The organism is Streptomyces siamensis (assembly GCF_039543605.1).
GTDB lineage: Bacteria > Actinomycetota > Actinomycetes > Streptomycetales > Streptomycetaceae > Streptomyces > Streptomyces siamensis.
This window is the reverse complement of record NZ_BAABKB010000011.1, coordinates 1-57,176: the sequence shown is the minus strand read 5'-3', so window position 1 is coordinate 57,176 and position 57,176 is coordinate 1. Positions and strand designations below refer to the sequence as shown.

At 71.7% G+C, this 57,176-nt stretch carries 47 protein-coding genes and 1 tRNA gene (1 of these 48 running past the window's edge); 25 read left to right on the top strand and 23 right to left on the bottom strand.

Annotation, left to right across the window (positions count from 1 at the left end; translation table 11 throughout):
- Both ABEB03_RS18175 and ABEB03_RS18170 read left to right on the top strand, forming a co-directional pair.
- On the top strand, positions 1-431 hold the final stretch of the coding sequence (locus tag ABEB03_RS18175; protein ID WP_345649696.1) for an outer membrane protein assembly factor BamB family protein. 1,414 nt of this gene lie to the left of the window's left edge; 431 of the gene's 1,845 nt are visible here — the last part of the coding sequence; its start codon lies beyond the left edge, outside the window; it ends in the stop codon at positions 429-431.
- Positions 432-658: 227 nt separating this feature from the next.
- Positions 659-1,360 carry a helix-turn-helix transcriptional regulator gene (locus ABEB03_RS18170; protein ID WP_095934883.1) on the top strand — a complete coding sequence of 234 codons (702 nt, stop codon included), beginning with the start codon at positions 659-661 and terminating at the stop codon, positions 1,358-1,360.
- 10 nt (positions 1,361-1,370) lie between these two features.
- Here ABEB03_RS18170 and ABEB03_RS18165 read toward each other — a convergent pair whose 3' ends face one another.
- From ABEB03_RS18165 to ABEB03_RS18155, 3 genes are all read right to left on the bottom strand, one after another.
- Positions 1,371-2,288 carry an NAD(P)-dependent oxidoreductase gene (locus tag ABEB03_RS18165; RefSeq protein ID WP_345649690.1) on the bottom strand — a complete coding sequence of 306 codons (918 nt, stop codon included), beginning with the start codon at positions 2,286-2,288 and terminating at the stop codon, positions 1,371-1,373.
- Between the two features lie 92 nt (positions 2,289-2,380).
- Entirely contained in the window at positions 2,381-2,710 is a 330-nt protein-coding gene (locus ABEB03_RS18160) for a hypothetical protein (protein ID WP_345649687.1), read from the bottom strand.
- A gap of 21 nt (positions 2,711-2,731) precedes the next feature.
- A complete protein-coding gene (locus tag ABEB03_RS18155; protein WP_345649684.1) occupies positions 2,732-4,423 on the bottom strand; it encodes a sodium:solute symporter family protein in 1,692 nt (563 codons plus the stop codon).
- Positions 4,424-4,600: 177 nt separating this feature from the next.
- On the opposite strand from ABEB03_RS18155, the gene galT reads away from it, so the two are divergent.
- From galT to galK, 3 genes are read left to right on the top strand one after another with little or no spacing between them, the layout of a single operon-like run.
- Positions 4,601-5,665, top strand: coding sequence for a galactose-1-phosphate uridylyltransferase (gene galT / locus ABEB03_RS18150; RefSeq protein ID WP_345649681.1), 1,065 nt, complete (start codon positions 4,601-4,603; stop codon positions 5,663-5,665).
- Positions 5,662-6,630: a UDP-glucose 4-epimerase GalE gene (gene galE, locus ABEB03_RS18145; protein ID WP_345649678.1), complete on the top strand. Its 969-nt coding sequence runs from the start codon at positions 5,662-5,664 to the stop codon at positions 6,628-6,630. Before galT ends, galE begins: the two co-directional genes overlap by 4 nt.
- Positions 6,631-7,773 (top strand): galactokinase, encoded by a 1,143-nt coding sequence (gene galK, locus ABEB03_RS18140; RefSeq protein ID WP_345649675.1) that lies wholly within the window; start codon positions 6,631-6,633, stop codon positions 7,771-7,773.
- Between the two features lie 80 nt (positions 7,774-7,853).
- Here galK and ABEB03_RS18135 read toward each other — a convergent pair whose 3' ends face one another.
- A complete protein-coding gene (locus ABEB03_RS18135; RefSeq protein WP_345649672.1) occupies positions 7,854-8,309 on the bottom strand; it encodes a GNAT family N-acetyltransferase in 456 nt (151 codons plus the stop codon).
- Between the two features lie 255 nt (positions 8,310-8,564).
- Between ABEB03_RS18135 and ABEB03_RS18130 the strand changes: the two genes are divergently transcribed.
- Complete coding sequence (locus ABEB03_RS18130; protein ID WP_028804901.1) at positions 8,565-9,332, top strand: LuxR C-terminal-related transcriptional regulator; 768 nt, start codon at positions 8,565-8,567, stop codon at positions 9,330-9,332.
- Here ABEB03_RS18130 and tamR read toward each other — a convergent pair.
- A complete protein-coding gene (gene tamR, locus ABEB03_RS18125) occupies positions 9,291-9,788 on the bottom strand; it encodes a MarR family transcriptional regulator TamR (protein ID WP_095934875.1) in 498 nt (165 codons plus the stop codon). The two genes, ABEB03_RS18130 and tamR, sit on opposite strands and share 42 nt — an antisense overlap.
- 208 nt (positions 9,789-9,996) lie before the next feature.
- On the opposite strand from tamR, the gene ABEB03_RS18120 reads away from it, so the two are divergent.
- Both ABEB03_RS18120 and ABEB03_RS18115 read left to right on the top strand, forming a co-directional pair.
- Positions 9,997-10,815 (top strand): trans-aconitate 2-methyltransferase, encoded by an 819-nt coding sequence (locus ABEB03_RS18120; protein ID WP_345649665.1) that lies wholly within the window; start codon positions 9,997-9,999, stop codon positions 10,813-10,815.
- A complete protein-coding gene (locus tag ABEB03_RS18115) occupies positions 10,815-11,174 on the top strand; it encodes a VOC family protein (protein ID WP_345649663.1) in 360 nt (119 codons plus the stop codon). The genes ABEB03_RS18120 and ABEB03_RS18115 overlap by 1 nt, the downstream gene beginning before the upstream one ends.
- Positions 11,175-11,217: 43 nt before the next feature.
- On the opposite strand, the gene ABEB03_RS18110 is transcribed toward ABEB03_RS18115, so the two are convergent.
- A complete protein-coding gene (locus ABEB03_RS18110) occupies positions 11,218-11,895 on the bottom strand; it encodes a TetR/AcrR family transcriptional regulator (RefSeq protein ID WP_028804905.1) in 678 nt (225 codons plus the stop codon).
- Positions 11,892-12,899: an acyl-CoA desaturase gene (locus tag ABEB03_RS18105; RefSeq protein ID WP_345649657.1), complete on the bottom strand. Its 1,008-nt coding sequence runs from the start codon at positions 12,897-12,899 to the stop codon at positions 11,892-11,894. The genes ABEB03_RS18110 and ABEB03_RS18105 overlap by 4 nt, the downstream gene beginning before the upstream one ends.
- 338 nt (positions 12,900-13,237) lie before the next feature.
- Here ABEB03_RS18105 and ppc point away from each other — a divergent pair, with 338 nt between their 5' ends.
- A complete protein-coding gene (gene ppc / locus ABEB03_RS18100) occupies positions 13,238-15,970 on the top strand; it encodes a phosphoenolpyruvate carboxylase (RefSeq protein WP_345649654.1) in 2,733 nt (910 codons plus the stop codon).
- Between the two features lie 87 nt (positions 15,971-16,057).
- Here ppc and ABEB03_RS18095 read toward each other — a convergent pair whose 3' ends face one another.
- The 6 genes from ABEB03_RS18095 to ABEB03_RS18070 form a co-directional block, all read right to left on the bottom strand.
- Positions 16,058-16,555 (bottom strand): hypothetical protein, encoded by a 498-nt coding sequence (locus ABEB03_RS18095; RefSeq protein WP_345649651.1) that lies wholly within the window; start codon positions 16,553-16,555, stop codon positions 16,058-16,060.
- A gap of 171 nt (positions 16,556-16,726) precedes the next feature.
- Complete coding sequence (gene pth, locus ABEB03_RS18090; protein WP_345649648.1) at positions 16,727-17,338, bottom strand: aminoacyl-tRNA hydrolase; 612 nt, start codon at positions 17,336-17,338, stop codon at positions 16,727-16,729.
- Between the two features lie 130 nt (positions 17,339-17,468).
- Positions 17,469-18,068 carry a 50S ribosomal protein L25/general stress protein Ctc gene (locus tag ABEB03_RS18085; protein ID WP_345649645.1) on the bottom strand — a complete coding sequence of 200 codons (600 nt, stop codon included), beginning with the start codon at positions 18,066-18,068 and terminating at the stop codon, positions 17,469-17,471.
- 217 nt (positions 18,069-18,285) lie between these two features.
- Positions 18,286-19,260: a ribose-phosphate diphosphokinase gene (locus ABEB03_RS18080; RefSeq protein WP_345649643.1), complete on the bottom strand. Its 975-nt coding sequence runs from the start codon at positions 19,258-19,260 to the stop codon at positions 18,286-18,288.
- Positions 19,261-19,382: 122 nt separating this feature from the next.
- Positions 19,383-20,831 (bottom strand): bifunctional UDP-N-acetylglucosamine diphosphorylase/glucosamine-1-phosphate N-acetyltransferase GlmU, encoded by a 1,449-nt coding sequence (gene glmU / locus ABEB03_RS18075; protein ID WP_345649640.1) that lies wholly within the window; start codon positions 20,829-20,831, stop codon positions 19,383-19,385.
- A 138-nt stretch (positions 20,832-20,969) separates the two neighbouring features.
- Positions 20,970-21,040 (bottom strand) — tRNA-Gln (locus ABEB03_RS18070).
- A gap of 437 nt (positions 21,041-21,477) precedes the next feature.
- On the opposite strand from ABEB03_RS18070, the gene ABEB03_RS18065 reads away from it, so the two are divergent.
- Complete coding sequence (locus tag ABEB03_RS18065) at positions 21,478-22,803, top strand: sensor histidine kinase (protein ID WP_345649637.1); 1,326 nt, start codon at positions 21,478-21,480, stop codon at positions 22,801-22,803.
- A 576-nt stretch (positions 22,804-23,379) separates the two neighbouring features.
- Here ABEB03_RS18065 and ABEB03_RS18060 read toward each other — a convergent pair.
- The gene (locus ABEB03_RS18060; protein ID WP_345649634.1) at positions 23,380-23,871 is read right to left on the bottom strand and encodes an SUKH-3 domain-containing protein; all 492 of its coding nucleotides are present in this window, start codon (positions 23,869-23,871) and stop codon (positions 23,380-23,382) included.
- A gap of 67 nt (positions 23,872-23,938) precedes the next feature.
- Positions 23,939-24,442 carry a YwqJ-related putative deaminase gene (locus ABEB03_RS18055; protein WP_345649631.1) on the bottom strand — a complete coding sequence of 168 codons (504 nt, stop codon included), beginning with the start codon at positions 24,440-24,442 and terminating at the stop codon, positions 23,939-23,941.
- A gap of 229 nt (positions 24,443-24,671) precedes the next feature.
- Between ABEB03_RS18055 and ABEB03_RS18050 the strand changes: the two genes are divergently transcribed.
- The 3 genes from ABEB03_RS18050 to ABEB03_RS18040 all read left to right on the top strand — a co-directional run bounded on the left by ABEB03_RS18050 (position 24,672) and on the right by ABEB03_RS18040 (position 29,559).
- Positions 24,672-25,667 (top strand): SMI1/KNR4 family protein, encoded by a 996-nt coding sequence (locus tag ABEB03_RS18050; protein WP_095934862.1) that lies wholly within the window; start codon positions 24,672-24,674, stop codon positions 25,665-25,667.
- A gap of 7 nt (positions 25,668-25,674) precedes the next feature.
- Positions 25,675-28,371: an SUKH-4 family immunity protein gene (locus ABEB03_RS18045; protein ID WP_345649627.1), complete on the top strand. Its 2,697-nt coding sequence runs from the start codon at positions 25,675-25,677 to the stop codon at positions 28,369-28,371.
- 300 nt (positions 28,372-28,671) lie between these two features.
- Positions 28,672-29,559, top strand: a complete 888-nt coding sequence (locus ABEB03_RS18040) for a coiled-coil domain-containing protein (RefSeq protein ID WP_345649624.1) — start codon at positions 28,672-28,674, stop codon at positions 29,557-29,559.
- Between the two features lie 210 nt (positions 29,560-29,769).
- Here ABEB03_RS18040 and ABEB03_RS18035 read toward each other — a convergent pair whose 3' ends face one another.
- The 3 genes from ABEB03_RS18035 to ABEB03_RS18025 form a co-directional block, all read right to left on the bottom strand.
- Positions 29,770-31,404 carry a sodium/solute symporter gene (locus ABEB03_RS18035; RefSeq protein WP_345649621.1) on the bottom strand — a complete coding sequence of 545 codons (1,635 nt, stop codon included), beginning with the start codon at positions 31,402-31,404 and terminating at the stop codon, positions 29,770-29,772.
- Positions 31,401-31,958: a DUF485 domain-containing protein gene (locus ABEB03_RS18030; RefSeq protein WP_345649618.1), complete on the bottom strand. Its 558-nt coding sequence runs from the start codon at positions 31,956-31,958 to the stop codon at positions 31,401-31,403. Before ABEB03_RS18030 ends, ABEB03_RS18035 begins: the two co-directional genes overlap by 4 nt.
- A 367-nt stretch (positions 31,959-32,325) precedes the next feature.
- Positions 32,326-33,876, bottom strand: coding sequence for an MFS transporter (locus ABEB03_RS18025; RefSeq protein ID WP_425589262.1), 1,551 nt, complete (start codon positions 33,874-33,876; stop codon positions 32,326-32,328).
- A gap of 397 nt (positions 33,877-34,273) precedes the next feature.
- On the opposite strand from ABEB03_RS18025, the gene ABEB03_RS18020 reads away from it, so the two are divergent.
- From ABEB03_RS18020 to mfd, 3 genes are all read left to right on the top strand, one after another.
- The gene (locus ABEB03_RS18020; RefSeq protein ID WP_095934847.1) at positions 34,274-35,062 is read left to right on the top strand and encodes an ABC transporter ATP-binding protein; all 789 of its coding nucleotides are present in this window, start codon (positions 34,274-34,276) and stop codon (positions 35,060-35,062) included.
- The gene (locus ABEB03_RS18015) at positions 35,059-37,626 is read left to right on the top strand and encodes an ABC transporter permease (RefSeq protein WP_345649612.1); all 2,568 of its coding nucleotides are present in this window, start codon (positions 35,059-35,061) and stop codon (positions 37,624-37,626) included. Before ABEB03_RS18020 ends, ABEB03_RS18015 begins: the two co-directional genes overlap by 4 nt.
- 536 nt (positions 37,627-38,162) lie before the next feature.
- On the top strand, positions 38,163-41,693 hold the full coding sequence (mfd, locus tag ABEB03_RS18010; RefSeq protein WP_345649609.1) for a transcription-repair coupling factor: 3,531 nt from the start codon (positions 38,163-38,165) through the stop codon (positions 41,691-41,693).
- A 223-nt stretch (positions 41,694-41,916) separates the two neighbouring features.
- Here mfd and ABEB03_RS18005 read toward each other — a convergent pair whose 3' ends face one another.
- Positions 41,917-42,492: a TetR/AcrR family transcriptional regulator gene (locus ABEB03_RS18005; RefSeq protein WP_345649779.1), complete on the bottom strand. Its 576-nt coding sequence runs from the start codon at positions 42,490-42,492 to the stop codon at positions 41,917-41,919.
- A gap of 278 nt (positions 42,493-42,770) precedes the next feature.
- On the opposite strand from ABEB03_RS18005, the gene ABEB03_RS18000 reads away from it, so the two are divergent.
- A complete protein-coding gene (locus ABEB03_RS18000; protein ID WP_345649606.1) occupies positions 42,771-43,700 on the top strand; it encodes an SCO6745 family protein in 930 nt (309 codons plus the stop codon).
- A 233-nt stretch (positions 43,701-43,933) separates the two neighbouring features.
- Here ABEB03_RS18000 and ABEB03_RS17995 read toward each other — a convergent pair whose 3' ends face one another.
- Positions 43,934-44,113: an Rv0909 family putative TA system antitoxin gene (locus ABEB03_RS17995; RefSeq protein WP_345649603.1), complete on the bottom strand. Its 180-nt coding sequence runs from the start codon at positions 44,111-44,113 to the stop codon at positions 43,934-43,936.
- A 160-nt stretch (positions 44,114-44,273) separates the two neighbouring features.
- Here ABEB03_RS17995 and ABEB03_RS17990 point away from each other — a divergent pair, with 160 nt between their 5' ends.
- Together ABEB03_RS17990 and ABEB03_RS17985 are read left to right on the top strand one after the other, a co-directional pair.
- Positions 44,274-44,999 carry an HNH endonuclease family protein gene (locus ABEB03_RS17990; protein WP_345649600.1) on the top strand — a complete coding sequence of 242 codons (726 nt, stop codon included), beginning with the start codon at positions 44,274-44,276 and terminating at the stop codon, positions 44,997-44,999.
- A 168-nt stretch (positions 45,000-45,167) separates the two neighbouring features.
- Positions 45,168-45,911, top strand: coding sequence for a GNAT family N-acetyltransferase (locus tag ABEB03_RS17985; protein ID WP_345649598.1), 744 nt, complete (start codon positions 45,168-45,170; stop codon positions 45,909-45,911).
- Between the two features lie 30 nt (positions 45,912-45,941).
- On the opposite strand, the gene ABEB03_RS17980 is transcribed toward ABEB03_RS17985, so the two are convergent.
- Positions 45,942-46,691: a LolA-like protein gene (locus ABEB03_RS17980; protein ID WP_345649595.1), complete on the bottom strand. Its 750-nt coding sequence runs from the start codon at positions 46,689-46,691 to the stop codon at positions 45,942-45,944.
- 69 nt (positions 46,692-46,760) lie between these two features.
- Complete coding sequence (locus ABEB03_RS17975) at positions 46,761-47,471, bottom strand: hypothetical protein (protein ID WP_345649592.1); 711 nt, start codon at positions 47,469-47,471, stop codon at positions 46,761-46,763.
- A 303-nt stretch (positions 47,472-47,774) separates the two neighbouring features.
- On the opposite strand from ABEB03_RS17975, the gene ABEB03_RS17970 reads away from it, so the two are divergent.
- The 6 genes from ABEB03_RS17970 (at position 47,775) to ABEB03_RS17945 (ending at position 55,459) form a co-directional block, all read left to right on the top strand.
- Positions 47,775-49,805 (top strand): N-6 DNA methylase, encoded by a 2,031-nt coding sequence (locus tag ABEB03_RS17970; protein WP_345649589.1) that lies wholly within the window; start codon positions 47,775-47,777, stop codon positions 49,803-49,805.
- A 355-nt stretch (positions 49,806-50,160) separates the two neighbouring features.
- Positions 50,161-50,778, top strand: a complete 618-nt coding sequence (locus ABEB03_RS17965) for a hypothetical protein (protein ID WP_345649586.1) — start codon at positions 50,161-50,163, stop codon at positions 50,776-50,778.
- Between the two features lie 38 nt (positions 50,779-50,816).
- On the top strand, positions 50,817-52,304 hold the full coding sequence (locus ABEB03_RS17960) for a serine/threonine-protein kinase (RefSeq protein ID WP_345649776.1): 1,488 nt from the start codon (positions 50,817-50,819) through the stop codon (positions 52,302-52,304).
- 264 nt (positions 52,305-52,568) lie between these two features.
- Positions 52,569-53,396 (top strand): glycoside hydrolase domain-containing protein, encoded by an 828-nt coding sequence (locus ABEB03_RS17955; RefSeq protein ID WP_345649583.1) that lies wholly within the window; start codon positions 52,569-52,571, stop codon positions 53,394-53,396.
- Between the two features lie 156 nt (positions 53,397-53,552).
- Positions 53,553-54,212 (top strand): SurA N-terminal domain-containing protein, encoded by a 660-nt coding sequence (locus tag ABEB03_RS17950; RefSeq protein ID WP_345649580.1) that lies wholly within the window; start codon positions 53,553-53,555, stop codon positions 54,210-54,212.
- A 185-nt stretch (positions 54,213-54,397) separates the two neighbouring features.
- A complete protein-coding gene (locus ABEB03_RS17945) occupies positions 54,398-55,459 on the top strand; it encodes a nucleoside triphosphate pyrophosphohydrolase (protein WP_345649577.1) in 1,062 nt (353 codons plus the stop codon).
- A gap of 282 nt (positions 55,460-55,741) precedes the next feature.
- Here the strand turns inward: ABEB03_RS17945 and ABEB03_RS17940 are convergent, their stop codons facing one another.
- Positions 55,742-56,947 (bottom strand): globin domain-containing protein, encoded by a 1,206-nt coding sequence (locus ABEB03_RS17940; RefSeq protein WP_345649574.1) that lies wholly within the window; start codon positions 56,945-56,947, stop codon positions 55,742-55,744.
- Positions 56,948-57,176: the final 229 nt, after the last annotated feature.

Genomic DNA, 57,176 nt, shown 5'->3' with positions numbered 1-57,176 from the left:
TCGCCGTCGGCAACGACAAGCTCTACATCCCGACCGAGGAGCACGACGGCACCGGGGAGTACAGCCGCACCAACGAGATCGTCGCCTTCGACCTCTCCACCGGCAAGCAGACCGGTCAGCGCGGTGACGCCGGTGACGGCTACACCATCACCCCGCTGCGCATGGACGGGACCAACCTCCTCGCCTACAAGCGTCCGCCGTACGACAAGGGCGGGCAGGTCGTCTCCTTCGACGGAACCTCCTTCAAGGAGACCAAGCTCCTGGAGAACCCGGCGAGCGAATCGGTCCGCGACGCGGAGTCCAGCATGCTCCCGGAGTACGCCGAGTTCATCTACCGCGACGGCCGCCTGTACATGTCGCAGGTCTACGCCCACAAGCCGTCCTCCGCGGACGACAAGGAGTTCCTGGTGGTCGCCTTCGGCGCGCAGTAGCCGAGCCGGTCCCCGCCGTGCGGCCCCGTCCCTGCTCAGGGGCGGGGCCGCACACGTACCCCTCATCACTCCCGAATGGGAGAGATTTCGATATTCCGGGGCACATCTCTCCAGTAGGGGAAGCGCAACGTCGAACAAGCGTGTAGCTTCCGGGGGATGGAGAGCCGGGGGGCTCCTAATCCACGGGGAACCAGTGGGGATGCTTGGGGGGACTGGGGGGTTGCCTGATGGGAGTGCGGCTCATGGTGGTCGACGACCACCGATTGCTCGCCGAGGCGTTGGCCTCGGCCTTGAAGCTGCGCGGGCACCGGGTGCTCGCCGCGGCGGCGCCCGCCGCGGGGGCGGCGGAGCTGGTGATCACACGGGCACCCGAGGTGTGCCTGCTCGGCACGGCCGCACCGGCCGAGCCGGGGATCTTCGACCCGGTGGTGAAGATCAAGCGGGAACGGCCGCAGGTGGCCGTCCTCGTCCTGGGCCCGGTGCCGAATCCGCGGGGCATCGCGGCCGCGTTCGCCGCGGGCGCGTCGGGCTACGTACGCCACGACGAACGCATAGAGGGCGTCGAGCGCGCGATCATGAAAGCGCGGGCGGGTGAGGCGGCCGTGGCCCCGCAACTGCTCCAGGGCGCCTTCAGCGAACTGCTCAACCCGGCGGCCCAGCCGGACGACGAGGGGCAGCGGCTGCTCCAGATGCTCACTCCGCGCGAGGTGGAGGTGCTCGTGCGGGTCGCGGACGGCGAGGACACCCGGCTCATCGCGGCCGGGATGGGCATAGCCCCGTCGACGGCCCGCACCCATGTGCAGCGGGTGCTGATGAAGCTGGGTGTGGGATCGCGTCTGGAGGCGGCGGCGCTGGCCGCCCGCACCGGTCTGCTGGACCGGGCGGGGCCGGTGCCGGCCCCGCCCGGCGGGACGGAGGAGCCCCTGTGAGATCCGGGGCCTACGCGGAGGGCCGCCGTTCGTCGAAGCTGGCGAAGTAGGCGGCGGCCATGTCCTCGTCGGCGTGGCCCTGGGCGGCGGCACGGCCGAAGCGCTCCGCTGCCGCTGCGGCCACGTCGAGACGGACGCCGTTGTGCTCTCCTGCCCGGACGATCAGACGGGCGTCCTTCTCGGCGGTGGCGACCGCGAAGCTCGCCGGTGTCAGCCGGTCCTCCAGGACCAGGTCCGCCTTGGCGCGCAGATAGACCATGTCGAGCGGGCCACCGGCGATCAGGTCGAAGAAGCCGTACGGGTCCACGCCCAGGGCCTGCGCCAGGGCGACGACCTCGCCGCTGGCGGCGGTGGCCGCGAGGACCCAGCTGTTGGCGACGAGCTTGAGGCGCGTCGCGCTGCCGGCCGCGCCGTCCTCGCCGGTCCACACGATGCGTGAGCCGACGGCGTCGAAGACCGGCGCCACGGTGTCGCGGCTCCCGGACGGGCCGGCCGCCAGCACGGTCAGCTGCCCCGCCTCGGCGGGCTGACGGGTCCCGAGGACCGGCGCGTCGAAGAAGACCAGTTCGTGCTCGTCGGCGAAGCCGGCCAGCTCGGGGACGGACTCGATGCCCGCGGTCGTCGACTGCACCCAGACGGCGCCGGGGCGCAGGCCGGGCGCCGCCTGCCGCATGACGTCGAGGGCGGCGGCACCGTCGTACAGCACGGTGAGGACGACCTCGGCGTCGCGGACCGCCTCGGCGGGAGTGCCGGCGACGTGGATGCCGTCGGTGGCCAGCGGCTCGGCCTTGTCGCGGCTGCGGTTCCAGGCCCGGACGGTGTGTCCGGCCCGTGCGAGGCTGCGCGCCATCGCGGCTCCCATGATCCCGGTGCCGAGGACGCTCACGGTGAGCTTCGCGGGCCGGTCGGTGGCGTTCGGCGTGGTCATGAGGGGTGCGCTCCTTCTCGGTGGACGGGGCAGGGGTGCCTACAGCGGTACGGGGCCGGAGTCCCGAAGAACCCCAGCCCCGTACGCGGACGCTACTCGCTGTCCTGCTCCTCGGGCAGGACGTGGGGTGTCGGCGGCGGCGTCGGACGCAGCTTCAGCCAGACGAGGAAGAACAGGCCGAGGAGCAGCATGCCCAGGCCGGTCCACAGGTTGATGTTGACGCCCTGGGCCTTCTCGATGGCGGCGTCGGAGTCGGTGAGGCCGGTGATCCCGACGATGAGGCCGTAGAGCACGAACAGGAGTCCGATGATGCGGCGCAGGTCGAAGATGCGGGCGGCGGTGGCGGACTTGCCCTCCAGCTCGGTGACTTCCCGCTGGACGTCCTTCTCGGAGAACCCGGAGTGTCCGGAATGCTCGGTCATGGTTTCTCAATCCTCCCGCGATCAGAACGAGAACGGGATGTAGCAGGCTGCCGCGATGATCACTGCGCCCCAGCCCAGCAGGGCCGGCTTGCGGTACCAGGCGTCGTCCCCGGGGGCGGGCGGTTCCTCCATGCCGGGGGAGCGGGTGCCGTAGACCAGGCCCTGGAGCTCCTCCTCCGGCTTCGGGGCGGTGAACAGCGACACGACGACCATGACGACCGCACCGGCGACGAAGCCCGCGATCGCGGAGACGAAGTTGGCGCCCTGGTCGGTGGGGATGTCGATGATGCCGCGCTTGTAGAGGACGAAGTAGTTCACCATCGCGGTCACGGTGCCGGCGAGCAGGCCCCAGAAGCCGGACTTGGTGGAGGCGCGCTTCCAGAACATGCCGACGATGAAGACGACGAACATCGGCACGTTGAAGAAGGAGAAGAGCGTCTGGAGGTAGCTCATGATGTTCGAGAACGACGACGCCAGGAACGCCGTGCCCACCGAGGCGGCCACGCCGATCGCGGTGATGAGGCGGCCGAAGCGCACGTAGTACTCGTCCTCGCGGCCCCGGACCACGTACTTCGCCCAGATGTCGTTGGTGAACACCGTGTTGAAGGACGAGACGTTGGCGGCCATGCCGGCCATGAAGGCGGCGAGCAGACCGGTCACCGCGATGCCGAGCACGCCGTTGGGCAGCAGCTCCTGCATCAGGTAGGGGATGGCGTCGTTGTACTGGAGGTCGGAGCCGGGAGTGCCGATCTTGGGCACGAGGACTGCGGCGACCAGGCCCGGGATCATCACCAGGAAGACGATGAAGATCTTCGGGAACGCGGCGATCAGCGGGGTGCGCTGGGCGGCGGAGAGGTTCTTCGCGGACAGGGCGCGCTGCACCTCGGCGAAGTTGGTGGTCCAGTAGCCGAAGGACAGGACGAAGCCGAGGCCGAGCACGATGGTCAGCCAGTTGGCGCCGAGCGGGTTGGCGCTGCCGATGCCGGTGCCGCCCCAGGCGGTGACGAAGTCGTGGCCGTGGGTCTTGGAGAGGGAGTCGGACAGGCCGTCCCAGCCGCCGACCTTCTTCAGGCCGAGCACGACGATCGGGATGAGGGCCGCCAGGATCACGAAGAACTGGAGCACCTCGTTGTAGATCGCCGAGGACAGTCCGCCGAGCGTGATGTAGGCGAGCACGAAGAAGCCGGCGACCAGGATGGCCACCCACTGCGGCCAGCCGAGGAGTGCCTCGACGACGATCGCGAGGGCGTAGAGGTTCACACCGGCGATCAGGATGGCCGCGAAGGCGAACAGGATCGAACTCAGCAGGTGGGCCGACTTGTCGAAGCGGAGCAGCAGCATCTCCGGGACGGAGCGGACCTTGCTGCCGTAGTAGAAGGGCATCATCACCAGGCCGAGGAAGACCATGGCGGGGATGGCGCCGATCCAGTACCAGTGGACGGTGTAGGCGCCGTACTGGGCGCTGTTCGCGGCCATGCCGAGGATCTCGGTGGCGGCCAGGTTCGCCGAGATGAAGGCCAGGCCGGTGATCCAGGCGGGCAGTGACCGGCCCGACAGGAAGAAGTCCAGGGTCGTCTTCACCGAGCGGCGGGCGGCGAAGCCGATGCCGAGAACCACGGCGAAGTAGATCGCCATGATCGCGTAATCGAGCCCGTTGGTGGGGAGCCGTAGCCCCGCCGCCAGTTCTGTGGGGGTATGTGTGGGGGTTTGCATGCGTACTCGCTTCGTTGCGCGAACTGAACCTGAGCGGAACCTACGCCTCCGTGTTCAGTAATTGAACACTTCTGATGATGGTCTTTGTTTGATTGTGATGTTGACGACTGTGGTGACTTGTGTTTTGGTATGTTGGGTTCTGTTTGAAGGTTCGGCGGCTCGACTGGGGAGTCCGAAGTGAAGAAGACCTCGACCCGACTGGCCGACGGTCGTGAGCTCGTCTACTACGACCTGCGCGACGACACCGTGCGCGACGCGGTCGACCGGCGTCCTCTGGAGCGCACCGTCACGACCTCCGAGATCCGCCGCGACCCGCTGCTCGGCGACAGCGTCGCCGTCGCCTCGCACCGCCAGGGCCGCACCTACCACCCGCCGGCCGACGAATGCCCCCTGTGCCCCTCCCGGGGCGAGCGGCTGAGCGAGATCCCGGACTCCTCGTACGACGTCGTGGTCTTCGAGAACCGTTTCCCCTCCCTGGCCGGCGACTCCGGACGCTGCGAGGTCGTCTGCTTCACCTCCGACCACGACGCCTCCTTCGCCGATCTGACCGAGGAGCAGGCGGGGCTCGTCCTGGAGGCGTGGACCGACCGCACGGCCGAGCTGTCCCATCTCTCCTCCGTCGAACAGGTCTTCTGCTTCGAGAACCGCGGTGCCGAGATCGGCGTCACCCTCGGTCACCCGCACGGGCAGATCTACGGCTACCCCTTCACCACCCCGCGTACCGCCCTGATGCTGCGCTCGCTCGCCGCGCACAAGGAGGCGACCGGCGGCGAGAACCTCTTCGACGAGGTCGTCGCGCGTGAGCTCGCCGACGGCTCCCGGGTCGTCCTGTCGAGCGACCACTGGGTCGCCTTCGTGCCGTACGCGGCGCACTGGCCCTACGAGGTCCACCTGTATCCGCGCCGTCGCGTGCCCGACCTGCTCGGCCTCGACGCCGACGCGCGCAAAGAATTCCCCCAGGTCTATCTGGAACTCTTGAGGCGCTTCGACCGGATCTTCGGTGAAGGTGAGCCCCCGACGCCGTACATCGCCGCATGGCACCAGGCGCCGTTCGGCCCGCTGGAGGAGTTCGACGGCGTCAACCGGGACGACTTCGCGCTCCACCTCGAGCTTTTCACCATCCGCCGCACTTCCGGCAAGCTGAAGTTCCTCGCGGGTTCCGAATCCGGCATGAGCGTGTTCATCAACGACGTGCCGCCGGAGACCGCGGCCCAGCGACTGCGAGAGGTAGCGAGTTCATGAGTGGGAAGTACCTGGTCACCGGCGGCGCGGGCTATGTGGGCAGCGTGGTCGCGCAGCACCTGGTCGAGGCCGGGCACGAGGTCACCGTCCTCGACAACCTCTCGACCGGGTTCCGCGAGGGCGTGCCCGCCGGGGCCGCCTTCGTCGAGGGCGACATCCGCGACGCCGCCAAGTGGCTGGACTCCTCGTACGACGCCGTGCTGCACTTCGCCGCCTTCTCGCAGGTCGGCGAGTCCGTCGTGAAGCCCGAGAAGTACTGGGACAACAACGTCGGCGGCACGATGGCGCTGCTCGCCGCGATGCGTGAGGCGGGCGTCCGCAAGCTGGTCTTCTCGTCCACCGCCGCCACCTACGGCGAGCCGGAGCGGACCCCGATCGTCGAGACCGCCCCCACGCGGCCGACCAACCCTTACGGCGCCTCGAAGCTCGCCGTCGACCACATGATCACCGGTGAGGCGGCGGCGCACGGACTCGGCGCGGTCTCCCTGCGCTACTTCAACGTGGCGGGGGCCTATGGCTCCTGCGGCGAGCGGCACGACCCCGAGTCGCACCTCATCCCGCTCGTCCTCCAGGTCGCCCAGGGCCGCCGCGACGCCATCTCCGTCTACGGCGACGACTACCCGACGCCGGACGGCACCTGCATCCGCGACTACATCCACGTCGCCGACCTCGCCGAGGCCCATCTGCTGGCGGTCGCCGCCGCCACCCCCGGCGAGCATCTGATCTGCAACCTCGGCAACGGCAACGGCTTCTCCGTCCGCGAGGTCATCGAGACGGTGCGCCAGGTCACCGGCCACCCCATTCCCGAGGTCGTGGCGCCGCGTCGCGGCGGCGACCCGGCGGTGCTGGTCGCGTCGGCCGAGGCCGCCCGGGAGCACCTCGGCTGGAATCCGTCCCGCGCGGATCTCGCGGGGATCGTCGCGGACGCGTGGGAGTTCGCACAGAACAGGTCGAAGGAGCAGTAGGTGGGGGTTCGCGAGGGCTTCGAAGAGCTGTACGGCACCGCACCCGAGGGTGTCTGGGCAGCGCCCGGCAGGGTCAACCTGATCGGCGAGTACACGGACTTCAACGAGGGGTTCGTCATGCCGCTCGCGCTGCCGCACACGGCCGTGGCGGCCGTGTCGCGGCGCGCGGACCGGGTGTTGCGGCTGCACTCCGCGGACATCGAGGGGCCGGTCGTCGAGCTGGACATCGACGCGCTGGTCCCGCTGTCCGACACGGGCTGGGCCGCGTACCCGGCCGGTGTGGTCTGGGCGCTCGGTCAGGCGGGGCACGCGGTCGGCGGCGCCGATCTGCATCTCGCCTCGACCGTGCCCACCGGGGCGGGCCTCTCCTCGTCCGCGGCGCTGGAGGTCGTGACGGCGCTCGCCCTCAACGACCTGTACGAACTCGGTCTCACCGGACCGGAGTTGGCGCGTCTCGCACAGCGGGCCGAGAACGACTTCGTGGGCGTGCCCTGCGGAATCATGGACCAGACGGCGTCGGCCTGCTGCACCGAGGGGCACGCCCTGCACCTCGACTGCCGGGACCTGTCGATCCGTCAGGTCCCGTTCGACCTGGCCGCCCAGGGGCTCGAACTGCTCGTCGTCGACTCCCGGGTGAAGCACGCCCTGGGCGACGGGGCGTACGCCGAGCGGCGTGAAGGGTGCGAGGAGGGCGCGCGGCAGCTGGGTGTCTCCCATCTGCGGGACGTGCCGTACACCGGCCTCGACGCGGCGCTGGCGCGGCTGTCCGACGAGCGGGTCCGCCGCTACGTCCGGCACGTCGTGTCCGACGACCACCGGGTGGAGCAGGTCATCGCCCTGCTGGACGCGGGTGACGTCCGGGCGATCGGGCCGGTCCTCACCGAAGGCCACGTCTCCCTGCGGGACGACCTGCGGATCTCCTGCCCGGAGCTGGACCTCGTGGTGGCGACGGCCAACGCGGCCGGGGCGCTGGGCGCCCGCATGACGGGAGGCGGCTTCGGCGGGTCGGCGGTCGTCCTGGTGGAATCGGCCGACGTGGACACGGTCACCAAGGCGGTGGCCGAGGCCTTCGCCGCCGCGGGGTACACCGCCCCGCGCGTCTTCCCGGCGGTCCCGTCCGCGGGGGCGCGCCGCCTGGTCTGAGCGAGGACGCCGGGCGGGCCGCGGATGTGGTCCGCCCGGCCGACCGCGGATGTGGTCCGCCCGGCCGGAACCCGCCGGGGTCAGGCCAGTTGCTTGGTCAGGGTGTACTCCGTGACGCCCGGCGGATAGTCCGGGATGACGCCGACCACGTCGTAGCCGTGGCGGCGGTAGAAGCCGGGGGCCTGGAAGTCCCAGGTCTCCAGGCGGGCTGCGCGGCAGCCGCGCTCTTCGCCGGCCAGCCGTTCGGCCTCGGCGAGCAGGCGCGAACCGAGTCCGGCGCCGCGGTGCCGGTCGTCGACCCACAGGTATGTCACGTGCAGCCATGTCGTCCAGGTGTGGCCGACGAGTCCGCCGGCGAGTGCGCCGTCGGCGTCCAAGGCCCAGACGTGGAGCGGAACTTCCCGTTCACCAGGGGTTCCGCGCAGGGCGCGCAGGACGGGAGACGCCCGTGTGTTGGTGTCGAGCAGACGCCGGCGGAGCAGATCCCGCCGGTCTTTGTCGACTCCTGTCTCGATACGAAACATAAGGCTCACCATAAACGCGCTGGCCAACCAGTTCTGCGATTTACCTTCCGCTCCGGGCCCTGCGCCTTACCCTGATGAACAGCACCGGTGGGGGCCGGTGCTGATCAGGGGGCGAGACAGTCGGGTACGACGCCCGAAGTGGGGGTAGCACTTCCAGCACGGCGGCGGCCGTGCGGCTGAGGCACCCTGCTTTCCGGACCGGAAGCGGTCCGGGATCACTTCGGGCGCCGTACCCGCACCGGTCGTCCCCCGACAGTGGGGGTTTCAGTGGTTCGCATCCGAGTACTGGTCGTCGACGACCATCGCATCTTCGCCGAGTCGCTCGCTGCCGCACTCGCGGCCGAGCCCGACGTCGACGTGTCCGCAGCGGGCAGCGGCCCCGCCGCGCTGCGCTGCCTGGAACGCGCGGCGGCGGAGGGGCGCCGGTTCGACGTGCTGCTCGTCGACGCGGACCTGGGCGGCAATCTGCCCGGGATGCGTCCGGCGGTGCAGGTCCAGGAGAGCAACGAGGACGGCATCGTCGACGGCATCTCGCTCGTGGCCGGCGTGCGGTCCGGGCAGCCGAGCGTCCGCACCGTCGTACTGGCGGAGAAGGACGATCCGCGCCGCGCCGCGCTCGCGCTCCAGGCGGGTGCCTCGGGGTGGGTCGCCAAGGACTGCTCCCTGTCGCGTCTGCTCACCGTCATCCGCGGGGTGCTGCGCGACGAGACGCACCTGCCGCCCGCCCTGCTCACGGGCGTGCTGCGGGAGTTGACCGCGGCGCGCAAGCACCGGACGGAGAGCGAGCGGCTCGTGGAGTCGCTCACGCCCCGGGAGCGGGAGGTGCTGCGCTGCATGGTGGCCGGGCTCGGGCGCAAGGCCGTGGCCGAGCGGCTGTTCCTGTCGCCGCACACCGTCCGGACCCACATGCAGAACGTCCTCGGCAAGCTGGGCGTGCACTCGACGCTGGCCGCCGTGGCACTCGCCCGCCGGGCCGGCGTCGGGCCCGTCGACCTAGCCGGGGATGTTGTCGAACGGGGCGGTCAACTGGCGTAGCAGTCCGGCCAGTTCGCCGCGCTGGGTCCTGCTGAGCTCCGCCAGGATCGCGCGCTCCTGCTCCAGCAGGCCCGCCAGCGCCTGGTCCGCCCGGTCACGGCCCTCGTCCGTCAGGCGCACCAGCACACCCCTGCGGTCGCTCGGGTCGGGGAGGCGCTCCACCAGGCCCTTCTTGGTCAGCCGGTCGATGCGGTTGGTCATCGTGCCCGAGGTGACGAGGGTCTGGGTGAGCAGCTGTCCGGGGGAGAGCTGATAGGGCGATCCGGCGCGCCTGAGCGCGGTCAGGACGTCGAACTCCCAGGGCTCCAGGCTGTGCTCGGAGAACGCCAGGCGGCGTGCGCGGTCCAGGTGCCGGGCCAGTCTGCTCACCCGGCTGAGTACTTCCAGCGGCTCCACGTCGAGGTCCGGGCGCTCCCGGCGCCACGCTGCGACCAGCCGATCGACCTCGTCCTCCATGACGATCAGTGTAGTGGTTGTGTCGACATGAAGTCTCTTGATGTGGAGTCTCTTGACGTCGAGATATCTTGGTGTGAGGGTGGAGGCAGGCGGCCGGGCGCCCCGCGGTGCCGAACGGCCCCGCGGCCGCGGCGATCGGGGGTCGGCCGCGGGCCCGGCCGCCGGGTCCGGCCGCCGTTCTTGCGACCGTCGTTCCGAGGAGGCCCACATGACTGCCGGCACCACCCCCACCTGGGACCCCAGCCAGTACCTGCGTCACGCCGAGCACCGCGCGCGGCCCTTCGCCGACCTCCTCGCCCGGGTCCCGGCCCTCCCGCACGAACCGGCCCGCATCGCCGACCTCGGCTGCGGCCCCGGCAACGTCACCGTCCAGCTCGCCGAACGCTGGCCGGACGCGCACATCACCGGCTACGACAACTCCCCGGAGATGCTCGCCAGGACGAAGGAGTACGCGGGCGCCACGGCCGGCGGCGGCCTGCTCGACTTCGCCCACGCGGACCTCACCGACTGGGCGCCGACCCAGACGTACGACCTGATCGTCTCGAACGCGGCGCTCCAGTGGGTGCCGGGTCACCTCGACGCGTTCTCCGGCTGGCTCGACGCCCTCGCCCCCGGCGGCGTCCTCGCCTTCCAGGTCCCGAACAACCTCGACGCACCCCTGCACGCCCTGCTGCGGGAACTCGCCGGCACCGCCCGCTGGAAGGAGCACCTCGGTGGCCTCCTGCGCCCCGACGACTCCGTCCACGACCCGCTCGTCTACCTGGACCGGCTGGCCCGCCTCGGCTGCGCGGTGGACGTCTGGGAGACGACGTACATGCAGCAGCTGACGGGCGAGGACCCGGTCCTGGACTGGGCGAAGGGCACCGCCCTGCGCCCCGTGCTCACCGCCCTCGCCGACGAACCGGAGGCGCGGGACGCCTTCGTCGCCGAGTACCGGGAGCTGCTCCGCGACGCCTACCCGGCCGAGCCCTACGGCACGGTCCTGCCCTTCCGCCGCCTGTTCGCCGTGGCCCGGACGGCCCGCTGATGCTCGCCGCCGTCGACCACGTCCAGCTCGCCGCCCCGCCCGGCTCCGAGGACCGGCTGCGCGCGTACTACGTCGGTGTCCTCGGGATGACCGAGGTGCCCAAGCCGCCCGTCCTCGCCGCTCGCGGCGGCTGCTGGTTCGCGGCCGGGCCGGTGCACCTGCACCTCGGCGTCGAGGAGGGCTTCCGGCCCGCCCGCAAGGCCCACCCCGGACTCCGGGTCACCGGCATCACCGCGTACGCCGCGCGTCTGGAAGCCCTGGGAGCGGTCGTGACCTGGGACGACGACCTCCCCGGCCATCGGCGTTTCTACTCCGAGGACCCCGTCGGCAACCGTCTGGAGTTCCTCGAACCCCGCTGAGCGGGACCGGGGCGGGGGCCGCCGGCTCCCGCCCCGGTCCCCTCTAGGACTTGCGGTGCCCGATCAGGCGGGGCTTCGGCTCCAGGCCGTCCAGACCGTGCCAGGCGAGGTTGACCAGGTGCGCCGCGACCTCCGCCTTGCGGGGCTTGCGGACGTCCAGCCACCACTGGCCCGTCAGGGCGACCATGCCGACCAGCGCCTGCGCGTACAGCGGCGCGAGCTTCGGGTCGAAACCGCGGCTCTTGAACTCCCGGCCCAGGATGTCCTCCACCTGGGTGGCGATGTCCGAGATCAGCGACGCGAACGAGCCCGTCGACTGCGGGATCGGGGAGTCACGGACGAGGATGCGGAAGCCGTCCGTGTACTCCTCGATGTAGTCCAGCAGGGCGAAGGCGGCCTGCTCGCACAGCTCCCGCGGATGCCCGGCGGTCAGGGAACCGGTCACCATGTCCAGCAGCCGCCGCATCTCGCGGTCCACGACCACCGCGTACAGGCCCTCCTTGCCGCCGAAGTGCTCGTACACCACCGGCTTGGAGACGCCGGCCTTGGCCGCGATCTCCTCCACCGACGTGCCCTCGAAACCCTTGGCCGCGAACAGGGTGCGGCCGATCTCCAACAGCTGCTGACGGCGCTCGGCACCGGTCATACGGGTGCGGCGCGCACGCCGCGGCTTGTCGTTGCTGCTCGGAGTGCTGGAGTCGGTCGCCACGCCGTCAATCATGCCGCGTCGGCGGTTTCCGTCTTGCGCCGGGAGCCCGCCCCGTCCGTATTCCGGCGGGAATCGATACGGGAGCGTGACGGCCAGCGCACGTCGTACGCCCAGCCGAGCTGCTCGAACCAGCGGATGATCCGCGCCGAGGAGTCCACCTGCCAGCGCTCGACGCCGTGCCGCGCGGATGTCGGGTCCGCGTGGTGGAGGTTGTGCCACGACTCGCCGCAGGAGAGCACGGCCAGCCACCACACGTTGCCCGAACGGTCACGCGACTTGAACGGGCGCTTGCCCACCGCGTGACAGATCGAGTTGATCGACCACGTCACGTGGTGCAGCAGCGCCACCCGCACCAGCGAGCCCCAGAAGAAGCCCGTGAAGGCACCCCACCACGACATCGTCACCAGACCGCCGATCAGCGCCGGCAGGGCCAGCGACAGCGCCGTCCAGAAGACGAACTGACGGGAGATCGCACGGATCGCCGGGTCCTTGACCAGATCCGGCGCGTACTTCTCCTGCGGGGTCTGCTCCTCGTCGAACATCCACGCGATGTGGGCCCACCACAGGCCCTTCATCAGGGCCGGGACCGTCTCCCCGAAACGCCACGGCGAATGCGGGTCGCCCTCCGCGTCGGAGAACTTGTGGTGCTTGCGGTGGTCGGCCACCCAGCGCACCAGAGGCCCCTCGACCGCCAGCGAACCCATGATCGCCAGAGCGATCCTCAGGGGCCGCTTCGCCTTGAAGGAACCGTGCGTGAAGTAGCGGTGGAAACCGATCGTGATGCCGTGGCAGCCGAGGTAGTAGAAGAACACCAGCAGACCGAGGTCCAGCCAGCTCACCCCCCAGCCCCAGGCCAGGGGCACCGCCGCGAGCAGCGCGAGGAACGGGACGGTGATGAAGAGAAGAAGCGTGATCTGTTCGAGTGACCGCTTCTGCTCGCCGCCCAGGGTGGCGGACGGGAGCGGGGAGTCGTTCGCCTCCGGGGCGTCGTCGATCACATCGGAGCTCGTGGTCATGGGCGTCCCCTGTGGGGTTCGAGGGTGAGGAGGAGAGCCGGGTCCGGCATCCGAGAGTCCCCCCGCCGTCTGACGGGAGTCCCTACGGTTGCGTAACCTACGGCGTCGTAAGTATGGCAGCGCGTAGCCCGGCGGCAAGAGCCCGTGAGCCTGCGCGTCCGTATGGACACCTATCCTTGGAGTCGGTCGGACAGCGCGGTCCGTTCTGTTTCTTCCCGGATGCCACGTCCCTAAGCGGCACCCGCCGCGCGGTCGTCACCCGGGTTCCCTCCCAGACGAGCTTCGAACGAGATTCCCCACTCTTCAGACGAGCTTCAACACTGCAAGGAGCCGCACCTGTGAGCAGTGCCGACGACCAGACCACGACGACCAGCAGCGAGCTGCGCGCCGACATCCGCCGACTGGGTGACCTCCTCGGTGAGACGCTCGTCCGCCAGGAAGGCCCCGAGCTGCTGGAACTGGTCGAAAAGGTCCGCCGACTGACCCGCGAGGACGGCGAGGCCGCCGCCGAGCTGCTGCGCGGCACCGAACTGGAGACCGCGGCCAAGCTGGTCCGCGCCTTCTCGACCTACTTCCACCTCGCCAACGTCACCGAGCAGGTCCACCGAGGCCGCGAGCTGGGTGCCAGGCGGGCCGCCGAGGGCGGTCTCCTCGCCCGCACGGCCGACCGGCTCAAGGACGCCGACCCCGAGCACCTGAGGCAGACCGTCAAGAACCTCAACGTGCGCCCGGTCTTCACCGCCCACCCCACCGAGGCGGCGCGCCGCTCCGTCCTGAACAAGCTGCGCCGCATCGCGGCCCTCCTGGAAACCCCGGTCATCGAGTCCGACCGCCGCCGTTACGACATCCGGCTGGCCGAGAACATCGACCTGGTGTGGCAGACCGACGAGCTCCGCGTGGTCCGCCCGGAGCCCGCCGACGAGGCCCGCAACGCGATCTACTACCTCGACGAGCTCCACGCGGGCGCCGTCGGGGACGTCCTGGAGGACCTCACCTCCGAGCTGGAGCGCGTCGGCGTCGTCCTCCCGGACGACACCCGGCCCCTCACCTTCGGCACCTGGATCGGCGGCGACCGTGACGGCAACCCGAACGTCACCCCCGCCGTCACCTGGGACGTCCTGATCCTCCAGCACGAGCACGGCATCAACGACGCCCTCGACCTCATCGACGAGCTGCGCGGCTTCCTGTCTAACTCCATCCGCTACGCCGGTGCCACCGAGGAGCTCCTGGACTCCCTGCGGTCCGACCTCGAACTCCTCCCGGAGATCAGCCCCCGCTACAAGCGTCTCAACGCCGAGGAGCCCTACCGCCTCAAGGCCACCTGCATCCGGCAGAAGCTGGAGAACACCAAGCAGCGCCTCGCCAAGGGCACCGCGCACGAGCCGGGCCGCGACTACCTCGGCACCGCCGAGCTGCTGCGCGACCTCACCCTCATCCAGACCTCACTGCGCGAGCACCGCGGCGGCCTGTTCGCCGACGGTCGGATGAACCGCACCATCCGCACCCTCGCCGCTTTCGGCCTCCAGCTCGCCACCATGGACGTGCGCGAGCACGCGGACGCCCACCACCACGCGCTCGGCCAGCTCTTCGACCGCCTCGGCGAGGAGTCCTGGCGCTACGCCGACATGCCGCGCGACTACCGCGCCAAGCTCCTCGCCAAGGAGCTCAGGTCCCGGCGCCCGCTCGCCCCGACCCCCGCGCCGCTCGACGCCGCCGGGCAGAAGACCCTCGGCGTCTTCGAGACGGTCAAGAAGGCCCTGGAGATCTTCGGCCCCGAGGTCATCGAGTCGTACATCATCTCGATGTGCCAGGGCGCCGACGACGTGTTCGCCGCCGCCGTCCTCGCCCGCGAGGCCGGACTGCTCGACCTGCACGCCGGCTGGGCGAAGATCGGCATCGTGCCGCTGCTGGAGACCACCGACGAGCTCAAGGCCGCCGACACCATCCTGGAGGACATGCTCTCCGACCCGTCCTACCGCCGTCTGGTGGCGCTGCGCGGGGACGTCCAGGAGGTCATGCTCGGCTACTCCGACTCCTCGAAGTTCGGCGGTATCACCACCTCGCAGTGGGAGATCCACCGCGCCCAGCGCCGGCTGCGCGACGTCGCCCACCGCTACGGCGTACGGCTGCGCCTCTTCCACGGCCGCGGCGGCACCGTCGGCCGCGGCGGCGGCCCCTCGCACGACGCGATCCTCGCGCAGCCCTGGGGCACCCTGGAGGGCGAGATCAAGGTGACCGAGCAGGGCGAGGTCATCTCCGACAAGTACCTCGTGCCCTCGCTGGCCCGCGAGAACCTGGAACTCACCGTCGCCGCGACGCTCCAGGCGTCCGCCCTGCACACCGCGCCGCGCCAGTCCGACGAGGCGCTCGCCCGCTGGGACGCGGCGATGGACGTCGTCTCCGACGCCGCCCACTCCGCCTACCGGCGGCTCGTCGAGGACCCCGACCTGCCGACGTACTTCCTCGCCTCCACGCCGGTCGACCAGCTCGCCGACCTGCACCTGGGCTCGCGGCCCTCCCGCCGCCCCGGCTCGGGCGTCTCGCTCGACGGACTGCGCGCCATCCCATGGGTCTTCGGCTGGACCCAGTCCCGGCAGATCGTGCCCGGCTGGTTCGGCGTGGGCTCCGGCCTGAAGGCGCTGCGGGAAGCCGGCCTGGACACCGTGCTCGACGAGATGCACGAGCAGTGGCACTTCTTCCGCAACTTCCTCTCCAACGTCGAGATGACGCTGGCCAAGACGGACCTGCGGATCGCCCGTCACTACGTCGACACCCTCGTGCCGGACGAGCTCAAGCACGTGTTCGCCACCATCGAGGCGGAGCACGACCTGACGGTGCGCGAGGTGCTGCGGGTCACCGGCGGCGAGAAGCTGCTCGACACCAACCCGGTGCTCCAGCAGACCTTCTCCATCCGCGACGCCTACCTCGACCCGATCTCCTACCTCCAGGTCGCGCTGCTCAAGCGGCAGCGCGACGAGGCGGCGGCCGGCGAGGAGCCGGACCCGCTGCTGTCGAGGGCGCTGCTGCTGACCGTCAACGGTGTCGCGGCGGGGCTGCGCAACACCGGCTGACCGCACCCGTGCACGAAGGGCGTCCCCACGCGCGCGTGGGGACGCCCTTCGGCGTTCACCGGGCCAGGACCGGGGACGGCCCCGCGTTCACAGGAGGAGGAAGGTGACCGTCAGCAGGGCGACGCCCGTGCCCGCCATCGCCCACGCCGCACGCGTCAGGCGCAGACCGCCCGCGACCACGACCGAGGCGAGCAGCAGCGCACCCGCGAGCGGCACCCAGGAGTAGAGGAGCCCGGCGGGGCCGCTGCGGACGACGTCGTCGCTGCCCGGCTTCACGGTGACCGTGTACGTCCGGCCCTTCTTCACCGCGACCGACTGGTCGATCGTCACGCGCGCGCGTGCCCTCGAACCCGCCGAGACCGGCGTGTACGGCCCCGAACAGCGCCCGTCCGAGCACGTCCTCACGATCATCGTGCCCTGCTCCCGGCCCTTGCCGAGCATCACGTGCTGAGCGGTGCCCCAGGAGGCCCACACGCCCGCGACGAGGATCAGCCCGGCGACCGTGCCCATCGCCGCGAGCCGCCCGAACCGCAGCGCGGCGAACGCGCTCTGACTGGAGGTGACGGCAGGCATGGCGGGGATCATTGGCCATGGCCGCGCGCTCGGTCAACTCCGGTGGGGGACAAGTCGGCAGTTGTGCGCGTACATCGGCCGCTCGGGCCGGCCGGTGCGAACGGCCCGGCGCTCCGGCGCGCGAGCGTCCCACCCCGGCGGCCGGGGGAGCCCGGCCGGCCCGGGCCCGAGGCCCGCGCCCGCTCAGGAGTTGTACGTGCCCTGCGCCCGCTCCAGACCCTCGATCACCAGGCACTCCACGGCGTCCGCCGCGCGGTCCACGAAGTAGTCGAGCTCCTTGCGCTCCGCCGACGCGAAGTCCTTCAGCACGAAGTCCGCGACCTGCATACGACCCGGCGGCCGGCCGATCCCGAACCGCACCCGGTGATAGTCGGCTCCCATCGCCTTCGTCATCGACTTCAGCCCGTTGTGGCCGTTGTCGCCGCCGCCCAGCTTCAGGCGCAGCACCCCGTAGTCGATGTCCAGTTCGTCGTGGACGGCGACGATGTTCGCCACCGGCACCTTGTAGAACTCGCGCAGCGCGTTCACCGGGCCACCGGACAGATTCATGTACGACATCGGCTTCGCCAGCACCACCCGGCGGTTCGCCGGTCCCGGCGGGCCGATGCGCCCCTCGATCACCTGCGCCTGGGCCTTGCCGGCCCGCTTGAACTTCCCGCCGATCCGCTCCGCCAGCAGATCGGCCACCATGAAGCCCACGTTGTGGCGGTTCATGGCGTACTCGGGGCCGGGATTGCCGAGGCCCACGATCAGCCAGGGGGCATTGGCGTCGGTCGTCACGTCCGTGTCTCCCATGTGTCCTTGATACGCGCCGGGTCCCGGCGGCGGATACCCGGCGGGTCCTGCCGGCGCGCCGTGCTCTCGATACGCGGCAGCCGCCGCTCCGCGAGGGAGCGGCGGCTGACGGAAGAGATCCCGGCGGGGATCAGGCCTCGGCGCCGGCCTCGGCGGCGGCCTCTTCCTCGCCCTCGGCGGCGGGCTCCTCGGCCTGCGCGGCCAGGACCTGGAGGACGACCGCGTCCTCGTCGATCGCCAGCGTGGTGCCCTTGGGCAGCGTGATGTCCTTGGCGTGGATGGAGGCACCGGCCTCCAGGCCCTCGACGGAGACCGTGACCGACTCCGGGATGTGCGTGGCCTCGGCCTCGACCGGCAGGGTGTTCAGCACGTGCTCGAGCAGGTTGCCGCCCGCGGCCAGCTCGCCCTCGGCGTGGACCGGGATCTCGACGGTGACCTTCTCGCCGCGCTTCACGAGCAGCAGGTCGACGTGCTCGAGGAAGCCCTTGATGGCGTCGCGCTGGACGGCCTTCGGGATCGCGAGCTCGTTCTTGCCCTCGATGTCCAGGGACAGCAGGACGTTCGGGGTGCGCAGCGCGAGCAGCAGCTCGTGGCCCGGCAGCGTCACGTGGATGGGGTCGGTGCCGTGACCGTAGACGACGGCGGGAACCTTGTTCTCGCGGCGGACACGGCGGGCGGCGCCCTTGCCGAACTCGGTACGGGTCTCGGCGGTGAGCTTGACCTCGGACATCTTCACTCCTCGTAGATCTCGGGGATGGGGTCACCCGGCCAAACCATCGGCCTGCTACGAAGAGCGCGTCGATAACGGACCGCCGTGTCCGCGTCTGAACGCGGAACGGCCTCCCTCGCCGAGCAACTGTGACAGCTTACGCGGCGGGGAGGCCGTATCCGAAATCGATCTAGCCGGACCGGGACCGGCCCGGTCCGTCGACCGGTGCGGGCGAGGCCTACTGCTCCTCGAACAGGCTCGTCACCGAGCCGTCCTCGAACACCTCACGCACCGCGTTCGCGATCGTCGGCGCGATCGAGAGGACCGTGATCTTGTCGAGCTCCAGCTCGCCCGGGGTGGGCAGGGTGTCCGTGAAGACGAACTCGCTGACCTTGGAGTTCTTCAGGCGGTCGGCCGCCGGACCGGACAGCACGCCGTGCGTGGCCGTCACGATGACGTCCTCGGCGCCGTGCGCGAACAGCGCGTCCGCGGCGGCGCAGATGGTGCCACCGGTGTCGATCATGTCGTCGACCAGGACGCAGACGCGGCCCTTCACGTCACCGACGACCTCGTGCACGGTGACCTGGTTCGCGACGTCCTTGTCACGGCGCTTGTGCACGATCGCCAGCGGCGCGTCCAGACGGTCGCACCAGCGGTCGGCGACCCGCACCCGGCCGGCGTCCGGCGAGACGACCGTGAGCTTGGACCGGTCGACCTTGGCGCCCACGTAGTCCGCGAGGATCGGCAGCGCGAACAGGTGGTCCACCGGGCCGTCGAAGAAGCCCTGGATCTGGTCGGTGTGCAGGTCGACCGTGAGGATGCGGTCCGCGCCCGCCGTCTTCATCAGGTCCGCGATCAGACGCGCCGAGATGGGTTCACGTCCGCGGTGCTTCTTGTCCTGGCGCGCGTAACCGTAGAACGGCACGATCACGGTGATGCTCCGCGCGGAAGCCCGCTTCAGAGCGTCGATCATGATCAGCTGTTCCATGATCCACTTGTTGATGGGAGCCGTGTGGCTCTGCATCAGGAAGCAGTCGGCGCCGCGGGCGGACTCCTGGTAGCGGATGTAGATCTCGCCGTTCGCGAAGTCGAAGGCCTTCGTCGGGACGACCCCGACACCCAGCTGGTGGGCGACCTCCTCGGCAAGCTCGGGGTGGGCGCGGCCGGAGAAGAACATCATCTTCTTCTCGCCGGTCGTCTTGATCCCGGTCACAGCACTGTCTCCTCAGAGGTGTCTCAGCTGGGTGATGAGAGGTGGTCTCAGCTGGGGATGCGGGTGCACGGTGCGGATGTGCACTTATCACGGTACGCCGTGTCAGACGTGCCTGTTTCCGGTCAGGCTTCGCCGTCCTGCTCTCGCGAAGCCGCCTCGGCCGCCTTCGCGGCCGCGCTTCCCGGACGCTTGCGGGCCACCCAACCCTCGATATTCCGCTGCTGGCCACGGGCCACGGCCAGTGAACCGGGCGGCACGTCCTTCGTGATCACCGAGCCCGCCGCGGTGTACGCGCCGTCCCCGACCGTGACGGGAGCCACAAACATGTTGTCCGAACCGGTGCGGCAGTGCGAGCCCACCGTCGTGTGGTGTTTGTCCTTTCCGTCATAGTTCACGAAGACGCTGGCGGCGCCGATGTTCGAGTACTCGCCGATCGTCGCGTCTCCCACGTACGACAGGTGCGGCACCTTGGTGCCCTCGCCGATCGAGGAGTTCTTCGTCTCGACGTACGTGCCCACCTTGGCCTTCGGGCCCAGGCGCGTGCCCGGCCGGAGGTAGGCGAACGGGCCGACCGAGGCCTGCGGGCCCACCTCCGCGCCGTTCGCCACCGTGGTGTCGACGCGTGCTCCCGCGCCCACCGTGGTGTCCGTCAGGCGGGAGTTGGGGCCGACCTCGGCGCCCTCGCCCAGGTGCGTCGCGCCCTGGAGCTGCGTGCCCGGGTGCACGATCGCGTCCCGCTCGAACGTGACCGTGACGTCCACCCACGTCGTCGCCGGGTCGACGACCGTCACCCCGGCGAGCATCGCCTCGGTGAGCAGCCGGTCGTTGAGGATCCGGCGCGCCTCGGCCAGCTGTACGCGGTTGTTGATGCCGGCGATCTCCCGGTGGTCGCCGGCCACGGACGCCCCCACGCGGTGCCCCGCCTCGCGCAGGATCCCCAGCACGTCGGTCAGGTACTCCTCGCCCTGGCTGTTGTCCGTGCGCACCTTGCCGAGCGCGTCCGAGAGGAGCTGGCCGTCGAACGCGAACACCCCGGAGTTGATCTCGCGGATCGCCCGCTGCGACTCGCTCGCGTCCTTGTGCTCCACGATCGCGGTGACCGCGCCGCTCGCGCCGTCCCGCACGATGCGGCCGTAACCGGTGGCGTCCGGGACCTCCGCGGTCAGCACGGTGACCGCGTTGCCGTCCGCGCTGTGGGTGGCGGCGAGCTCGCGCAGCGTCCGGCCGCTCAGCAGCGGGGTGTCGCCGCAGACCACGACGACGGTGCCGTCCACCTGGCCGCCCAGCTCCTCCAGGCCCATCCGCACCGCGTGTCCGGTGCCGTTCTGCTCGGCCTGCACCGCCGTCCGCACGCCGGAGTCGGTCCCGGCGAGGTGCGCGGTGACCTTCTCGCGCGCGTGGCCCACCACGACGACCAGATTCTCGGGCTCCAACTCGCGGGCTGCGGCGAGTACATGACCCACCAGGGAACGGCCGCACAGTTCGTGCAGGACCTTGGGTGTGGCCGACTTCATACGGGTGCCCTCACCCGCTGCGAGGACGACGACGGCTGCCGGGCGATTGGCGCTCACGGGATTGCCCTTCGGCTTCGGATGACTGCGGGGTCTTCGGGGTCTTCGGGGGTGTGGACATCCGCAGGATACCGGGGCGTATCAGGAGCGACATGAGAGTGGGCCCTGACGATGCTGTCAGGGCCCACTCGGTGCCGGCTCCCGGGGAAGGAATCGAACCCTCATTCAATGGACCAAAACCATTTGTCCTGCCATTAGACGACCCGGGATGGATCGCGCGCCATGTCCGTATTGGTTGATCGGCGCAGTGCGCGGACAACACTATGCCGTACCGGGCACCTTCGGTGCGACGGTGCGACTGCGCGCTTCGGCGAACTTCCGTGAACTTCGGTGGGCAGGCGGTCCGGTTCGGGCGAGCAGGCGGACGGGTTCGGGCGAGCAGGTGGTCCGGTTCGGGCGAGCAGGTGGTCCGGTTCGGGTGGGCTGGTGGTCCGGCCCGGGCGGGCCGACTGTCCGGTCTGTGCGGGAGGGAATGTCCGCGGCATACCGGCCGGGCGGAATGTGGCGTTCCGTGGTCGAACGGTGATCGATTCAGCAGTTCGAGGGATAACGGGGAGTTTCGCTTCTGTTCGATTTCACGGTGTGGTGTAGGCCAGTAGCGGAAACTCACCGGAAAAGGGGCGGGGCGCGCCCGTAGGCTGGAGACATGACCACGACGGGGGAAGAGCACACCACGGCCGGGACCGGGCCGTGGTGGTGGGTCAGGTGGCGCAGTGCGGTGCTCGACGGGGGCCTCGCGCTGGCGTCGGCGGCCGAGTGCGCGGGAGAGGGAGTCCGGTTCGCGAACGACGCGGGACTGCCCGTACCGGTGGGAGTCGCGTTCGGGGCGATCGCCGGGTCGGTGCTGCTGCTGCGGCGGAAGTGGCCCATCGCCGTCGTCCTCGTGTCCATCGCCATCACACCCGCCCAGATGGGGTTCCTGATGGGACTCGTCGGGCTGTACACGCTCGCCGCGTCCGAGCTGCCGCGGCGCATCATCGGGGCGCTGGCGGGGATGTCCTTCGCCGGCATGCTCATCGTCACGTTCGTGCGTGCCCACCAGGGGGTGGTGCGCGGCGACGTCACCATGGGGGACTGGTTCGTCCCCTTCATCTCCATCACGACCGCCATCGGCATGACCGCTCCGCCCGTGCTCCTCGGGCTCTACGTGGGGGCGCGGCGCAGGCTCATGGAGAGCCTGCGGGAGCGGGCGGACTCGCTGGAGCGGGAGCTCCAGCTGCTCGCCGAGCGGGCCGAGGAGCGGGCCGAGTGGGCCCGCAACGAGGAGCGGACGCGGATCGCGCGGGACATGCACGACGTGGTCGCGCACCGGGTGTCCCTGATGGTCGTGCACGCCGCCGCCCTCCAGGCCGTGGCCCGCAAGGATCCGGAGAAGGCCGTGAAGAACGCGGCGCTCGTCGGGGACATGGGGCGGCAGGCGCTGACCGAGCTGCGCGAGATGCTCGGCGTGCTGCGGACCGGGGAGGGGACGGACGCGCGGCCCTCGTCCGTGGCGGTGCCCCCCGCCCCCTCCGTGCCGCTCGCGGCGGTGGGGGCGGCGGCCGCGGCGGCGGCGTCGCGGGCCGCCGACGACTCCGTGGACGGGCCCTGTCTCGCCGAGCTGGACGAGCTCGTGGGGCAGTCGGCCGCGGCGGGGATGGTGGTCGAGCTGTCGGTGCACGGGGACGTACGGGACTACGCGCCCGCGGTGGAGCAGACCGCTTATCGCGTGGTGCAGGAGGCGCTGACGAACGTGCACAAGCACGCGGCGGGCGCGAAGACCCATGTCCGGCTCGCGCACCGGGTCTCGGAGATCGCCATGCAGGTGGAGAACGAGTGCCCGCCGGAGCCGGGGGACGTGTCGTCCGTGCGGCTGCCCAGTGGGGGGAACGGGCTGCTGGGGATGAAGGAGCGGGTGGCCGCTCTGGGGGGTGTCTTCGTGTCGGGGCCGACGGATGCGGGCGGGTTCCGGGTGTCGGCCNCGTGCCGGTGATCCGCCCGTTGCAGCCCTTGTGCGGGGCGGTGCTGGTAGGGCCTCGGTGGGTGCGTGGCGCTGTCCGCAACGGGCATTTGATTCACCGGCACGGCCCCTTCGGTGGGATAGCGGCTGCGGGTGCGTTCATCGCGGGTTCCCGCACAACTCGCGGGTTCCGCACAACTCTGGGGCCGGGCACCCCTGAGCCCGTCCGGTCCTCTCTCCAGCCGGTCCGGCGGCAGCTCGCAGGCGGTCGTCGAGGCCCCGGGCGGTCGTCCGAGGCCGGCTCCCGTCCGGTCCTCTCTCCAGCCGGTCCGGCGGCAGCTCCCAGGCCCGTCCGGCGCTGGCTCCTGTCCCGTCCCGCCTGGGAGCGGAGGGCGCACCTTTCAGCCCGTCCGGCGTTTGAGGACGAGGCCGTTCAGGCCGATCGGGCTGAGTTCCGGGTTCCTTACGGGGGTGGGGGAGTCCCCCTCCGGCCGGTGCGGCACCGCCTGTGCCGCCCCGCCTTGAGGACAGGGAGCAACCCCTCAGCCCGTCCGGCGCTTGAGGACGAGGCCGTCCAGGCCGATCGAGGGTGGGGGCGGAGCCCGGCGGCTACACGGCTGTCAGGCGGGTGGGCTCCGTGCCGGAGAGCAGCGTGGTGAAGGCGGTGTCGATGTCGGGGCCGAGGTACCAGTCCCCGGTGTGGTCCAGGGTGTAGACACGGCCCTCCGCGTCGATGGCGAGGAGGGCACGCGAGTCGGCCTCCTCGCCCAGCGGGCACACCTCGGTGTCCAGGGCGCGCCCGAGATCACCGAGCGTGCGCGCCATGTGGAGTCCGTGCAGCGGGTCGAGATGCAGCGCGGCGGGGGCGAGCTGCCGGCCCGGCCCCGACGCGGCGACCCGCAGGCCCCCGAACTCCGCCCATGCCTCCACCGCGGCCGGGAACACGGTGTGCCGGTGCCCGGCGGGCGACTCGTGCCCGCGCAGCGCGTCGGCCCAGTACTCGGCCTGCTTTATGTCCCAGCGTCCGGGCTGCCACCCCGCGGAGCGGAGTGCGGCGTCCACGGGGACGGAGAAGCGTGTGGAGGAGCGGTCGGCGTGCATCTGCCCTTCGTTCGTCGAGGGTCGGGACATCGGCGTGGGGGGACGCCGTCGTACGGGGTGGCGGAGTTCACTCGTCCGGTGTCGTCGGGTCGACGATGCGGACGCCGAAGTGGTCGCTGAGCGCCGTGCAGGAACGGCAGGGCTCGGCGAAGCTGCCGTGCAGCGGGTCGCCGTCCTCCCGGATGCGCCGGGCGGTGAGCTTGGCCTGCTTGAGCGCCTTGCGTGCCTCGCCGTTGGTCATCGGTTTACGTGCCGCGCGTTTGCTGCGGGTGGCGTCGATGGACGCGATGTGCCGGGAGATGAGGATCGCCTCGGCGCAGCGGCCGGTGTAACGGTCGCGTTGGGCGCTCGTGAGGGTGTCGAGGAAGTCCTGGACGAGGGGATGCAGCGCGGGTGGCTGGTCGCCACGGGCCGCCGTGCCGGTGAGTGTGGCGCCGCGCACGGAGAGCGCGGCGGCGACTGTGGGGAGTATTCCGTCGCGGCGGTGCAGGAGGGCGGGGGCCTGAGGCGCCTCGGCGCTGCTCCAGCCGACCCGAGGGTCCCCGGACGTGCCCGTATGCGTCGCGTTCATGATCGTTCTTCCCTCCCATGCATCCCCCGGTGCGGAGACAGACTGCCAAATGGCGTGGCGGGTGCGGAAGCTGGGGCGGCGCGACACGCCCGGGCTTCGTCGTACGGTCACGGCGGGGTGACGGCAGGTCACGGAACCGGAGGCCCGGTGACCGGTGTCGTACAACCGCATAGGCTGTCGACATCCGCGATCCATCCAGCTACTGAGAACGCCGCAGGGGGCAACCGCCATGACGACAGGTCGGCTCGGGCAGCAAGCCGCGCCGCCGAACGCGGCCTACGCCGGGCAGGTCGTGCATTTCCCGGACCCGGTCCGGGCCGCTCGCCATCCCAGGGGTGTTCGGGTCGACGCGCACGGCTACCCCGACTTCTCGCTCTACGCGCGTGCCGCGGCGGAGATCGCCGAGCCCCCGGAGGGCTTCGGCGTCGACGAGTTGAGGCTGACGGACTACGTGTCCGCGAACGCCGCGCTGGCCGCGACCGGCCATGACCTGTGGGACACGATCCCGGCGGTGGCCACCCCGCACGGCTGGACCTGGCACCACGTGGTGGGCACCCGGCGACTCGAACTCGTACCGGTCGAGGTCAAGGCACTGCTGCGGCACCACGGCGGCATCGCGACCGCCATGGTCGACCACGACAAGCGGGGCACGCGGCCGTTGCAGGAGACCCGTCCCGCGCACTTCGGGCTGCCGAAGTCGTCGGTCGCGGTGACCGAACAACAGGTGCTGGGTGTCGAGGAGGACCTCGGCTACCGGCTGCCGGGCGCCTACCGCTCCTTCCTGAAGGCGGCCGGCGGCTGCGCGCCGGTGGGTGCCGCGCTCGACGCGGAGCTCGGACTGCTCGTGGACCAGCCGTTCTTCACGGTGCGCGACGAGGCCGCCGTCAACGACCTCGTCTACGTCAACAAGTGCCTGCGCGACCATCTGACCAAGGACTACCTGGGCGTCGGGTTCGTGCAGGGCGGTCTGCTGGCGGTGAAGGTGAAGGGCGAGGGGATCGGCTCGGTCTGGTTCTGCGCGTACGACGACGCCCGCGACCAGGACGCCTGGCCGCCGGCCGAGCGGGTGCAGCGTCTGCTGCTGCCGTGCGGCGCGGACTTCGACCAGTTCCTGTCCCGGCTCGCCGGCAATCCGCCGGAGCTCCAGACGGTGGCGAATCTGATGGTGGACGGCGGTTTCGCACGCGCCGTGCCCGTCTCTTCAGTGTCTTCGGTGGGGGAGTGAACGTCCGATGGTGACCTTCGCGCAGGCGCAGGAGCGCGCGGAAGAGTGGATCAACGGGGACGTGGCCGCGTACCAGCACCGTGAGGTGCGGGTACGGGAGTTCGAACTCGGTTTCGTGGTGTGGGGCGAGGACCGCGCCGACGGCCCCCGCTCCGACGGGGGCGCGCAGCGGCTGGTCATCGCGCGTGACAGCGGTGAGGCGACGCTGTGGCCCGCGCTGCCGGTGGGTGAGGTCATCCGCCGGTTCGAGGAGGAGTACGGGGTGGCGGACGCCTCCCCGGAACCGGCGCCGGCGCCTCCGGCCCGGGTCGACCTGAACCAGACGTCGTTCCTGCTGAGCCCGCCGGAGTGGCTGCAGGAAGCCGCGGACAAGCTGGGTATTCCGGACCGGCGTTCGGGTTCCGACGGGTCCGGGGGCTCCGAGGGTTCCGACGGGGCGGGGGGCCGGCCGGCCGCCGCTTCCGCGCCCGGTGCGCCGTCGACGCCGGGTGCGGGGACGCCGTGGCCCGCCGCGGCGGCCGACGAGCCTGCCCCGCCGCGGGACGCCGTGCCGGCGGGTGCGCCGGCCGACGCGACGCCGTGGGCCGGGACCGACACCAACGCCGATGCCGGGGACGACCGTTCCGTACCGCTGCCGGCGACCGTGTTCGCGCCGCCGCTGACCGACGTCGACGTTCCCGACACTCCGCCGCCCGGGGTGACTTCGGACGCCAAGACCGCCCTGATGTCCGGGGGCAGCCAACTCCCGCGTACCGCTGTTTCGCCCGCGGTCGGCGACCCCGACTCGCCCGCGCAGTCCGGTGCTTCGCAGGGTGGCCAGGGCGCACCGCAGGGCTCGCCTTCGCCGGCCGCGCCCTCCTACGGTCATCCGCAGGGGCCGGGGACACCGCCGCCCGGCGCGCCGCAGGGAGCGGGTGTCCCGCCCACGCCTGCGCCCGCCGCGCCGTCGCGGCCCCTGCCGCCCAACGCCGGTGACATCGCGGACGCCGCCACCAGCAAGGCGTCGCCGCCCGCCCGTGGAGCACGGGGTGGCGGCCCGAGCGCGCCGCATCCGCCGAGCGCCCCCGGTGTGCCGGGTGCGCGGCCGGGGGCCACGCCGCCGCCGTCCGGGCCGGGTGCCCCGGGAACCCCGGCGGGCGGGTACGTGCCGACGCAGCTCGTGTCGCAGCTCGGCCCCGAGGGGCCGGCCGGTCCTGCGGGAGCGCCCGCCGCGCCGGGTGTTCCGGGGCAGCCGGGTGTTCCTGGTGCGCCGCAGGCGCCGGGTGGTACGCCTCCGGGTGGTGTGCACCATGCGGCGACGATGCTTGCCGGTCCTTCTGTGGGTGGTCCGGGTGCGCCCCAGCCGCCTGGTGCGCCGCTGCCGCCTGGTGTTCCGGGTGTTCCGGGGCAGCCGGGTGTTCCTGGTGCGCCGCAGGCGCCGGGTGGTACGCCTCCGGGTGGTGTGCACCATGCGGCGACGATGCTCGCGGGTCCTTCTGTGGGTGGTCCGGGTGCGCCGCAGCCGCCCGGTGCGCCGGGTGTTCCGGGGCAGCCGGGTGTTCCTGGTGCGCCGCAGGCGCCGGGTGGTACGCCTCCGGGTGGTGTGCACCATGCGGCGACGATGCTCGCCGGCCCGTCCGTCGGCGGTCCCGGTGCGCCGCAGCCTCCGCAGGCCCCCGGCATGCCCCCGGGCGCCCCGCAGCCCCTGCCCGGCCAGCAGCCCCCGGCGTACGGCTACCCCCAGGCGGGGCAGCCGACCGTCGGCCCCGGCTACCAGGCCGTGCTGCGCTATCGCGCGCAGGACGGCTCCGAGCAGCAGCTGATCAGGCGTTCCGCGCCGGGTACGCCGCACCCGGAGTGGCAGATCCTGCACGAGCTGCGCGCGATGAACGTGCCGCCGCAGCAAGTGCTCGAACTGCACACGGAGTTGGAGTCGTGCGAGCTGCCGGGCGCGTACTGCGCGCGGATGATCCGGGAGAGCTGGCCGCAGGCGCGGATCACGAGCATCGCGCCGTACGGCACCGATCACGCGAGCCGGCAGCAGGGCATGCACCAACTGCTCGCGCACCAGGGTGAGTTGCACCAGGTCGCGGACGGTCCCGCGCGCCCGGCGCCGGTGCGGGCGCCGATCCCGCCGGTGCAGCCCGCGCCGCCGGTCCCGCCGGAGGCGATCGGGCAGGAGCTGGCGGCGGCGTTCGGGCCGGGCGTGTTCCGGTTCGACCAGGCCGCCGTGTCGCGGCAGGGCGTGCCGAACATCGTCGCGCACACCCTCGTCGTGGCCGGACTCCCGGTCGACATGGGCCCGTTCTTCTGGGCGCAGGCCCAGCCGGGCCGCCCGGTGCCCACGCTCGCCGAGCTGGCGCAGGAGCGCGGGGTGCAGCCGGCCGCTGACGCGGGCTCGTACCTCGTCATGGGCAGCGACTTCGGCAAGGCGATCTGTGTGCAGTACGGCACGGCGAACATCGTCGCGGTGCCGGTGGAGGCCGGACCGGGTGGCGCTCCCGTGCCGCCGCAGTTCGTGAACAGCGGACTGCCCGAGTTCGCGCGCTGCCTGGCCCTGCTCGGCCGCATGTGGCGGCTGCGCTTCGGCCTCAATCAGGAGCAGGCCGGCCGCTGGACCGTGGACTTCCAGGCCCAGCTCGCCTCCCTCGACCCGGCGGCCCTCGGTTCGCCGGAGAGCTGGTGGTCGGTCCTGCTGGAGCAGATGTGGGACGGCCTGTTGTAGTCCGTCGGGGGTACGGGCGTGTACGCGCCCGCCCCGCGTGATCGAGGCGTCCGACCCGTTCGACGGGTCGGGCGCCTTCGTCGTTCCTGGCCGAACAGGGCGTGCGCGGGCCCCCGATGACAGCAGGGCTTCTGTTTTTGACCTCGAAAAGCTCATCTCCGACCGAATGGGTGGGCGGAGTGTCGCGTTATGAACACTTCCGTGCGATCCATCAAGATGTCCGCAAAATCAATGATTTGCGCGAAATCTGCATTCCGGGACCGTCGTCCCGGGTGCTCCGGGCGGAGAAGGGGTCCAAGGATGAGCAGCGCAGCGGGGTCGCCGTACGGCTTCCAGGCCGTACGGGGGCGTGGTTACCGTCCCGACCAGGTCGACGCCTACGCGGCGGCCCTCTCCCGCGACCGCGACGCCGCCTGGGAACGGGCCGCCCGGCTGACCGTGCTGGCCAAGGAGATGGGCGCGGAGGCCGAGCGGCTGCGGCAGACCGTGACACGGCTCGCCCCGCAGACGTACGAGACGCTCGGCGAGGGCGCGCGCCGGATCTTCGAACTCGGCACGGCGGAAGCCGGGACGGTGCGGGAGAACGCGCGCGGCGAGGCCCGGCTGCTCGTCGACGACGCGGAGGCGGCGGGCCGTGAGCTGCGCGAGGCCGCACAGGCGTATGCCTACGAGGTGCGTGGTGTGGCCGAGGAACAGGCCCAGGAGCGGCTCCTCGCCGCCCGCGCCGAGGCCGACGAGGTGCGGATCTCCGCGCGGCGCGACATCAAGGAGCGCCGCAGCGCGGCGCTGGCCGCGCTGCGCGAGGTGCGGCAGCGCACGCAGGAACTGCTCGCCGAGCAGGAGAAGGTGCACGCCGAGCGCTGGGCCGAGGTGGAACGGGAGGTCGCCGAGCAGGAGGCCGAGCTCGACGCGCGGCACGTCGAACTCGTCGTGCGCGCCGAGGCCGCGCTGTCCGAGGCGGTGCGGGAGTTCGCCGAGGCCGAGGAGTGCGCGCGGCGTCGGCAGGAGGACGCCGCGGCGCGGGCCGCGGAGGTGCTCGCCGAGGCGCGGGTGAGTGAGGAGCAGGTCGCCCGGGAGACCGAGCGGGTGCTGCGGGAGCACCGGGAGCGGTGGGACGACGTGCGGGCGCAGATGGACCAGGTGCAGACGAGTCTGACGTCCCTGACGGGGCGGGCCCCCGCGGAGTAGCCCCCCCCGGGGAGGGGGGCTGCTGTCCGCTGAGGTCGTCTGATTCGCCGGGTGGTGCTTCCCCGCCCCGCAGCGGGGTTGCCCACCAACCCACCCGTCCCGGTCGGGTTGTCCGTTCGGCGGGTTCGTCCGCTTGTCGCGGGTGGTTCGGCGGCGGGGCTCGCGCGTTGGTGTCGGGCAGGCCCCGGGTGGTGTGCGGGCGGGGCGGTGTCAGGTTCGCCTGCGTACCGCTCCTGCCAGGATCCAGCCCTCCACCGCCTCGTACTGGCGGCGTTGTTCGTCGGACTTCTTCCGGCCGGAGGCCACCGTGCCGAGCCAGCCGTAGGCGAAGCCCAGCGGGATGGAGACGATGCCCGTCGTGGTGAACGGGAACCAGTTGAAGTCGACGTCGGGGAATGCGGAGGTGGGGGAGCCGGAGACGAGGTTGGTGCCCGGCATGAGGACGAGGACGGTGAGGGTGCCGCCGATGAGGGTGGCCAGCAGGCCCGCTCGGGTGTAGCGGCGCCAGAACAGGCTGTAGACCAGGGCGGGCGCGATCGCGGAGGCGCCGAGGCAGAACGACAGCGTGATCAGGGGTTGCAGGCTGTGGTGCTGGACCAGCGTGGCCAGCAGGATGGCCCCCGCGCCGACCGCGAGGGCGGACAGGCGGGCCAGGAGCATCTCGTGACGCGGTGACATCTCGTCGTCGTGGCGGCGGGTGCGGAAGAACCCGCCGCGTGCGAACACGTCGTGGGCCAGCGAGTTGGCGCAGGCCAGGATCATCCCGGCGACGGAGGCGAGCAGGGTCAGGAAGATCGCCGCGGTGACCGTGGTGAACAGGAGGGTCTCCGCCGTCGACACGTCGGGGCCGAACGCGGCGCGGGAGCCGAGGAGATAGGCCGTGTTGCCCTGCGGGTCGGCGGCGGCGATCACCTTGCGGCCGATCAGCGCGGTGGCGCCGAAGCCGATGACGCTGATGACGACGACGAACAGGGCGACGCAGGGCACGGCCCAGGACATCGAGCGGCGTACCTGCCGGGCGCTGTCCGCGGTGTACATCCGCATGGTGATGTGGGGCAGGCAGGCTCCGCCGAGGACGACGGTCAGCTCCGAGGTGATCATGTCCAGGCGGGGGCTGGCGCCGCCCGCGAACTCCAGGCCGGAGCGCAGGAACGCGGAGCCGACGCCGCTGTTGTGGCCGGCCGCGGCCAGCAGGGCTCCGGGGCTCCAGTCGAAGCGGTGCAGGATGAGGGCGGCGACGACGGTGCCGGATCCGAGCAGCATCACGATCTTCATGATCTGGATGAGGGCGGTGCCCTTCATCCCGCCGATCGCCGCGTAGCTGATCATCAGTGCGCCGAGTCCGATGACGCAGCCGGTCTTCAGGGAGTCGTTGGAGAACCCGAGGATGAAGGCGAGCAGGTCGCCGGCCCCGGCGAGCTGGACCAGCATCAGGGGGAGCAGCGCGATCAGGGTCACCGCGCACGCGGTCATGCGGACCGCACGGCCGGGCATACGGCGCGCGAGCGCGTCGCCCATGGTGAACCGGCCCGCGTTGCGCAGTGGTTCGGCCAGCAGGAACATCAGCAGCATCAGGGAGAGCGCGGTGCTCAGGGCGAGGACGACACCGTCGTAGCCGGTGAGCGCGATGATGCCGCTGGTGCCGAGGACGGTGGCGGCGGAGATGTAGTCACCGGCGATGGCGAGTCCGTTGCGCATCGGCGACATCGACCCGTATCCGGTGTAGAACTCGTCGAGGTCGTCGCGGTCGGGTCCGGTCATCACGCACAGCAGGAGCGTGATGGTGGCCACCGAGGTGAACGCGACGAGCGACATGGCCTGTGCGGAACTGCTGAAGCCGGTCATCGGGCCGCCTCCCGCCGCGCGTCCAGTTCGGTCTGCTTGCGGATCCGGTCGGCGATCGGGTCGACGGTCCGGCGGGCCGTGTACTCGTACAGTCCGATCGCCAGGCAGGTGACGGGGACCTGGAGCAGCCCGAGCAGCAGTCCGGTCGACAGTCCGCCGGAGACCGTGTTCGTCATCAGGGACGGGGCGAACGCGGACAGCGTGAGGAAGAGGACGAAATAGCCGAGCGCGGTCAGGGTCGCCACGCGCCGCTGCCAGCGGTAGGCGCCGCGCAGCAGTCTGATGTCGCTGTGGTGTCCCAGAGCCTGACGGCGTGGCATGCGCCGGGGTTCGGGCACCGGCTCGGGCGGCGGTGGCTGCCAGGGGTAGGTGACGTGGGCGGGGGAGACGCTGTTCGGGTGCGGTGCGTGCTGCGGGTACTGCGGCTGCTGCGGGGACGGCGGCTGGGCGGACCGGGGCCGTTGGTGGCGGGGCTGGTACGGGGGTTCGGCCGGTGTGGGGAACGGCCGTGGGTGAGGCGGCTGGTACTCGGGGGACGAGAACGCGTCTGGCATCCCGTTTCTCCTTGCGTGGCTCGGGTCCGGTGCGGACCGCAGGGAGCTGGGGGGTGAGCAGCGCACGCTACTCGCAGGTATCCCCGATGCGCTGCACTTTCACCAAACTGAGCGGTCGGTATGCGCTTACTTCGGTGACCTGGGGTGTTACCCGCGTTTACAGGGGTGTGAGTGTCTGGACCCGGGGTACACGAGTCGACCGCTGATGCCCGTGTTGCCGCTGGTGGGAGCGGATGCGGGCCCGCCCGGCCGGGGGAGCCGAGTGGCCCGCGCCGTGCCGCTGGTGTGTGCGCCGTGCCGCTGTCGTGTGCGACGGTCCGCCGTGTCGTGCGGACCGGCCGGCCGCGGGTGCGGATCACGGCGGTCCTCACTCCGTGGGGTTCTTCAGCACCGGGAAGCGGCGCGGGGCGACGAACAGCAGGACCAGGAAGGCGACGGCGGCGGCGCAGGCCGCGCCCAGGTAGACGGCGTGGACGGCGTCGGCGACCGCGTGCCGCAGGTGTTCGGCGGGCGCTCCCGAGTCCAGTGCGCGGGTCACCGAGTCGACGTCGCCCGCGCCGCCGAGCCGCGCGGCGAGCACCCCGTTGGCGACGGCGCCGAACAGGGCGGCGCCCACGGTCTGTCCGGTCTGCCGGCAGAACAGGACGGAGGCGGTCGTCGTGCCGCGTTCGGCCCAGCCGACGGTCGACTGGACGCCGATGATCAGCGGAAGCTGGAACAGGCCCAGGGCGCCGCCGAGGAGCAGCATGAGGAGCGCGGGCTGCCACGGCTCGCCCGGATAGGGCAGGAAGGGGAAGGCGAACAGCAGGAGGGTCGCCGTGCCGATGCCGAGCATCGCGGTGTTGCGGAACCCGATGCGCCGGTAGACGTGCTGGCTGAGCGCCGCGGACACGGGCCAGCTGAGCGTCCACACGGAGAGCACGAAGCCCGCGGCGATCGGGGCGAGCCCGAGGACGGCCTGCGCGTAGGTGGGCAGGAAGACGGTGGGCGCGACCATGAGCAGGCCCAGGGCGCCGAGGGCCAGGTTCACCGCGGCGATGGTGCGCCGGCGCCACACCCAGCCCGGGATGATCGGTTCGGCGGCGCGCCGCTCGACGGCGACGACGACGGCGATCAGGGCGAGGCCGGCGGTGAACAGGGCCAGGGAGGGCGCGGACAGCCAGTCCCAGGCGACGCCGCCCTGCACCAGCGCGGTGAGCAGGACGCCGCCGCAGGCGAAGACGGCGAGGGCGCCCGCCCAGTCGATGCGGGGGCGCCGCGCGGTGTCCCGTTCGCGTACGGGTTCGTGCAGGTGACGGACGATCAGCCACAGGGCGAGTGCGCCGATCGGCAGGTTGACGAGGAAGATCCACCGCCAGTCGGCGTAGGCCGCGAGGACTCCGCCCAGCGCGGGCCCGGCGACCGCCGAGGTCGCCCACACGGTGGACAGCTTCGCCTGGATCCTGGGGCGCTCCTCGAGCGGGTAGAGGTCGGCGGCGAGCGTCTGCACGGTGCCCTGGAGGGCCCCGCCGCCCAGGCCCTGCACGATGCGGAAGGCGATGAGCGCGCCCATGTTCCAGGCGGTGGCGCACAGCAGGGAGCCCGCCAGGAAGAGGACGGAGCCCGCGACCAGGACGGGTTTGCGGCCGAAGGTGTCGGAGAGCTTGCCGTAGACGGGCAGCGTGACCGTCACGGCGAGCAGGTAGCCGGAGAACAGCCAGGAGAACACGGAGAAGCCGCCGAGGTCGGCGACGATCTGCGGGACCGCCGTGGAGATGATGGTGGAGTCGAGCGCGGCCAGTGCCATCGCCAGCATCAGGGCGGCGACCACGGCGCGGCGCCCGCCCGTTCCGTTTCCCGGTGCGCCGGCCGGCGTACCCGCGGGCCGTGCGGCCGGTATCTGCGTCTCTCCCTGGCCCACCCGGAATCCTTTCCCCATGCATCCATCCGCCCCGGACAGCTTCCCACTTGACCCTCACGTCGCGGGAGGGTGGACGCTGACTGGGCCCGAGGGTGGATCCGACCCCGAGAAACAGTCCACCGAAGGGTGGAGAGCCCCTAGGGGTACCTCCGTACCAGGGGTCGGGGAGGGTTCGTACCGGCGGAGGACGAGACGGGCGGGGATGCGTCCTTAACCTGGCTTTACGCCGCTGGGGAGCGCGTCCGGTCGTACGGACCGCACCCACGGGGGTGGGGTTTTCCCCAGCAGAAGACTGGGCCGGGCACCAGAGCGCCGGGCCCCCCGCCGCCGCCAGACTTACCGACGTAGCCGGACGCACTTCGTCCAGGACTCAGATCCGGCAGACACCACTGCCGACCGACATAGGAGACATACCGTGACATCGGCTGTGACCATTCCCAGGCACGGGGGCACTGGAGGGCGTACGGCCGTTGCCGCGCGGGCGCGGCAGGTCGTGAAGGCGTACGGGTCCGGGGAGACCCGCGTCGTCGCCCTCGACCACATCGACGTGGACATCGCACGCGGTCAGTTCACCGCCATCATGGGCCCCTCCGGGTCCGGCAAGTCCACCCTGATGCACTGCCTCGCCGGACTCGACACCGTCACCTCCGGCCAGATCCACCTCGACGAGACCGAGATCACCGGCCTCAAGGACAAGAAGCTCACCCAGCTGCGCCGCGACCGCATCGGCTTCATCTTCCAGGCGTTCAACCTGCTGCCCACGCTGAGCGCGCTGGAGAACATCACGCTCCCGATGGACATCGCGGGCCGCAAGCCCGACAAGGCCTGGCTGGCCCAGGTCGTGGAGACCGTCGGGCTCGCCGGCCGCCTCAAGCACCGGCCCAACCAGCTCTCCGGCGGCCAGCAGCAGCGCGTCGCGGTGGCCCGCGCCCTGGCCGCCCGGCCCGAGATCATCTTCGGTGACGAGCCGACCGGAAACCTCGACTCGCGGGCCGGCGCCGAGGTACTGGGCTTCCTGCGCCGCTCGGTCGACGAGCTCGGCCAGACCATCGTGATGGTCACGCACGACCCGGTGGCCGCCTCGTACGCGGACCGGGTGCTCTACCTCGCCGACGGCCGCATCGTCGACGAGATGTACCAGCCGACCGCCGACCAGGTCCTGGACCGCATGAAGGACTTCGACGCCCGGGGGCGCACGTCATGACCGTCCTGAAGACCTCGATGCGCAACTTCTTCGCGCACAAGGGACGCATGGCGCTGTCCGCCGTGGCGGTCCTGCTGTCGGTGGCCTTCGTCTGCGGCACGCTCGTGTTCACGGACACGATGAACACGACGTTCGACAAGCTGTTCGCGGCCACCTCCTCCGATGTGACGGTGTCGCCGAAGGACGCCAAGTCCGACGACACCCCGCAGAACGGCAAGCCCGACTCGATGCCGGCCTCCGTGCTCGCGCAGACGAAGAAGGCGGACGGCGTCAAGTCCGCCGAGGGCGCCGTCAGTTCGATGAACGTCACCGTCGTCGACAGCGACAACAAGAACATGGGCTCCAGCAACGGCGCCCCGACGATCGCGGGCAACTGGACCCGCAACGACCTCCGTTCGATGGAGATCACCGAGGGACGTGCCCCGCGCGGACCGACCGAGGTGATGGTCGACGCCGACACCGCCGACAAGCACCACCTCAAGAGGGGCGACGAACTGCGCACCATCGCCGTCACCGGCGACTTCAGGGCCAAGATCGTCGGCATCGCCTCCTTCAAGGTGACCAACCCCGGTGCCGCCGTCGTCTACTTCGACACCGCCACCGCACAGCGTGAACTGCTCGGCTCCACCGGCCGGTTCACCCACATCAACATCACCGCCGCGGCGGGCGTCACCGACGCGCGCCTCAAGCAGAACGTGACCGCGACGCTCGGCGCCGGCACCTACAAGGTGCAGACGCAGAAGGAGACCGCGGACGAGAACCGCAGCGACGTCGGCTCCTTCATGGACGTCATCAAGTACGCCATGCTCGGCTTCGCCGGAATCGCCTTCCTCGTCGGCATCTTCCTGATCATCAACACCTTCTCGATGCTGGTCGCCCAGCGCACGCGCGAGATCGGCCTGATGCGGGCGATCGGCTCGTCCCGCAAGCAGATCAACCGCTCCGTCCTCGTCGAGGCGACCCTGCTCGGCGTGTTCGGCTCGATCCTCGGCGTCGGCGCGGGCGTCGGCCTCGCGGTCGGCCTCATGAAGATCATGTCGTCGATGGGCATGGAACTGTCCACCCGCGACCTCACCGTCAAGGCGACCACCCCGGTCGTCGGCCTCCTCCTCGGCATCGTCGTCACCGTCCTCGCCGCCTACCTCCCCGCCCGCCGCGCCGGCAAGGTCTCCCCGATGGCCGCGCTGCGCGACGCCGGCACCCCCGCCGACGGCAAGGCCGGCCTCGTACGCGGCCTGATCGGCCTGGTCCTCACCGGCGCCGGAGCCGCGGCCCTCTACGCGGCGGCCACCGCGGACAAGGCGAGCGACGGCTCCCTCGTCCTGGGCGCCGGCGTGGTCCTCACCCTCATCGGGTTCGTCATCGTCGGCCCGCTGCTGGCCGGCGGAGTGGTCCGGGTGATCAGCGCGGTCCTGCTGCGCGCCTTCGGACCCGTCGGACGCATGGCCGAACGCAACGCACTGCGCAACCCGCGCCGCACCGGCGCCACCGGCGCCGCCCTGATGATCGGCCTGGCCCTCGTCGCCTGCCTCTCCGTCGTCGGCTCCTCCATGGTGGCCTCGGCGACCAGTGAGCTCGACAAGTCGGTCGGCGCGGACTTCATCGTCCAGGGCAACCAGCGGATCGTCCCGCAGGCCGAGAAGGCCATGGAGACGACACCCGGCCTCGCCCACGTCACCCGCTACAAGGACGTCAAGGCCACGCTGACCTCCCCGGACGGCAAGACCGACGACAGCGGCATCACCGCCGCCGATCCGTCCTACGCCGACGACCTGCGCCGCGAGACCACCGCCGGCGAGCTGAGCGCGGCCTACGGCAAGGACGCCCTGTCCGTCGGCTCCGACTACGCCACCAAGCACCACGTCAAGGTCGGGGACACCCTCACCGTCGCCTTCGACCACGGCTCCACCGCGAAGCTCAAGGTCGCCGCGATCACGGACGACGACACGTCCATCGACCAGGGCGCCCGCTACACCAGCATCGCGACGATGAAGAAGTACCTCCCCGCGGACCGCATCCCGCCGAACGAGATCATGTTCGCCAAGGCCAAGGACGGCCAGGAGAAGGAGGCGTACGCGGCCCTGAAGAAGGCCATGGAGCCGTACCCGCAGTACCAGGTGCGCGACCAGACGGACTTCAAGCAGGAACTGAAGGACCAGGTCGGCCAGCTCCTCAACATGGTCTACGGCCTGCTGGCCCTCGCGATCATCGTCGCCGTCCTCGGTGTGGTGAACACCCTCGCCCTGTCCGTGGTGGAGCGCACCCGGGAGATCGGCCTCATGCGGGCCATCGGCCTCTCCCGCCGCCAGCTGCGCCGCATGATCCGCCTGGAGTCCGTGGTCATCGCCCTCTTCGGCGCACTCCTGGGCCTCGGCCTGGGCATGGGCTGGGGCGCCACCGCCCAGAAGCTCCTCGCCCTCGAAGGCCTGAACGTCCTCGACATTCCCTGGCCGACCATCATCGGGGTCTTCATCGGCTCCGCGTTCGTGGGCCTGTTCGCCGCGCTGATCCCGGCGTTCCGCGCGGGCCGGATGAACGTCCTGAACGCGATCGCCACCGACTGACCCGACAGCCACCGTGCACGGGGGTCACGGGGGATGAGGCCGAGCCCGGCCCGGAGAACACCACTCTCCGGACCGGGCTCGGCCCTTTCCCGTACGGGGGATCTCAGCCCGTCCGGCGGTCACGGGGTCGCGCGGGGAGAATCTCAGCCCGTCCGGCGTTTGAGGACGAGGCCGTCCAGGCCGATCGGGGGTCCGGGGGCAGAGCCTCCGGGTACGGGACGGGAAGGGGCGGAGGGGGCGAGAACCACACGGGCCGGTACGAGCACGGGGCCGGTACGAGCACGGGGCTAGTACGAGCACGGGCCCGGCACGAGCACCGGCCCGTGTACACAGCGCGGGCCGGACCACGACGACACCGGCGTCAACCGCGCGGCCGGCGCCCCGGCAGACCCCTCAACCCAGGCGGGGCGGGGCCGCCGCCGGGGCCGTTGTCCACAGCCCCGGCACAGCCCAGCCCGGCGACGTACGCTGGAGACCCCCGGCCCGTCCCACGTGTCGGGCCCTTCGCGTTGCCCACCCTGGGATGGAAGCCCTTCATGAGCCTGCACGGTCTGCTCGACGCCGTCGTCAAGGACACCGCCCTCGCAGAAGCGGTGAAGGCCGCCACCGACGGCAACCGCATGCACGTCGACCTGGTCGGCCCGCCCGCGGCCCGCCCCTTCGCGATCGCGGCCCTCGCCCGCGACGCCGCCCGCCCCGTCCTGGCGGTGACCGCGACGGGCCGGGAGGCCGAGGACCTCGCCGCCGCCCTCCGCTCCCTCCTGCCGCCCGAGGAAGTCGTCGAGTACCCGTCGTGGGAGACCCTCCCGCACGAGCGTCTCTCCCCGCGCAGCGACACCGTGGGCCGCCGCCTCGCCGTCCTGCGCCGCCTGGCCCACCCGCGCACCGACGACCCCGACACCGGCCCCGTCTCCGTCGTCGTCGCCCCCGTGCGCTCCGTGCTGCAGCCCCAGGTCAAGGGCCTCGGCGACCTGGAGCCCGTCGCCCTGCGCACCGGCTCGACCGCGGACCTCGGCGACATCGTCGAGGCGCTCGCGGCAGCCGCGTACTCCCGGGTCGAGCTCGTCGAGAAGCGCGGCGAGTTCGCCGTCCGCGGCGGCATCCTCGACGTCTTCCCGCCCACCGAGGAACACCCGCTGCGCGTGGAGTTCTGGGGCGACGACGTCGAGGAGATCCGCTACTTCAAGGTCGCCGACCAGCGGTCCCTCGAAGTCGCCGAGCACGGCCTGTGGGCGCCGCCCTGCCGCGAACTGCTCCTCACCGACGACGTACGGCAGCGGGCCGCGGCCCTCGCCGAGGCGCACCCCGAGCTCGCCGAACTCCTCGGCAAGATCGCCGAGGGCATCGCCGTGGAGGGCATGGAATCCCTCGCCCCCGTCCTCGTCGACGACATGGAGCTCCTCCTCGACGTCCTGCCCAAGGGCTCCATGGCCGTCGTCTGCGACCCGGAGCGCGTCCGGACCCGGGCCGCCGACCTCGTGGCCACGTCCCAGGAGTTCCTGCAGGCGTCCTGGGCGGCGACGGCCGGCGGCGGCGAGGCCCCCATCGACGTCGGCGCCGCATCCCTGTGGTCCATCGCCGACGTACGGGACCGCGCCCGCGAACTGGACATGATGTGGTGGTCGGTGTCCCCGTTCGCCGCCGACGAGGAACTCGACGCGGACACCCTCAAGCTGGGCATGCACGCCCCCGAGACCTATCGCGGCGACACCGCCCGCGCCCTCGCCGACACCAAGGGCTGGCTCGCCGACGGCTGGCGCACCGTGTTCGTCACCGAGGCCCACGGCCCCGCCGCCCGCACCGTCGAGGTCCTCGGCGGCGAAGGCATCGCCGCCCGCCTCGACACCGAGCTGACCGACATCAGCCCGTCCCTGGTCCACGTCTCCTGCGGCTCCATCGACTACGGCTTCGTCGACCCGGCGCTCAGACTCGCCGTCCTCACGGAGACCGACCTCTCCGGGCAGAAGGCGGCCGGCAAGGACGGCGCGCGCATGCCCGCCCGCCGCCGCAAGACCATCGACCCGCTCACCCTCGAAGCCGGCGACTACATCGTTCACGAACAGCACGGCGTCGGCCGCTACATCGAGATGGTGCAGCGCACCGTCCAGGGCGCCACCCGCGAGTACCTCGTCGTCGAGTACGCCCCCGCCAAGCGCGGCCAGCCCGGCGACCGCCTCTACATCCCCACCGACCAGCTCGAACAGATCACCAAGTACGTCGGTGGCGAGGCACCCACCCTGCACCGACTGGGCGGCGCCGACTGGACCAAGACCAAGGCCCGCGCCAAGAAGGCCGTCAAGGAGATCGCCGCCGACCTCATCAAGCTCTACAGCGCCCGCATGGCTGCCCCGGGACACGCCTTCGGCACCGACACCCCGTGGCAGCGCGAACTGGAGGACGCCTTCCCGTACGCGGAGACCCCCGACCAGTTGACCACGATCGCCGAGGTCAAGGACGACATGGAGAAGACGGTCCCCATGGACCGCCTGATCTGCGGCGACGTCGGCTACGGCAAGACGGAGATCGCCGTGCGCGCCGCCTTCAAGGCGGTCCAGGACGGCAAGCAGGTCGCCGTCCTCGTGCCCACGACGCTCCTGGTGCAGCAGCACTTCGGCACGTTCTCCGAGCGCTACTCGCAGTTCCCCGTCAACGTGCGGGCGCTCAGCCGCTTCCAGACCGACTCGGAGGCCAAGGCCGTCCTCGAAGGCCTGCGCGAGGGCTCCGTCGACGTCGTCATCGGCACCCACCGCCTGTTCTCGTCGGAGACCAAGTTCAAGGACCTCGGCCTCGTCGTCGTCGACGAGGAGCAGCGCTTCGGCGTCGAGCACAAGGAACAGCTCAAGAAGCTCCGCGCGAACGTGGACGTACTGACCATGTCCGCGACCCCCATCCCCAGGACCCTGGAGATGGCGGTCACCGGCATCCGCGAGATGTCCACGATCACCACCCCGCCCGAGGAACGCCACCCCGTCCTCACCTTCGTCGGCCCCTACGAGGAGAAGCAGATCGGCGCCGCCGTCCGCCGCGAACTGCTGCGCGAGGGCCAGGTCTTCTACATCCACAACCGCGTCGAGTCGATCGACCGCGCCGCCGCCCGGCTGCGCGAGATCGTCCCCGAGGCGCGCATCGCGACCGCCCACGGCCAGATGTCCGAACAGACCCTGGAACAGGTCGTCGTCGACTTCTGGGAGAAGAAGTACGACGTGCTCGTCTCCACGACGATCGTCGAGTCCGGCATCGACATCTCGAACGCCAACACGCTGATCGTGGAGCGCGGCGACAACTTCGGCCTCTCCCAGCTGCACCAGCTGCGCGGCCGCGTCGGCCGTGGCAGGGAACGCGGCTACGCCTACTTCCTGTACCCGCCGGAGAAGCCGCTCACCGAGACCGCCCACGAGCGCCTCGCCACCATCGCCCAGCACACCGAGATGGGCGCCGGCATGTACGTGGCGATGAAGGACCTGGAGATCCGCGGCGCGGGCAACCTCCTCGGCGGCGAACAGTCCGGCCACATCGCCGGCGTCGGCTTCGACCTGTACGTCCGCATGGTCGGCGAGGCCGTCGCCGACTACCGGGCCTCCCTGGAAGGCGGTGTCGAGGAGGAGCCGCCCCTGGAGGTCAAGATCGAGCTCCCCGTCGACGCGCACGTCCCCCACGACTACGCGCCCGGCGAGCGGCTGCGTCTCCAGGCGTACCGCTCCATCGCCTCCGCCAACTCGGAGGAGGACGTCAAGGCCGTCCGCGAGGAACTCGTCGACCGCTACGGCAAGCTGCCCGAACCCGTCGAGAACCTGCTCCTCGTGGCAGGCCTGCGCATGCTCGCGCGGGCCTGCGAGGTCGGCGAGATCGTGCTGCAGGGCAACAACATCCGTTTCGCCCCGGTGGAGTTGCGCGAGTCGCAGGAGCTGCGGCTGAAGCGGCTCTACCCCGGGACGGTCATCAAGCCGGCCGTCCACCAGATCCTGGTGCCCCGTCCCAAGACCGCCAAGGTCGGCGGCAAGCCGCTGGTCGGACGCGAACTCCTCGGGTGGACGGGCGAGTTCCTGGCGTCGGTCCTCGGGTCGTAGGGCCGCGGGGGCGTACGGACGCCGGCGCTGCGTACGGGCCGCGGGCGCCATGGCCGGCGGGACCGCCGGTCCGGCGTGCCTGCGGCCGTGACGCCCGCGGCGGGCCGACTCCGAGGCGGCTCGGCAGGCGCTGCCTATGGCGGCGCTGGGGCTGCGGCGGACGCGCCCGGGCCCGTGGGCGTCCGGTCGGCGCCCGGGCCCTGGGCGCCTGGGCCCGGGGCTGCTACGGCCGGGGCTGCTGTGGTGAAGCCGGCCCGTCCTCGCGCGGCCGTGACCGGAACAGCATCCCGGTGAGCGCGCGGAACACCTCGTCGGGGTCCTGATCGCCCACCGGCCCGTCCAGGTTGTGACTGAGGAGCAGCGTCGCGAAGCCGTGGGCCAGTGACCAGGCCGCGACACCGGCGAGGCGGCTGTCGGGGCCCCGGCCCTCCTGCGGCACGGCGGAGACGGCACTGCGCAGCCGCTCGCCCGCGAGGGTCCTGGCCGTCGTCAGCTCCAGGTCGTTCGCCCGCAGCAGCTCCGGGGAGAACATGACCTGGAAGTAGGCCGGATGCTCCCGCGCGAAGCGCACGTAACGGACGCCGGCGTCCCGCAGGTCGTCGGCGTCGGCTAGCGCGGCCGCGAGCAGCTCGTACCCCTCCGCGGCGATCGCCGTCAGCAGGCCCGTGCGGTCCTTGAAGTGGTGGGCCGGGGCCGCGTGCGAGACACCCGCCCTGCGGGCCAGGTCGCGCAGGCTCAGCGCGGACGGCCCGTCGGCGGCGATGGCGTCGAGCGCCGCCCGCAGGATCGCGCGCCGCAGATCGCCGTGGTGGTACGGGCGTTGGGGCCCGGTGTCCCCGGAGTCCCGCGTGGTCTCGGCGGCCCGGGCGGTCGGTGCGGTACCGGCGGCCCCGGTCGCCCCCGTCGCCGTGTCGGTCCCGTCGGTCCCGACGGTCCTGCTCGTCCCGGTGTTCCTACTGGTCTCGGCCATGCTCAAAAGCCTACGCGGAATCTAGACATTGACAAGTTCCCCCTCCTCCGGCAATCTAGTCAATGTCAAGTTACGCATCGAGCCGGACCGTGACGAGGGGATGAGTCATGTCGGAGAGCGTCAGCACGACCAGCGGAACCAACAAGACCGAAGAAACCGCCCAGGCGGGCGCGGACGTCGAGCTCGGACGGGTGCGCCAGCTCTGGCACCTCCTCGAACCCCTCCACGCCGTCTTCTACTACGCACCGGAGACCTTCGAGGAAGCCGCAGCCCTCGGCTACGACACAGCGGAACGCTGGCCGAGCTACTTCCCCTACCGCGCAGCCCCATTGGGCGCCGCCGGCAGCGAACGCGTCACCTCCGCCTTCTACAGCTTCAGCCCACGCATGGTCGCCGAACACATGAAGTCCGCCTGGCAGACCGCGAGTCCGGAGCAGGTCCTGAACGCCCGAGAGCGCGCCGTCGACCGCGCCTACCGCGCGATATTCGGCGACCGCATCACCTCCCCCGAACTCGCCGAGGCAGCCGCACTCGCCCGCCGCGCCGCCGAAGCCGCGAACACCGCGGGCCGCCCGCTCGCCGCGGCCAACGCCGAATCGGCCTGGCCCGAGGCCCCCCACCTCCAGCTGTGGCACGCGGCGACGATCCTGCGTGAACACCGGGGCGACGGCCACCTCGCGGCACTCCTCGTCGCCGGCCTCGACCCCGTCGAATCCCTCGTCTCCTTCGCGGCGATAGGCGCGGCCTCCGTGGAACGCTTCGAAAGCCGCGGCTGGAGCCAGGAGGAATGGACCGCCGCCCGCGAACGCCTCACCGCCCGGGGCCTGGTGGACGAGGACGGCATCGCCACACCCGCCGGCCGTGAACTGCGGCGCCAGGTCGAACAGCACACCGACGAACTCGCCGCCGCGCCCTGGCGCGCGCTCGGCCCGGACGGCGCCGCCCATCTCGCCGACCTGCTCGGCGAGTTCTGGGTCGCGGCACTCGGCTCGGGCCTGCTCCCGTCGGAGACGACCCTGGGCATCGGCAAGGTGTGATCTGCGGGCACGCCCGGCAGGCACTCAGCAGCACAGAGGGAGGGGAGGGGGAGGGGGAGGGGCCCCGATGGACAGCGAAAAGGGCGCCGGACGGGCCCTCCCACGCCGACCGCCCCCCTCCCACACCGAAAGCCGCCCGCCGACCTCATGGTGTCGGTCTCGGCGGACGGCTCGGGTTGCGGGGTTCAGTCGATCCGGCCGGCGCTGGGCTTCTTGAGTCCTCGGCGTTGGCGTTACGGCTGGTCGGGGCGGTCACGCTTCAGGCCTGCCGCGCCTTCGATCCTCTGCTGCGCGTCGTCGACCTGTTCCGTGTACTTGTCGCCCGTCTTCTCGTTGACCTTCTTCTCCGCCACGTCGGACATTTCCTTGGCCTTGTCCTGTCCGTGGCCCCTGAACCTGTCGAAGATGCCCATCCAGAGCTCCTTCCCGAGGTGACTCACCACCGACGATACGCCCGGCGTGCACCGTTTGCCCGTTGGCGCCAGGTATGGGGGAGGAGTACCGGCGGCTACGGTGGGCACTGGGAAAACGCGCCCGTCAGGGGCGGATCAGGGGAGCTCGGGGAGGGGTGTCGTGGTGCGTCTGAGGGGTGGGGCGGTCGCGGCCGCAGTGATGATGTTCGCCGTGGGGACCGGTGTCGCCGGCTGCCGCACGGGGAGTGAGGACTCGCCGGGAGCGAAGGGGACGGCGGCCGGTGGTGCGGCTCTCGCCGCCGTGGACTCGCTGACCGTCAAGGGGCGGGCACCCAAGACGGGATACAGCCGTGAGCGGTTCGGCACGGCCTGGGCCGACACGGACTCCAACCGGTGCGACACCCGGGACGACATCCTCAAGCGGGATCTCAAGGACGTGAAGTTCAGCGACGGCACGTGCAAGGTGTCGTCCGGGCTCCTCACCCCCGACCCGTACGGCGGCCAGGACGTGAAGTTCGCCCGCGGTCGCAGCCTGGTCGACATAGATCACTTGGTCGCGCTCTCCGACGCCTGGCAGAAGGGCGCCAAGTACTGGGACGCGAGCAAGCGGATCGCGCTGGCCAACGACCCGCTGAATCTGCGTGCCGTGGGTGCGAGCGCCAACCGCAGCAAGGGCGACGGTGACACCGCGACATGGCTGCCGCCCAACAAGGCGTACCGCTGTACGTATGTCGCCGCGCAGGTCGCGGTGAAGAAGAAGTACGAGCTGTGGGTGACGAGTGCCGAGAAGGCGGCGATGAGGAAGGTCCTCTCCGGCTGCCCCGGTCAGAAGCTTCCTTCGGGCGGCAACCCGACGAGCGCACCGGCACGCTTCCACGCGAACTGACGGGGGCGCGGGCGCCGGGCCGCATCTGCCCGTCGCGCCGGGGAGCGTCCCACCTTGCCGCCTTCGGGAACGCCCAGCCCCCGGAACACCCCACACTCCCCCGGGGCGACCCGATACCAGGCGTGAAATCCGTTTCGCTGTGTCGGACCGGCGCCTACGGTGACGGGCATGGAGCTGAAGGTGTCGAGTCTCGCCGAACGTCCCGAGATGCTCGGGCAGGTGGTGGGGATGGCCAACAGTTGGCCGGAGTTCCTGCTGCACGATCCGGTGGGCAACTCGCACTACGGGCGGATCGCCACCGAACTGCCGCAGTACGTGCTGTTCGCCGAGGACGAGCACGGACGTGTGGTGGCGCACGCGTACAGCGTGCCGTTCGCTCTCGCGGACGAGGAGCGGGGCGAGCTGCCCGCACGGGGCTGGGACGAGGTGTTGTCCTGGGCGTTCGCGGACCTGCGGCGCGGTACGCCGCCGGACACGGTCGGTGCCGTCTCGATCGTCGTCGCTCCGCATGCGCAGGGTGGCGGGCTGTCGGCGCGGATGCTCTCCGCGATGCGGGACAACGCCCGGGCGCACGGTTTCGGCGAGGTCGTCGCGCCCGTGCGTCCAAGTGCCAAGCATCTGGAGCCGCGTGCGCCGATGGAGGAGTACGCGTTGCGGGAGCGTGCCGACGGGCTGCCGCACGATCCGTGGCTGCGTGTCCATGTCCGGGCGGGCGGTGTCGTCGAGGCGGTGGCGCCGGCGTCGATGACGGTGGCGGCGTCGCTGGAGGAGTGGCGTGGCTGGACGGGGCTGCCTTTCGACTCGGCGGGCCTCGTCGAGGTGCCGGGCGCGCTGGTGCCGGTGCACTGTGAACCGGGGCGCGGATACGCCGTGTACGTCGAGCCCAATGTGTGGGTGCGGCACACCCTGTGAGCTCGACGTACGGCGTGGTTCCGGGGTGGGTCAGCCGGACAGCTTGTCCAGGTCGAGGATCCTGCCGGCGGGCTTCTGCGCGGGGACGGGCTTGTCGTAGTCGCTGAAGGTGATCGTGCCCGGGTCCTTGGCGGAGGTGCTGTCGACGCGCAGCAGGTACGGCTTGCCCTCGGTGGCGACGTAGAGGGTGTAGCGGTCCTTGCCGTCCTTCTCGTGGAGGATGATCGCCGGGCTGCCGTCGACGGTGGTGGTCTTGCCGCGGGTGGCGTCGGAGTTCACGTCCTCCGCGCCGGCGAGGACGCTGTCGAGGTCGCAGAAGCCCGCGATGTCCTTGGCGTCTGAGCCGGTGGCGGCCATCTTGGTCCACTTGTCGGCGAGCAGTTCCACCACTCCGTCCGTCTCGGACTTGGACTGGCCCTCGCCCTGGGCGCGCAGGAATTTCTCGTCGTACTTCATGTAGATGGTGTCGCCGGTCTTGATGAGGTCGGCCTTGCCCTGGCCGTTCATGCTCATGGTGCCGGCGCAGCGGCCCTTCTTGTCGAGGGCCATGTCGATGCGGATCGTGCCGCCGTCCTCGTCGTCGGGGATGTCGCCCTTCATGCGGAGCGAGGTGGCGCCTGTGGTGGCCTTGACGGCCCGGTCGGCGATCTCGCCGCCGGTGAGGCCGGTGAAGGGGCCCTTCGGCTTGCTGTCGGCCTTCGTCTCTCCGGGCAGGCAGCCGGTGAGGCCCGCGGTGGCCGCGGCGGCGAGGCAGAGTGCGGCAAGTGCGGTGCGACGCATGAGAGTTCCTTGGTGTGAGGTGGTGAAGAGGTGTGGGGGGAGGGCGAGGACGGCGGCGGGCGGCTGGTGTCAGCCCGTCTTCTTCCAGTCCCCGCAGCCGGTGGTCTTGAAGTAGCTGTCGTTGGCGCTGATGGTGACGACGGCCGTGCCGGTGACGTTGTTGTTGGCCGCGATCGAGTTCATGGAGTGCGTGGCGTCCTTGTCGCGCTCCCAGTAGCAGCCGTCGTCCTCGTTGCCGGTGGACTTGTAGGTGCCGGGGGCGATGTCCGCGCCGATGCGGAACATGCCGCCGTCGCCCTTCATCTGGGTGGCGGGTGAGCCGGACGGCTTGGCGGCGACGGCTTCCCAGTCGTTGCAGCTGCTGGTCTTGAAGAGCTTGTCGCCGGCCTTGATGGTCACGTAGCTGGTTCCGGTGACGTTGTCGTTGGCGATGAGGGAGTCCATTTCGCCCGAGGCGTCCTTGGCGCGCTCCCAGTAGCACATGCCGTCGTCGTTGCCGGTGGTGCGGTAGGTGCCGGGCTTGATGTCGGAGCCGACCTGGAAGTCTCCGTCGCCGTCGAAGGCGGCCTTCTTCTCGGCCTTCTTGTCGGCCTTCTTCGTCTTGTCGCTCGTTCTGCTGTCGGCCTTCTTGCCGGACTCGCGCTCGGCGGAGGCAGAGGTGTCCTTGCCCTTGTTGCTGGATTCGTTGTCGTTGTCGCTGTTGCCGGCGTTCGCCGACACGGCGCCGATGACGACGATGCCGACCACGGCCCCCAGACCCACCTTGGCCTTGATGCCCATGACTGTGCCCTCCCCTGGCTGTGAACAGATCTCCCGAACGCACGGAGTTGCCGGTTCGCTCCGGCGGCTCGTCCGTTCGGTGGGTCAATAACAACAGACTGTGTGAACCGAGTCAACACAGTTCACGAGAAAGGTTGTGTACACGCCTGTGAAGGGATAGATCTTGCGAACGCCGGTATGCTCGGCGTCACAGGCGAGGACGCTTCACGGACCAGAGCCGCGAAGACCGGGGCCGCAGGGGTGCACAGGGCGAGGGGCCCGCAGGGCCCGGGCGCGACAGACCAGAACGAGGGGAGCCGGCGGGTGCAGGACAACGCGACAGAGGTGACCGCTGCCGGGATCGCGCGGCTCGCCGGGGTCGGCCGCGCCGCGGTCAGCAACTGGCGGCGGCGCCACGCCGACTTCCCCAAGCCCGTCGGCGGCACCGAGACCAGCCCCTCCTTCGCGCTCGCCGAGGTCGAGGCATGGCTGCGCGAGCAGGGCAAACTCGCCGAGGTCCCGCTGCGTGAACGCGTCTGGCAGCAGCTCGCCGGACACCCGCAGGGCCCGGTCACCGCCCTCGTGCACGCCGGCTGCGTCCTGCTGCTCATCCACGACCGGCCCACCGACTGGCTGGAGCTGAGCGCGGGCTCCGACGAGCGCCTCGCCGCACTGCTGCCCGCCGCGCTCGACCAGGTCGTCACCCCCCGCTTCGGCGCGCCCCGCGACCGCGCCGTGCACACCCCGACCGGTCCCGAACTGCTGCCCTCGGCCCCGCTCCTGCGCGGTGCCGCCGAGCTCGCCGCCGAGCTGGGCGCGCGGCAGACGTACGAGTTCCTGCTGGGGCGGCACCTGGACGCCAACCCGCGCCAGTACACGCTCACCCCGGGCGACCTGGCCTCGCTGATGGCGGAGCTCGCGGGACCGGCGCGTACGGCGTTCGATCCCGCGTGCGGCACCGGCGCGCTCCTGCGGGCCGTGGCGCCGAGGCCGGACCAGGAGCTGTACGGGCAGGACAGCGCGCCCGAACTGGCGGCGCTGTCCGCACTGAGGCTCGCCCTCCAGGGGAAGGCCGCCGTCCGCACCGCCTCCGGGGACAGTCTGCGCGCCGACGCGCATCCCGCGCTCAGGGCCGACGCCGTCCTGTGCCACCCGCCGTTCAACGAGCGCAACTGGGGGCACGACGAACTCGCCTACGACGCCCGCTGGGAGTACGGCTTCCCGGCTCGTACGGAGTCGGAGCTGGCCTGGGTGCAGCACGCGCTGGCCCACCTCAGGGACGGCGGCAGCGCGGTGCTGCTGATGCCCCCGGCCGCGGCCTCCCGCCGCTCGGGCCGCCGTATCCGCGCCGACCTGCTGCGCCGCGGGGCGCTGCGCGCGGTGATCGCCCTGCCGGTCGGAGCGGCGCCCCCGTACAACATCCCGCTTCACGTGTGGGTGCTGCGCCGTCCCGAGAAGGCGCCCGCGCAGCCCGAGTTGCTGCTGGTGGACGCCGGTGCTTCGGCCGGCGACGGGCGGGCCGGCCTGGACTGGCAGGCCGTGCGGACGGCGGTGCTCGACGCGTGGCGGCCCTTCGAGCGCACCGGCAGCGTGCGGGAGGAGCCTGGGTTCAGCCGTGCGGTACCCGTCATCGAACTCCTCGACGACGACGTCGACCTGGCGCCGGCCCGCCATCTGCCGCCGGCCGCATCGGGCGGTGGCACCGAGCAGCTGGTCGGCGTGCGGGAACGGCTCGGCGAGACTCTGCGGCTCACCACCGACCTGACGCCACCGAAGGCCCAGGGCGCCCAGCCCGCACGCTGGCCCCTCATCACCGTCGGCGAACTCGCCCGCGGGGGTGCGCTGGTGCTGCGTACGGGAGGTAATGGCGCGCCCGCGCGCGTGCCGGTGCTCACCGACCACGACGTGCTCGCCGGAACCGACCCGTCCGGGACGCTGCCGGAGGGCGAGGAGGAAGCCGTGCTGGTCGAGGCGGGGGACGTCGTCGTGCCCGTGCTCGGCGGAGGGTCCGTCGCGCGCGTGGTGGACGAACGCACGGCGGGCGCCGCCCTGGGGCGCAACCTCACGCTCCTGCGGCCCGACCCGGCCGCGCTCGACCCGTGGTTCCTGGCCGGCTTCCTGCGCGGCACCGCCAACAACCGGCAGGCCAGCAGCTACGCGTCCACCGCGACCCGGCTGGACGTGCGCCGCCTCCAGCTGCCCCGGCTGCCGCTCGACGAGCAGCGCCGCTACGGGGAACGCTTCCGCGCACTGGCCGAGTTCGAGGACGCGCTGCGGCGCGCGGGCCGGCTCGGCGAGCAACTGGTGCGCGGCATGTACGACGGCCTGACGGACGGGACGGTCGCGCCGGACTGACGGCCCGACGGACTGACGGCCCGACGGATTCCGGCACGGGGAAGGGCAGGCCGGCGCACGCGGTGAGGCCGCTGCGGACAAGGGGTTTCATCCGCTCCGCTCGCGCTCCGGCCTCCGCGGACGGGCGGTTCGGGTGCAGCCGATGGCCGGTCCGGGCACGGCGGACGGGCGGTCCGGGCACGGCGGGCCGACGGAACGCGGACTTCCGTCGTGGCCTGCGCGGGTGCCGCGGGACGGCGCGAAGTGATCAGCACGACAACGGTTCGGCGCAACCCGTAACCGGTTGTCCTTGTCGGCCTATACGCTCGGACTCCGAACTCGTACGTCCGTCCTCATCAGGCCTCCAGGAGCAGCCATGCAAGGCCACGGCCAGGCGCAGCCGGTGAAATCACCACCCCCTACCGGGTGGCTGGTCTTCCTGCGCGTGTTCTTCGTGGTGATCTCCGTGTTCACCCTCGGCCTGCTGGCCTGGACGATGATGCTGCGCCTCGCGATCGTGACGCGGAAGTCGGTCGACTGGGGGCTGTTCGTCGCCTCGATCGCGGCTCTGGTCCTCAGCCTCGTCCTGCTGGGCACCGAGCCCGGCGAGGAGGTCCACACGCCGGGCGGCTGGACGGGCATGGCGCTGCTCCTCGGCTCGCTGGTCGCCGAGATCGCGTACTACCTGGCGGCGGACATACGCCACTTCCACCAGCTCCGCTTCCCGGGCTACGTACCGCAGCAGCCCCCGCCGCAGGCGTACGGCTACCCGCAGTCTCCGTACACCGCCACGACGGTTCCGCAGAACCAGGGCCCGCACACGCCGCCGCCGATGCCCCGGCCGACGCCGCCGCCCGCGACGACGGCGCCGCCCCAGCGGCACGCGCCCGCGCGGATCGACCAGGTGCGGGCCGAGCTCGACGAGCTCAGTGACTATCTGCGCAAGCACGACGGACATCAGGACGACGGCAGGGACGGCAGGGACCGCGGGTGAGCGTGGCGACAGGACGTGTGGTCGCGGACCGGTACGAGCTGTCCACGCTGATCGGCCAGGGCGGCATGGGCCAGGTGTGGACGGCCTACGACCAGCGTCTGGACCGGCGGGTGGCGGTGAAGCTCCTGCGGCCGGACAAGGTCGCGGGCCAGGAGGCCGACGAGCTGCGTCGCCGCTTCGTGCGCGAGTGCCGGGTCACCGCGCAGGTCGACCACCCCGGTCTGGTCACGGTCCACGACGCGGGCAGCGAGGGCGAGGAGCTGTTCCTCGTCATGCAGTACGTCGACGGGGCCGACCTCTCCGACCACCTCGCCGAACACGACCCCTACCCGTGGCAGTGGGCCGTCGCGGTCGCGGCGCAGCTGTGCGCCGTGCTGTCCGCGGTGCACGCCGTCCCGATCGTGCACCGCGACCTGAAACCGCGGAACGTGATGGTCAAGCAGGACGGCACGGTCACCGTCCTCGACCTGGGCGTCGCGTCCGTCATGGACACCGACACCACGCGTCTGACGCACACCGGCTCACCCATCGGCAGCCCGGCCTACATGGCCCCCGAGCAGGCGATGGGCGGCGCCGTCGGCCCGTACACGGACCTGTACGCGCTGGGGGTGCTGCTGCACGAACTGCTCAGCGGGGACGTGCCGTTCTCGGGTTCGACGGCGCTCGGCGTACTGCACCGGCACCTCTACGAGCCGCCGCTCCCGGTGCGCCGGCTGCGCCCCGAGGTGCCGCCCGCCCTGGAGAGCCTCGTGCTGCGGCTGCTGTCCAAGGACCCGCAGCACAGGCCGGGTTCGGCGCAGGAGACGTACGAACAGCTGCTGCCGCTGCTGCCCGCACGCGGTATGCCCACCGGCGCCCCGCTCGACCCCACCCGTCCCTTCCTGCGCCCGCACGCGCCGTGGCCGGACCGGGCGCGCACCCCGGCGCCGCAGCCGCAGCCGCAGGCCCCGCCCGCCGTGGAGCGGGCCGATGTCGCGGGTGCCGTGGACGAGGTGAAGCGGCTGCTGGGCGAGGGGCGCATCACGCAGGCCGTGGACATCCTCGGGTCGATCCTGCCGGCCGCCGCCGCCGAGCACGGCGAGCACTCGCCCGTCGTGCGGACCCTGCGCAAGCAGTACGCGGCCACGCTGATGGACGACGGCCAGTACCGGCGGGCCCTGCCCGAGCTGCGCCGTCTCGCCGACGAGCGGGCCGCCGAGGCCGGCCAGGCCGACCCGCAGTCCCTGCGCTTCCGCTACGAGGCCGCGCAGTGCCTGGAGCAGCTCGGTGAACCTGCCGCGGCGCTCGCCGAGTACCGCGCCCTGCTGCCGTACTACGAGAACCAGTACGTCGCCGGGGACCCGGAGATCTCTCTGGAGGTGCGCCGCCGCATCGGCCACCTGCTGCTCGCCCTCGGCGACCGGGGCGCCGCCCACGACACACTGGCGCGGCTGCTGCACGACGTGGAGCGGCTGCGCGGGCCCGGGCATCCGATGGTGGCGGAGATCCGCCGCACCTTGCAGTGGCTGGGCCAGGTCCGGGGCTGAATCCGCATCGCGGTCTTTGCGCCACCTTGGCCGAAGCTTGTGATGATCAAGGTGCCGGGTTTCCCGAACGGAGGGGCACCGCCGGATACGTTGCGATGCGTTTTCGTGCGCCACACGCGCGTGCGTGGCGGGCGCAGGCAGTCGGACGCGTGGGCGCGCCGGACGAGTGGGTGACGTGCCGTCCGCGTGCCGCCCCGTCGGCCGCGCGCCGCACGCGGTCCGTGCCGCGCGCACCCGTCATTCGAACCATGGGGTGGGAAGATCATGTCCAGCCATCGGCAGTCCAGGAAGCGCAGATACATGGCGTGGGCGGTGGCCGGCGCCGCCGTGGCCGCCGGGGCGGGGATCGCCGCGCAGACCTCGATGGCCGCCACCGCCTGGCCCGCGCAACGCACCTTCACCGGGCGCGCCTTCGACACCTGCGCCGCGCCGTCGCTGTCCGCGATGAAGGCGTGGCACACCGGCTTCTACGGCGCGGCCGCCGTCTACGTGGGCGGCAGGAACCGAGGATGCGGCCAGCCCAACCTCACCGCGTCCTGGGTCAAATCGGTCAGCACGATGGGCTGGAAACTCATCCCCCTGTACGTCGGCGCGCAGCCGTCCTGCCAGACCGGGGCGAGCCCCGAGAAGATCACCGCGTCCACCGCGGCGTCCCTCGGCGCCGCCGACGGCGCGGACGCCGTCGCCAAGGCGTCCGCCCTCGGCATGAAGGCCGGCAGCCCGGTCTACCTGGACATGGAGGCGTACGACACGGCGAACAAGGCGTGCAACGACGCCGTGCTGACCTATGTGCGCGCCTTCGACAAGGCGCTGCACGCCAGGACGTACCGCACCGGCTTCTACGGCTTCCGCAGCTCCAGCGCCAAGGCGGTCGCCGAGGCGGGCGACCGCACGGACCTGCCGGGCAACCTCTGGTACGCGCTGTGGGACAAGCAGAACACCACGACCGCCGACTGGCCGTTCGCCGCCGACCGGTGGACGAACCACAGCCGCGCCCATCAGTACATGGTGAACAGCAAGGAGTCCCGCGGCGGTTGCACGATCACCGTGGACCGGGACGCGTGGGACGCGCCGGTGGCGATCACGGGCTGACAACCGTGTGACGCGTGATGCCCGTGTGAGAGTGAGACGGTGCCCGAAGGCCGGGCGAATCGTTGGTCGAAAGGGTGGCCGAGAGCTGGGCCACTGCCTACCATCGATCACCGCAAGACTTTGTGCACCGTCGCACAATCTCCTCGGGAGGCTTCCTTGCACCGCCGCCGTCGTACCGCGCTCGTCCTCTCCGCCGCGATCGTCGCCGCGGCACCCCTCCTCACCGCGTGCGGTGGCGACGCGCATCCGGGCGCGGCTGCCGTCGTAGGCGGCCAGCGGATCACCGTCGCGCAGCTGGAGAGCCGGGTGAACGAGGTGCGCGACGCGCAGCGGGCCGCCACCCAGGACGACGCCCAGTACGAGCAGGCCGTCGCGAAGACCGGCAGCCTCACCCGCGACACCCTGCACAGCATGGTTCTCGACCGGGTCCTCGACCGTGCCGCGAAGAACGCCGGCGTGAGTGTGACCCGCAAGGACACCCAGCAGATGCGCACGGCCCTCGAACAGCAGGCGGGCGGCGCGAAGGCCCTGGAGACGGCCTGGCTCCAGCAGTACGGGGTGGCCCCGCAGCGCCTGGAGGACAGCCTGCGCACCGAGATCGAGGCTCAGAAGCTGGCCTCTGCCCTCGGTGCCGACATGAACACCACCGAGGGCAAGGCCGCGTTCTGGAAGGCGATGTCGGCCGCCTCCAAGCAGCTCGACGTCGACCTGAACCCGCGCTACGGCGCCTGGGACGTCCAGAAGAGCAGCCGCGTCGACGCGAAGACGCCCTGGCTGCGTGAGGTCACCTCGGCGGGCACCCAGCAGACCGCGTAGCGGCCCGCCGGCCCGGAGGCGCCGGTGCCGGGCCGGGCCGTGGGGCCCGGAGACGGTGGCGCCGGGCTCCCCGGACGGCTCGGCCGTACGGTTCGGCCGGACGGCTCGCGAACGCCGGTCGTCCGGTCGCCCACAGCCTGTGGACAACCGTCCGGGCCGTCGGCGGCGTGGGTTACGTTCGAGGGGTGAACGCAACCAGCAGCTTCGACGGCGCCCCGACCGCTCCCGGCCCCGATGGCGACCCGGCCGCCGCCGACGGCCCGACCGCCCCCGACCCGGGCCGTGTCGTCCTGCTCACCACCAGCCACCGGGTGGCGCCCGGCCTGCTGTCCTGGCCCGCCTGGCAGGTGCTGCGCGACGCCGACCAGGTCGTGTGCGCCGACGGCACGCATCCCCAGCTGCCCTATCTGCGCGACGCGGGCGTCACCGTCGACGAGGGAGCCCCGACCGCGCAGGACCTCGTCGACGCCTGCGCCGGCGGCCGCACCGTGGTCGTCGTCGCCACCGGCGAGGGGGAGCCGCGGCTCACCGACGGCCTGGCCCGGCTGGCCGGCTCCGGCCGCATACGGATGCCGGACCTGGAGCTGCTGCCCGCCTCGTACGACCTGCCGGGCGCGCGGCTGCTCGACCTCGTCCAGGTCATGGACCGCATCCGTGCCGAGTGCCCCTGGTCGTCCCGGCAGACCCACGAGGGCCTCGCCAAGTACGGCATCGAGGAGGCGTACGAACTCGTCGAGGCGATCGAGGCGGGTGACCGCGACGAGCTGCGCGAGGAGCTCGGCGACGTCCTCCTCCAGGTCGTCTTCCACGCCCGTATCGCACAGGAGGGCCGGCCGGAGGACGGCTCCGAGCCCTTCTCCATCGACGACGTGGCCGGCGGCATCGTCGCCAAGCTGATCCACCGTCATCCGCACGTGTTCGGCGAGGAGACGGCCACGACGCCGGAGGAGGTCAAGGAGCACTGGCTGCGCACGAAGGCGGTGGAGAAGCAGCGGTCGTCCGTGACCGAGGGGGTGCCCCTGGGGCAGCCGGGACTGGCGCTGGCCACGAAGCTGGTCTCCAGGGTGCGCACGGCGGGCCTGGACGTCGAGCTGCCGCGCGGCGAGGGCGTGGGGTACGAACTGCTGGCCGTCGCCGCGCGCGCCGAGGCCGAGGGAGTCGACCCGGAGGCGGCGCTGCGGGCGGCGGCGCGCGCCTACCGCGACGCGATCCGCACGGCCGAGGGTTCCGCCCCCGACGCCGGCTGACCCACCGGCCCGCACCGGGCCGCGGTCACATCCGGGCCGCGGCCACGTCTCGGCGGGTGCACGTCCTGATCGGAGTTGCGTGCGGCGGGGGTACGTCCGGATCGGAGTTGCGTGCGGCGGGGGTGCGTCCGGATCGGAGTCACGTGCCGGCCGGAGCACGTGAGGATCGGAGACACAGAGGATCGGAGTCACGTGCCGGCGGGTGCGCGTGAGGATCCGAGTCACCTCCCGGCCGGGGCACGTCCGGGCCCCGGCCGCGTCCCGCCGCGGTACCGCCCGGAGTCACGTCCGGGCCGTGCGGCCCGACGGGTTGTGCCAGCTCGGCCGTGGGCGGCCGAGCAGCCACTCCGCGGCGCCCAGGGGCCGGGGCTCCCCGGCCGGCCCCGGCACGTCGTGGAAGATCCGCTCCAGTGGTGTGCCGAGGGCGGGAAGGGTCTCGCAGACCTCCTCGACGAGCTCGGGAGGACCGGCCAGATACACGTCGTGCCGGGCCCAGCCGGCCCGGTTGCCCAGCGCGGTCAGGAGGCGTTCGGTCGCCTGCGTCCGGGGGCGGCCGGGCGCGGGCGTGATGAAGGTGACGGCGAGCCGGGGCAGCCGGTGCCGTAACCGCTCCACGGCTGCACGGCCGTACAGGTGCTCGATGTCGCGGGCGACCAGGAACAGCCGGGCCTCGTGCGACGCGTCGAGCCGCTCCAGCAGCGCCTTCACGGGAGCCCAGCCCGTACCGGCCGCGATGAGGGTGACGGGCCGCTCCACGGAGCTGCGCAGGGTCAGCTCGCCGCCGGGCGCGCTCAGCCGCAGGACGTCGCCCTCCCGGGTCTGCCGGACGAGGGCGGTGGACAGCACCCCCTCCTCGACCAGGCTGACGTGCAGATCCACCGTGTGGTCGGGGCGGGGCGCGTTGGCCAGCGAGTAGGGCCGCCAGACGCCCGGCAGATGCGGGACGTTGACGCCGACGTACTGGCCGGGGGAGTAGGGCAGTGGCCGCCGCGGCCGCAGGGTGAGGACGACGAGGTCGTCGCCGTGCCGCGTCCTCGTGGTCACCTCGGCGTCCCACCAGGGCGGTTCACCGCGGTGCTGCGCCTCCCACGCGCCCTGGAGCATCAGGTCCGAGATCGCCTCGTACGCCTCGCACCAGGCCTTCTCGACCTCCGCGTTCCACGCCGAGCCCGCGACGGCGGCGAACGCGGCGATCAGGCTCGCTCCGACGGCCGCGTAATGCTCGGGCTCGGCGAGGTACTTGCGGTGGTCACGGCCGAGTTCCCGCAGATAGTCGGGCAGGCCCGGGTCCTCCAGCCGCTCCGTCACATGGGTGAGCGCCGCGAACAGCCGGTCCCGCTGCCGCTCCATGTCCTGCGGGAGGTCCAGCGGGAACAGCGCGCGAAGGTCCGGTCGGTGACGGAACAGATGGGAGTAGAAGTACTTGACCGCGAACTCGGCGCGCCTCTCGACGACCGCGAAGCTGGATCGGAGTATCTCGGGGTCCACCGCGCGAATGTATGGACTCTTCGAGCCGCGTGGTCAAACAGCAGGCGATTTACGGACAGTCCGGATGAAGGGAACGCGGCACCCCGCCGGCCCGGTGGACACGGCTCCCCGTCGGGCGCGCGCGGCCCCCGAGCCCGGCGCACGCGGGCCCTGGCCGGCCGCCCCCGGCCGTGCCGCGGCGGCGGACCCGCACCGTGCGCGGACCGTGCCGCCCGCTGCCGCGGACGCG

Bases quoted from the DNA above. Each gene is read 5' to 3' on its own strand.
- ABEB03_RS18170 (WP_095934883.1), top strand. From the start codon at position 659: ATGGGAGTGCGGCTCATGGTGGTCGACGACCACCGATTGCTCGCCGAG.
- ABEB03_RS18165 (WP_345649690.1), bottom strand. From the start codon at position 2,288: ATGACCACGCCGAACGCCACCGACCGGCCCGCGAAGCTCACCGTGAGC.
- ABEB03_RS18160 (WP_345649687.1), bottom strand. From the start codon at position 2,710: ATGACCGAGCATTCCGGACACTCCGGGTTCTCCGAGAAGGACGTCCAG.
- ABEB03_RS18155 (WP_345649684.1), bottom strand. From the start codon at position 4,423: ATGCAAACCCCCACACATACCCCCACAGAACTGGCGGCGGGGCTACGG.
- galE (WP_345649678.1), top strand. From the start codon at position 5,662: ATGAGTGGGAAGTACCTGGTCACCGGCGGCGCGGGCTATGTGGGCAGC.
- ABEB03_RS18135 (WP_345649672.1), bottom strand. From the start codon at position 8,309: ATGGTGAGCCTTATGTTTCGTATCGAGACAGGAGTCGACAAAGACCGG.
- tamR (WP_095934875.1), bottom strand. From the start codon at position 9,788: ATGGAGGACGAGGTCGATCGGCTGGTCGCAGCGTGGCGCCGGGAGCGC.
- ABEB03_RS18120 (WP_345649665.1), top strand. From the start codon at position 9,997: ATGACTGCCGGCACCACCCCCACCTGGGACCCCAGCCAGTACCTGCGT.
- ABEB03_RS18115 (WP_345649663.1), top strand. From the start codon at position 10,815: ATGCTCGCCGCCGTCGACCACGTCCAGCTCGCCGCCCCGCCCGGCTCC.
- ABEB03_RS18110 (WP_028804905.1), bottom strand. From the start codon at position 11,895: ATGATTGACGGCGTGGCGACCGACTCCAGCACTCCGAGCAGCAACGAC.
- ABEB03_RS18105 (WP_345649657.1), bottom strand. From the start codon at position 12,899: ATGACCACGAGCTCCGATGTGATCGACGACGCCCCGGAGGCGAACGAC.
- ABEB03_RS18095 (WP_345649651.1), bottom strand. From the start codon at position 16,555: ATGATCCCCGCCATGCCTGCCGTCACCTCCAGTCAGAGCGCGTTCGCC.
- pth (WP_345649648.1), bottom strand. From the start codon at position 17,338: ATGGGAGACACGGACGTGACGACCGACGCCAATGCCCCCTGGCTGATC.
- ABEB03_RS18085 (WP_345649645.1), bottom strand. From the start codon at position 18,068: ATGTCCGAGGTCAAGCTCACCGCCGAGACCCGTACCGAGTTCGGCAAG.
- ABEB03_RS18060 (WP_345649634.1), bottom strand. From the start codon at position 23,871: ATGCACGCCGACCGCTCCTCCACACGCTTCTCCGTCCCCGTGGACGCC.
- ABEB03_RS18055 (WP_345649631.1), bottom strand. From the start codon at position 24,442: ATGAACGCGACGCATACGGGCACGTCCGGGGACCCTCGGGTCGGCTGG.
- ABEB03_RS18050 (WP_095934862.1), top strand. From the start codon at position 24,672: ATGACGACAGGTCGGCTCGGGCAGCAAGCCGCGCCGCCGAACGCGGCC.
- ABEB03_RS18045 (WP_345649627.1), top strand. From the start codon at position 25,675: ATGGTGACCTTCGCGCAGGCGCAGGAGCGCGCGGAAGAGTGGATCAAC.
- ABEB03_RS18040 (WP_345649624.1), top strand. From the start codon at position 28,672: ATGAGCAGCGCAGCGGGGTCGCCGTACGGCTTCCAGGCCGTACGGGGG.
- ABEB03_RS18035 (WP_345649621.1), bottom strand. From the start codon at position 31,404: ATGACCGGCTTCAGCAGTTCCGCACAGGCCATGTCGCTCGTCGCGTTC.
- ABEB03_RS18030 (WP_345649618.1), bottom strand. From the start codon at position 31,958: ATGCCAGACGCGTTCTCGTCCCCCGAGTACCAGCCGCCTCACCCACGG.
- ABEB03_RS18025 (WP_425589262.1), bottom strand. From the start codon at position 33,876: ATGGGGAAAGGATTCCGGGTGGGCCAGGGAGAGACGCAGATACCGGCC.
- ABEB03_RS18015 (WP_345649612.1), top strand. From the start codon at position 35,059: ATGACCGTCCTGAAGACCTCGATGCGCAACTTCTTCGCGCACAAGGGA.
- mfd (WP_345649609.1), top strand. From the start codon at position 38,163: ATGAGCCTGCACGGTCTGCTCGACGCCGTCGTCAAGGACACCGCCCTC.
- ABEB03_RS18000 (WP_345649606.1), top strand. From the start codon at position 42,771: ATGTCGGAGAGCGTCAGCACGACCAGCGGAACCAACAAGACCGAAGAA.
- ABEB03_RS17995 (WP_345649603.1), bottom strand. From the start codon at position 44,113: ATGGGCATCTTCGACAGGTTCAGGGGCCACGGACAGGACAAGGCCAAG.
- ABEB03_RS17985 (WP_345649598.1), top strand. From the start codon at position 45,168: ATGGAGCTGAAGGTGTCGAGTCTCGCCGAACGTCCCGAGATGCTCGGG.
- ABEB03_RS17980 (WP_345649595.1), bottom strand. From the start codon at position 46,691: ATGCGTCGCACCGCACTTGCCGCACTCTGCCTCGCCGCCGCGGCCACC.
- ABEB03_RS17975 (WP_345649592.1), bottom strand. From the start codon at position 47,471: ATGGGCATCAAGGCCAAGGTGGGTCTGGGGGCCGTGGTCGGCATCGTC.
- ABEB03_RS17965 (WP_345649586.1), top strand. From the start codon at position 50,161: ATGCAAGGCCACGGCCAGGCGCAGCCGGTGAAATCACCACCCCCTACC.
- ABEB03_RS17955 (WP_345649583.1), top strand. From the start codon at position 52,569: ATGTCCAGCCATCGGCAGTCCAGGAAGCGCAGATACATGGCGTGGGCG.